Annotated in this window: 53 protein-coding genes and 1 pseudogene (2 of these 54 running past the window's edge); 14 read left to right on the top strand and 40 right to left on the bottom strand. The window is 35.8% G+C overall.

Annotated elements, in window-relative coordinates; all coding sequences use genetic code 11:
• Positions 1-565, top strand: the 3' portion of a protein-coding gene (locus PZ898_RS06780) for a glycosyltransferase (RefSeq protein WP_277695121.1). It extends 1,496 nt beyond the left edge of the window; the window shows 565 of its 2,061 coding nt (coding positions 1,497-2,061); its start codon lies off the left edge, out of view; the stop codon is at positions 563-565.
• Positions 566-605: 40 nt separating this feature from the next.
• Here PZ898_RS06780 and PZ898_RS06785 read toward each other — a convergent pair whose 3' ends face one another.
• Positions 606-1,703: an ionic transporter y4hA gene (locus PZ898_RS06785; protein ID WP_277695122.1), complete on the bottom strand. Its 1,098-nt coding sequence runs from the start codon at positions 1,701-1,703 to the stop codon at positions 606-608.
• Between the two features lie 467 nt (positions 1,704-2,170).
• On the opposite strand from PZ898_RS06785, the gene PZ898_RS06790 reads away from it, so the two are divergent.
• The 4 genes from PZ898_RS06790 to PZ898_RS06805 all read left to right on the top strand — a co-directional run bounded on the left by PZ898_RS06790 (position 2,171) and on the right by PZ898_RS06805 (position 4,202).
• A complete protein-coding gene (locus tag PZ898_RS06790) occupies positions 2,171-2,389 on the top strand; it encodes a hypothetical protein (RefSeq protein ID WP_277695123.1) in 219 nt (72 codons plus the stop codon).
• Positions 2,390-2,529: 140 nt separating this feature from the next.
• Positions 2,530-2,868, top strand: a complete 339-nt coding sequence (locus tag PZ898_RS06795) for a cupin domain-containing protein (protein ID WP_277695124.1) — start codon at positions 2,530-2,532, stop codon at positions 2,866-2,868.
• 229 nt (positions 2,869-3,097) lie between these two features.
• Positions 3,098-3,895 (top strand): hypothetical protein, encoded by a 798-nt coding sequence (locus PZ898_RS06800; protein ID WP_277695125.1) that lies wholly within the window; start codon positions 3,098-3,100, stop codon positions 3,893-3,895.
• 43 nt (positions 3,896-3,938) lie between these two features.
• Positions 3,939-4,202, top strand: a complete 264-nt coding sequence (locus PZ898_RS06805; protein WP_110010511.1) for a heme oxygenase — start codon at positions 3,939-3,941, stop codon at positions 4,200-4,202.
• A gap of 564 nt (positions 4,203-4,766) precedes the next feature.
• Here the strand turns inward: PZ898_RS06805 and PZ898_RS06810 are convergent.
• The 14 genes and pseudogenes from PZ898_RS06810 to ribA form a co-directional block, all read right to left on the bottom strand.
• Complete coding sequence (locus PZ898_RS06810) at positions 4,767-5,885, bottom strand: serine hydrolase domain-containing protein (RefSeq protein WP_277695126.1); 1,119 nt, start codon at positions 5,883-5,885, stop codon at positions 4,767-4,769.
• A gap of 113 nt (positions 5,886-5,998) precedes the next feature.
• Positions 5,999-6,916: a helix-turn-helix domain-containing protein gene (locus PZ898_RS06815; RefSeq protein ID WP_277695127.1), complete on the bottom strand. Its 918-nt coding sequence runs from the start codon at positions 6,914-6,916 to the stop codon at positions 5,999-6,001.
• Positions 6,917-7,126: 210 nt separating this feature from the next.
• Positions 7,127-7,792, bottom strand: coding sequence for an SDR family oxidoreductase (locus PZ898_RS06820; protein WP_347176654.1), 666 nt, complete (start codon positions 7,790-7,792; stop codon positions 7,127-7,129).
• 8 nt (positions 7,793-7,800) lie between these two features.
• Entirely contained in the window at positions 7,801-8,631 is an 831-nt protein-coding gene (locus PZ898_RS06825) for an SDR family oxidoreductase (protein WP_277695128.1), read from the bottom strand.
• Positions 8,632-8,735: 104 nt separating this feature from the next.
• On the bottom strand, positions 8,736-9,623 hold the full coding sequence (locus PZ898_RS06830; RefSeq protein ID WP_277695129.1) for a transglutaminase-like domain-containing protein: 888 nt from the start codon (positions 9,621-9,623) through the stop codon (positions 8,736-8,738).
• Between the two features lie 41 nt (positions 9,624-9,664).
• Positions 9,665-10,387 carry an SDR family oxidoreductase gene (locus PZ898_RS06835; protein WP_216444316.1) on the bottom strand — a complete coding sequence of 241 codons (723 nt, stop codon included), beginning with the start codon at positions 10,385-10,387 and terminating at the stop codon, positions 9,665-9,667.
• A gap of 51 nt (positions 10,388-10,438) precedes the next feature.
• Positions 10,439-10,762, bottom strand: coding sequence for a hypothetical protein (locus PZ898_RS06840; RefSeq protein ID WP_216444315.1), 324 nt, complete (start codon positions 10,760-10,762; stop codon positions 10,439-10,441).
• A gap of 107 nt (positions 10,763-10,869) precedes the next feature.
• The gene (locus PZ898_RS06845; protein ID WP_216444314.1) at positions 10,870-11,622 is read right to left on the bottom strand and encodes an SDR family oxidoreductase; all 753 of its coding nucleotides are present in this window, start codon (positions 11,620-11,622) and stop codon (positions 10,870-10,872) included.
• 35 nt (positions 11,623-11,657) lie between these two features.
• Positions 11,658-12,398, bottom strand: a complete 741-nt coding sequence (locus tag PZ898_RS06850; protein WP_277695130.1) for an SDR family oxidoreductase — start codon at positions 12,396-12,398, stop codon at positions 11,658-11,660.
• A 193-nt stretch (positions 12,399-12,591) separates the two neighbouring features.
• Complete coding sequence (locus PZ898_RS06855) at positions 12,592-13,365, bottom strand: SDR family NAD(P)-dependent oxidoreductase (protein ID WP_216444312.1); 774 nt, start codon at positions 13,363-13,365, stop codon at positions 12,592-12,594.
• Between the two features lie 466 nt (positions 13,366-13,831).
• Entirely contained in the window at positions 13,832-14,599 is a 768-nt protein-coding gene (locus PZ898_RS06860; protein WP_277695131.1) for an alpha/beta hydrolase, read from the bottom strand.
• A 277-nt stretch (positions 14,600-14,876) separates the two neighbouring features.
• Positions 14,877-15,800, bottom strand: coding sequence for an AraC family transcriptional regulator (locus PZ898_RS06865; RefSeq protein WP_277695132.1), 924 nt, complete (start codon positions 15,798-15,800; stop codon positions 14,877-14,879).
• 802 nt (positions 15,801-16,602) lie between these two features.
• Positions 16,603-18,036: an SDR family oxidoreductase gene (locus PZ898_RS06870; protein ID WP_277695133.1), complete on the bottom strand. Its 1,434-nt coding sequence runs from the start codon at positions 18,034-18,036 to the stop codon at positions 16,603-16,605.
• Between the two features lie 53 nt (positions 18,037-18,089).
• Positions 18,090-18,680, bottom strand: a pseudogene (gene ribA / locus PZ898_RS06875) (GTP cyclohydrolase II).
• A 97-nt stretch (positions 18,681-18,777) separates the two neighbouring features.
• Here ribA and PZ898_RS06880 point away from each other — a divergent pair.
• Genes PZ898_RS06880 through PZ898_RS06915 form a run of 8 tightly spaced genes read left to right on the top strand, consistent with a single transcriptional unit; the run spans position 18,778 to position 25,311 of the window.
• Positions 18,778-19,434 (top strand): TetR/AcrR family transcriptional regulator, encoded by a 657-nt coding sequence (locus PZ898_RS06880; protein WP_277695134.1) that lies wholly within the window; start codon positions 18,778-18,780, stop codon positions 19,432-19,434.
• Positions 19,435-19,437: 3 nt separating this feature from the next.
• The gene (locus PZ898_RS06885; RefSeq protein WP_120231671.1) at positions 19,438-20,760 is read left to right on the top strand and encodes an AarF/UbiB family protein; all 1,323 of its coding nucleotides are present in this window, start codon (positions 19,438-19,440) and stop codon (positions 20,758-20,760) included.
• Complete coding sequence (locus PZ898_RS06890) at positions 20,761-20,916, top strand: DUF2256 domain-containing protein (RefSeq protein ID WP_277695135.1); 156 nt, start codon at positions 20,761-20,763, stop codon at positions 20,914-20,916.
• Positions 20,868-22,169: a DASH family cryptochrome gene (locus PZ898_RS06895; RefSeq protein ID WP_277695136.1), complete on the top strand. Its 1,302-nt coding sequence runs from the start codon at positions 20,868-20,870 to the stop codon at positions 22,167-22,169. The genes PZ898_RS06890 and PZ898_RS06895 overlap by 49 nt, the downstream gene beginning before the upstream one ends.
• Positions 22,157-23,635: a cryptochrome/photolyase family protein gene (locus PZ898_RS06900; RefSeq protein WP_277695137.1), complete on the top strand. Its 1,479-nt coding sequence runs from the start codon at positions 22,157-22,159 to the stop codon at positions 23,633-23,635. The genes PZ898_RS06895 and PZ898_RS06900 overlap by 13 nt, the downstream gene beginning before the upstream one ends.
• The gene (locus PZ898_RS06905; RefSeq protein ID WP_120231673.1) at positions 23,635-23,916 is read left to right on the top strand and encodes a TIGR03643 family protein; all 282 of its coding nucleotides are present in this window, start codon (positions 23,635-23,637) and stop codon (positions 23,914-23,916) included. The genes PZ898_RS06900 and PZ898_RS06905 overlap by 1 nt, the downstream gene beginning before the upstream one ends.
• 12 nt (positions 23,917-23,928) lie before the next feature.
• A complete protein-coding gene (locus tag PZ898_RS06910) occupies positions 23,929-24,627 on the top strand; it encodes an SDR family oxidoreductase (RefSeq protein ID WP_277695138.1) in 699 nt (232 codons plus the stop codon).
• A gap of 36 nt (positions 24,628-24,663) precedes the next feature.
• The gene (locus tag PZ898_RS06915) at positions 24,664-25,311 is read left to right on the top strand and encodes a MarR family transcriptional regulator (protein WP_123280019.1); all 648 of its coding nucleotides are present in this window, start codon (positions 24,664-24,666) and stop codon (positions 25,309-25,311) included.
• 226 nt (positions 25,312-25,537) lie between these two features.
• Here PZ898_RS06915 and PZ898_RS06920 read toward each other — a convergent pair whose 3' ends face one another.
• The 24 genes from PZ898_RS06920 to PZ898_RS07035 form a co-directional block, all read right to left on the bottom strand.
• The gene (locus tag PZ898_RS06920) at positions 25,538-25,939 is read right to left on the bottom strand and encodes a hypothetical protein (RefSeq protein ID WP_147367574.1); all 402 of its coding nucleotides are present in this window, start codon (positions 25,937-25,939) and stop codon (positions 25,538-25,540) included.
• Positions 25,940-26,070: 131 nt separating this feature from the next.
• Positions 26,071-26,715, bottom strand: coding sequence for a response regulator transcription factor (locus tag PZ898_RS06925; RefSeq protein WP_062671712.1), 645 nt, complete (start codon positions 26,713-26,715; stop codon positions 26,071-26,073).
• Entirely contained in the window at positions 26,715-27,449 is a 735-nt protein-coding gene (locus tag PZ898_RS06930; protein ID WP_277695139.1) for a HAMP domain-containing sensor histidine kinase, read from the bottom strand. The genes PZ898_RS06925 and PZ898_RS06930 overlap by 1 nt, the downstream gene beginning before the upstream one ends.
• A gap of 634 nt (positions 27,450-28,083) precedes the next feature.
• Positions 28,084-29,517 carry a hypothetical protein gene (locus PZ898_RS06935; RefSeq protein WP_120231682.1) on the bottom strand — a complete coding sequence of 478 codons (1,434 nt, stop codon included), beginning with the start codon at positions 29,515-29,517 and terminating at the stop codon, positions 28,084-28,086.
• Positions 29,518-29,527: 10 nt separating this feature from the next.
• The gene (locus tag PZ898_RS06940; RefSeq protein WP_277695140.1) at positions 29,528-32,332 is read right to left on the bottom strand and encodes a hypothetical protein; all 2,805 of its coding nucleotides are present in this window, start codon (positions 32,330-32,332) and stop codon (positions 29,528-29,530) included.
• Positions 32,333-32,341: 9 nt separating this feature from the next.
• Positions 32,342-33,142 (bottom strand): Fn3-like domain-containing protein, encoded by an 801-nt coding sequence (locus PZ898_RS06945; RefSeq protein ID WP_228436717.1) that lies wholly within the window; start codon positions 33,140-33,142, stop codon positions 32,342-32,344.
• An 80-nt stretch (positions 33,143-33,222) separates the two neighbouring features.
• Positions 33,223-33,768, bottom strand: coding sequence for a peptidoglycan-binding protein LysM (locus PZ898_RS06950; protein WP_277695141.1), 546 nt, complete (start codon positions 33,766-33,768; stop codon positions 33,223-33,225).
• Between the two features lie 223 nt (positions 33,769-33,991).
• Positions 33,992-34,537, bottom strand: a complete 546-nt coding sequence (locus PZ898_RS06955; RefSeq protein ID WP_062671701.1) for a hypothetical protein — start codon at positions 34,535-34,537, stop codon at positions 33,992-33,994.
• Positions 34,538-35,055: 518 nt separating this feature from the next.
• Entirely contained in the window at positions 35,056-35,601 is a 546-nt protein-coding gene (locus tag PZ898_RS06960; RefSeq protein ID WP_062671699.1) for a hypothetical protein, read from the bottom strand.
• A 205-nt stretch (positions 35,602-35,806) separates the two neighbouring features.
• Positions 35,807-36,349 (bottom strand): peptidoglycan-binding protein LysM, encoded by a 543-nt coding sequence (locus PZ898_RS06965; protein ID WP_277695142.1) that lies wholly within the window; start codon positions 36,347-36,349, stop codon positions 35,807-35,809.
• Between the two features lie 320 nt (positions 36,350-36,669).
• The gene (locus tag PZ898_RS06970; protein WP_277695143.1) at positions 36,670-41,427 is read right to left on the bottom strand and encodes a hypothetical protein; all 4,758 of its coding nucleotides are present in this window, start codon (positions 41,425-41,427) and stop codon (positions 36,670-36,672) included.
• On the bottom strand, positions 41,427-42,446 hold the full coding sequence (locus PZ898_RS06975) for a hypothetical protein (RefSeq protein WP_062671693.1): 1,020 nt from the start codon (positions 42,444-42,446) through the stop codon (positions 41,427-41,429). The genes PZ898_RS06970 and PZ898_RS06975 overlap by 1 nt, the downstream gene beginning before the upstream one ends.
• Positions 42,447-42,459: 13 nt before the next feature.
• The gene (locus PZ898_RS06980) at positions 42,460-43,302 is read right to left on the bottom strand and encodes a hypothetical protein (protein WP_120231685.1); all 843 of its coding nucleotides are present in this window, start codon (positions 43,300-43,302) and stop codon (positions 42,460-42,462) included.
• Positions 43,303-43,627: 325 nt separating this feature from the next.
• Positions 43,628-44,068, bottom strand: a complete 441-nt coding sequence (locus PZ898_RS06985) for a lysozyme (protein ID WP_277695144.1) — start codon at positions 44,066-44,068, stop codon at positions 43,628-43,630.
• Complete coding sequence (locus PZ898_RS06990; protein WP_277695145.1) at positions 44,065-44,634, bottom strand: hypothetical protein; 570 nt, start codon at positions 44,632-44,634, stop codon at positions 44,065-44,067. The genes PZ898_RS06985 and PZ898_RS06990 overlap by 4 nt, the downstream gene beginning before the upstream one ends.
• A 76-nt stretch (positions 44,635-44,710) precedes the next feature.
• A complete protein-coding gene (locus PZ898_RS06995; RefSeq protein ID WP_277695146.1) occupies positions 44,711-46,027 on the bottom strand; it encodes an ATP-binding protein in 1,317 nt (438 codons plus the stop codon).
• A gap of 612 nt (positions 46,028-46,639) precedes the next feature.
• Complete coding sequence (locus PZ898_RS07000; RefSeq protein WP_277695147.1) at positions 46,640-47,503, bottom strand: hypothetical protein; 864 nt, start codon at positions 47,501-47,503, stop codon at positions 46,640-46,642.
• A 337-nt stretch (positions 47,504-47,840) separates the two neighbouring features.
• On the bottom strand, positions 47,841-48,698 hold the full coding sequence (locus tag PZ898_RS07005; protein ID WP_062671681.1) for a hypothetical protein: 858 nt from the start codon (positions 48,696-48,698) through the stop codon (positions 47,841-47,843).
• A 349-nt stretch (positions 48,699-49,047) separates the two neighbouring features.
• A complete protein-coding gene (locus PZ898_RS07010) occupies positions 49,048-49,455 on the bottom strand; it encodes a 5-fold beta-flower protein (RefSeq protein WP_120231692.1) in 408 nt (135 codons plus the stop codon).
• A 350-nt stretch (positions 49,456-49,805) separates the two neighbouring features.
• Positions 49,806-50,273: a hypothetical protein gene (locus tag PZ898_RS07015; RefSeq protein WP_277695148.1), complete on the bottom strand. Its 468-nt coding sequence runs from the start codon at positions 50,271-50,273 to the stop codon at positions 49,806-49,808.
• A 47-nt stretch (positions 50,274-50,320) separates the two neighbouring features.
• The gene (locus PZ898_RS07020) at positions 50,321-54,622 is read right to left on the bottom strand and encodes a hypothetical protein (RefSeq protein WP_277695149.1); all 4,302 of its coding nucleotides are present in this window, start codon (positions 54,620-54,622) and stop codon (positions 50,321-50,323) included.
• 302 nt (positions 54,623-54,924) lie between these two features.
• Complete coding sequence (locus PZ898_RS07025; protein ID WP_062671671.1) at positions 54,925-55,305, bottom strand: hypothetical protein; 381 nt, start codon at positions 55,303-55,305, stop codon at positions 54,925-54,927.
• A 61-nt stretch (positions 55,306-55,366) separates the two neighbouring features.
• The gene (locus PZ898_RS07030) at positions 55,367-55,534 is read right to left on the bottom strand and encodes a hypothetical protein (protein ID WP_156106585.1); all 168 of its coding nucleotides are present in this window, start codon (positions 55,532-55,534) and stop codon (positions 55,367-55,369) included.
• A gap of 380 nt (positions 55,535-55,914) precedes the next feature.
• Positions 55,915-56,073, bottom strand: coding sequence for a hypothetical protein (locus PZ898_RS07035; RefSeq protein ID WP_156106583.1), 159 nt, complete (start codon positions 56,071-56,073; stop codon positions 55,915-55,917).
• Between the two features lie 768 nt (positions 56,074-56,841).
• Here PZ898_RS07035 and PZ898_RS07040 point away from each other — a divergent pair.
• A complete protein-coding gene (locus PZ898_RS07040) occupies positions 56,842-57,504 on the top strand; it encodes a S24 family peptidase (protein ID WP_047378128.1) in 663 nt (220 codons plus the stop codon).
• Between the two features lie 76 nt (positions 57,505-57,580).
• Here the strand turns inward: PZ898_RS07040 and PZ898_RS07045 are convergent, their stop codons facing one another.
• Positions 57,581-57,671, bottom strand: partial view of a hypothetical protein gene (locus PZ898_RS07045; protein WP_277695150.1) — the 3' end only. Its footprint extends 815 nt past the window's final position; 91 of the gene's 906 nt are visible here — the last part of the coding sequence; its start codon lies off the right edge, out of view; the stop codon is at positions 57,581-57,583.

Below are 57,671 nucleotides of genomic sequence, written 5' to 3' on the forward strand. Positions count from 1 at the left end.
TTATCAAAACGCTGAAGACAACATTCCATTATTGAAAAAGCTGGCCAATCGGCTGGTTAAAATGTATCAGCACGAAAAACATAGAGACTGGCATTGGTTTGAAAGCTATCTTACCTATGGAAACAGTGTAATCCCTGAAGCTTTATTGTGTGCATGGATTACGACCCAAGACGAAATGTATAAGCAGGTTGCCAATGAATCATTCAAGTTTCTGCTTTCTAAAATATTTATTAAGGGAGGAATCAAAGTAATATCCAATAAAGGATGGTTGCACAAAGAAACGATTAAAAGTACTGAATCAATTGGTGGTGAGCAGCCTATTGATGTTGCGTACACCATACTGGCCTTATCTACATTCTACAAGGTTTTAAAGGATGAAAAATATTTGCAGATGATGAGAAATGCTTTTAGCTGGTTTTTAGGAAAAAATCATTTACATCAGATTATTTACAACCCTGCAACGGGTGGATGTTATGATGGCCTTGAAGAAAAAAATGTTAATCTCAATCAGGGAGCGGAATCAACGGTAAGCTATCTCATGGCAAGGCTCTGTTTCCCAAAATAACAACCTTCAATTACCATCATAATGATTAAGGCATCATAGCTTATGGCACGATTGTAATAAAAAGATAAATTAAAAAAATAGCGATCAATACAATTCCCTGCATGATATTAGTTCTTCCTGTTGCCAGTGAAACAGTAATAATAAAAAGCGACAGTCCTAAAAGTATTGTTGATTTGATATCTATCCCCAATGTCATTCTTATACCGGTTATTACAGATATAATGGCAATCGCAGGAATACTTAGTCCGATACTCGCCAAAGCTGAACCAAAAGCCAAATTTAATGAGGTTTGGATCTGATCACTTTTTGCAGCTCTGAATGCAGCCAGACCTTCCGGAAGCAGAACAATACCAGCAATAATGATACCTACAAGAGATTTGGGGGCACCCACAGAAACAACTATATGTTCAACATCCTTTGAAAGAAGTTTTGCCAGCAAAACGACTATTCCCAGGGATAAAATTAACAATATACAATTGATATACAATTGTTTTGTGGAAATTATTTTACTATTGCTTTCTACAGGCAGATTCTTGGATAATTTGTTTTGTGGAGAAATGAAAAAGCTTCGATGTCTAAAAGTTTGGATCATGGTAAATCCAAGATAAAGCCCTAAAGAAATCAAGGCGATAAAAAGCAGTTGGAGTGACGTGTATTCGCCTCCGAGGTGACTTACCGTATAATTGGGCAGAATAAGCACAAAAATAATAACAGAGGTCAGTGTAATCAGTGCCGTACTTACTCCCTGTAAGGTAAAGCTCTGCTCTCTATATCGCAAGGATCCTATCACAATACAGCTTCCAATGATTCCCGTAAGGATTATCATCACTGCAGCAAAAACCGTATCTCTGGCAAGAGTAATGGTTTCTAAACCTTTTGCTCCCATCATAATGGAAATAATAAGTCCTACTTCTATGACTGTAATGGCAAATGCCAAAAGCAAAGTTCCAAATGGTTCCCCCAAACGATGCGCAATAACTTCGGAATGGTACACCGCAGCTAAAACACTTCCTATTAAAAATAAAGTAAGAATCACAGAGTAATACCCTGAAGAAAAAACAGAATTTCCAACATAAGAGAACCATGCCAGGATAGGAATCAAAAATGTCCACATCCTTAAATATTTTTTTATATACATAAAAACATTAATAATTTTTTTACCATTGAATTCTCTTTTGGAGAGAATCAGCAGATTTATACTCTCCTTTTCAAAAACAGTTTTATAAATGATTTGAAGCGGAACAGAGAGGTATGCCGGAAGTATTAAATAATGAAAGAAAAGAAGTGAATACGCTGGTTCTTTAGAGTCCAGATTGTCAGTTCAATGCAATTATTCAGCAAGATACGAATAATCAATCACCTATTTGGAATTATTGAGCAGTATTTTAAGTTTGTAATCATTTCCTAGACTTAACCACCTCCATTACTTCATAAGGAGTCATCAAACACTGCTTTTATGATCAACCACATTTCAGATGTTCAAAATAAGCTGGAATTTTATAAAAGTGTGATATGTGCAACATAAAAGAAACAATCTGTAATACAATAGATTAATAAATGCCCAACTTTGTATTGTAGCAATGAAGTTACAATAAAACCTACTTTATGGACACAAACCACAACAAAGGCGACAAATTTTTCAAAACTCCTGGAGACTGGATTGAACAGTCAAAACAATTAAAGGAAAAATTTTCAATATTAACGGACCACGACCTGAAGCTTGAAGAAGGTAAAGAAAAGGAAATGCTGGAAAGAATCGGAAACAGATTAAGAAAAAATCGTGAAGAAGTTCTCAATATTATCAAAGAAATCAATCTTTCATAAATTGTTTTCAAGGACAGTTAAAGCCAATGAAAAGATATATTTATCAAACGCTTTCACTGGAAAAAGGGATGGAATATGAGACAGTTCTGTCCCTTTTATTTACAATACTATCTGCTCTTTTTATGTTTAAACCCACAGTGATGAATCATAGAGAACTTGAAAAATCGAAAGTATATATTACAGGCCAGATTGTAGATTACATTCCAAATTCTGTAGTCAGTAAAAATATACTTGAAAAACTGACCGGTAATATCAGTGTTTTATCTTTTGATGACAAAGTAGGGTTATCTGAAAAGATATCTCCTTTCGATACTGTTGCACAGATCATTGAAGGTAAAGCTGAAATCATTATAGACGGAGCTTCTTACTTTACGGAAGAAGGTGAATGCATTATCGTTCCTGCCCATAAACGTCATTCAATAAAAGGAAACAAGCGCTTTAAGATGATAGTAACAATAATAAAAAGCGGCTATGAATAATCTAAACACTATATTTATTTTAACGAAAAAGATATTTAAAAAGACTGTTGAAATCCAAAAAGAATTTTCTGAACTGTATGAACTTCTAGATGAAACTCCATTATTTTTTTCTTTCTCAGAAAAAAATATTACGATAAAAGATTAAAGACAATATCTTGTTTCCTTATCATACAACAAAAATCCTTTGAAAAAGGAACTATGAAGAAAAATGATCTACAATAAAATTCTAATGAAAAAGTTAATCAAGCATCCAAAGAACAAACTGGAACTCAGAAATAAAAAAAATATTTCAAGAAGAGCCTATTATTCCCAGTTTACCTCTCTGTTCTATCTGCGAAATACCAACATCACCTTAGAAAGAGACGCTAAAGAAATTCTTAGAATGTTAAAAGAATTACAGCAGCTTATTAACAAATCAAGATTGATATTTAGCACATATTGCAGTTTAAGCCAGCATAACCTGTGGCAGTCTGTTTTAGAAGACCTGAGTGAGAACATAAAGAATATTAGAATCCAGTTTGAATATATACTGGGAAATATTATTAAAAAAAATAAAATCAATTCAGTCATATTCTGGCAGCAAAACAAATTCTACACAGATGAAATGGAAGTAATCCATAAAAAACTTATTCTGTTGACTATTCAGGTTTTACCGGAAGAAGAAAGATTATCTTGGAAGGTAAATATTGATAATTTTTACAATGAAATTTTTTCTTTACTTACTCCACTTATCGGGATGTGCAGGCTTGAATTAGACTTTATAGAAAAATATTCACCTAAAACCTTTAACCAAAATGTTATGGATATTATTAAAGATATTTCAGAAAATTACACATTACAGGAAGCAAAGGAATATGAACACGAATACATAAAAATATTAACTAACTACAGTCATGAATTATGTAGGAAAAATAACTTTTGGGGCAGCTTATTGTATATCCTTTCAGGCGGCTTGTACCCATTACCATCAGAACGTACTTTAACTAAAAAAAGGATCTACAGAAAAATAAAAGATAAACTTTCTTGACAAAGCATCAACCTAAATTTTCCATCCTATTAAATAGTTTATAATGAAAACAATACATCTCTTTCGGTTTAACGATTCTATTTTCCGTAAAATTCCTTTCTTCAAAGAAGAAAATAGGCTGAAAACCGATGTAACAGAAATTGATTTAATGAATATTGAAATAGTAACTGAATATATTGTGAAAACGCATGATGACTTTAGTTTCGACAACACATCAGTAAATGATCTTTTATCGATGTGCAAGAAAGCTCAAAAAATAATTGAACATTACTTTGTTTTGGGAGTGAATGATTATGATGTTATTTGACAATTACTAATCAAACCCTATTCAGATAAGGAAATAAATGGAATTAATCCAATATACTATCATTACTATTATTTTTTTGGTAGTGTCTCATTAACTATTTAAGTTAAAAAGTTATTCTGGAAAATTTTGAGTCCCTTAGAGCTCAAAAAATTTTACGGAAATAATTTTTTATTATTTTTTAACCATTACATAGTTATGATAGACAAAGAAGACTTATTAAACGATAAGGATTTCTATAGATCCTTTTTAAATTTCCTACCAAATGTTTCGAGATCTCTTCGTTTATGGGTACAAGAACGAACAGCCAAATAGACAGTTATTATTCCAACAGTAATTTCTACATGTGTTGAAAACTTAATTGCATTAAACAAAAGTCTAATAGAATTTGTATGATAAATTGGGGAGACATAATTCATTTTTAATTTTGCTTAATCGAACCAAATCATCAATAAAATTGTTTGAAGATACGCTCGTCTTGGTCACCAAGAGCCAAATGGCGCCAGCTGTCTTCAGCTGGCGCCATTTTTTATTTAAAAATTATATACATTAAAGTATATAATTGCTTTATTTATTGCCGTTAAGTAAACCTGCTATTTTCTTGCTGATTTCAACTGCTACAGGACGATGGCCTGCTTCCAGAGCCACGACTGCTATAGAAGCATTCAACTGAGGAATATAAACGGCATCTGTTCCCAATCCGCCTCCGTGATTGTACGCTAAAAACCCTGCATACTTAACTTTGCGGATACCAAGACAATAATTGATTTCCAAATTTGGCGGTACATCGGTTGTCATCTGAGCGAGAACATTTTTGTTTTTTATAATCTTACCACCAAAAAGTTGTTGAAAAAAAATAGCCATTTCTTTCACATTGGTTACGATTCCACCTCCGCCATACAAATCCCAAGAAGGATCAAGATTATAGGTATCCCATCCAAATTGATCCCAATATTGATGAGTCTGTGGAGCTGTATTTTCAAGTGCATTTTCAAATTTTGCAAACCGGGTAACTTTCAAACCTTGCTTTTTGTAGCCCAGCAGTTTTCTCATCGTTTTGTAATACGGCTGGTGTGTCACACTCTCTATAACTTCAGTAAGTAATACAAAGTTGATATCAGCATAGTGAAAACCTTCGCCAGGATTTGACAGTGGTTTACCTAGTCCAGCTGCTCTTATGATCTGCTCCTCCCGTGTCCACGCATGTTGCGGATGTTCTCCGATAAATTTAAAATATCCTTCATCCACATAGTCTCTTATACCTGATGTATGGGATAAAAGATGTTTTAAGGTGATGCTGTTTGTATTGTAGCCAGCATTTGATAATACCTGATCAGATTTTGAAGTAAGATATTTTTTTAGCGGTTGATTGATATCCAATCTTCCTTTTTCAGCCAATCGCAAGATGGTGGCCGCAACATAAGGTTTGGTTGTACTCGCAATCAGTACGGGCTGATCTGCTGTTAATTTCTGCTTTGTTTCCCTTTCTGAATATCCAACAGCATAACTGAAGAAAAGATTTTGATCCGGGGCTTCCACATATAATGCAAAACCTACAGCTTTTGGATCGGCAGCGTAAGTGGAGTCAACAATGTCTTTTATTTTTTGCTGTATATCTTGTGCGTACGAATTTGAAGCTGCTAGGATAATCAGAAATATGACCTTAAGATTTTTAACGGTGTTCATTATTATTATTTTATTTTTGGGGGGACAGAGTTATTGAAAAGCAGGAAATAAAAATTTGATTAACTATTGTTTCCTGAACTTTGTAAAGTTGTTTTTTACGGTTGATGTGGAGGTTAATTAAGCTGTTCCCTAAATTGCAGTGGGGTCAGTCCGGTTTTGTTTTTGAAAAGTTTATTAAATGATTGCGGATACTCAAATCCCAGCTCATAAGCAATTTCGGCAGCAGTAAGTTCCGATGTCGACAGCTTTTGTTTAGCAACTTCGATCAATTTAGCGTGGATATGCTGCTGTGTATTCATTCCTGTCATATTTCTTAGTAGATCACCCAAATAACCATATGATACATGCAACTTTGCTGAAAAATAACTAACTGATGGAATACCTTTCTGTGTTGATTCCTCATCTCCATAGTAATTGTTAAGCAGCGTTTCAAACCGCTCTATCAAAGGGCTGTTTATTGCCTTTCTCGTGATAAACTGCCGTTTATAATAGCGGTTACTGTAATTAAGCAAAACTTCCAAGTATGAAATGATCAGTTCCTGGCTTGTATCGTCTATTACTGTTTCGATTTCTTCTTTGATATCTTCAAAAATGTGCAATACTTTGTTCTTTTCTTTTTCTGAAAGATGAAGGGCTTCATTTATATTGTAACCGAAAAATCCGAATTTTGTCATTAACCTGGCAAGTGGATGCCCCGCAAAAAAATCCGGATGGATAAAAAGGCTCAATCCACTACAATTATCATCATCAGCGACCGCAAGAGCCTGTCCCGGAGCTACAAATATTAATCCCCCTTCATCAAAGTCATAGTACCCCTGTCCATATTTCAATTTGCCCTTCAAGTTACTTTTATAGGATACCATATAAAAGTCGTGAACAAGATATTTCACTTCTGATTCCCGAGAAATATCAGTGTGGTTTACAGAAACGATAAGCGGATGTAAAGGGCCGGCAACCCCCAGCCCTCTACATAAATCACTAATTGACTTAAAATAATGCAGTTCCTTTCTTTTAACTGATTTATCGATCATGATTTAATTTTAAGAATTTTTATTATACATGAATTGACCGTTTAAAATTAGCCATTTTTAACTACAATAGATTTTAACCCTCCAGTCCTTTTGCAATCTGTTTTCTGAATTCTTCAGCCCCGATGTTTAACCTGTGCTGATACGTCGATATGGCATCATTGCCCACCAGGTAACGGAGCTGGTCTTTACCGTCCGTTATGGCTTCGTAAACTACAGAGGCAATAGATTCAGGAGTTGAAAATTGAAGCGGACTTTCACTGTTTTCAAAACTTGCCAGGAACTTGTCAAACTGTTCTGAATAAGCTTCATGCCAAGATCCAGCGACCTGCTCATAAAATCTGTAGCAATTCCGCCAGGCGAGATGGTCTTTACCTGGATATCATGGGCAGCAAGCTCGAAAGACAGGCTTTCGCTCCACCCTTCAACAGCCCATTTCGTCGCATGATAAATGGAAGAAAACGGGAATGCGACCAATCCGCCTATAGAAGTTGTGCTGATAATTAAGCCACTACGTTTTTCCCTTAAATGAGGAAGAAAAGCCTTTGTTACCCGGACAACTCCCAAAACATTAGTATTGAACTGTCGCGTGATTTGTTCATCTTTATACCCTTCTAATGGACCTGTCAGGCCGTACCCTGCATTGTTGAACACCACATCTACAGGCCCAATCTGAACAGCCGCCGCAACTGCCTGTTCAATGGATGAAAGATCCGTTACATCCAACGGAAGAATATGGATGTTTTTGATTTGGTTCAGTTCAGTTTCTTTCTCGGGATGCCTCATTGTTGCAATTACATTCCATCCTTTTGATGCCAGTAATTTTGCAGTTGCCTTCCCCAATCCGGAAGAAGCCCCGGTTATAAATATCGTTTTCATTGATCTGCTTATTTGGATAGGAAAATATTGTTTGTAAACGCTTGATATTCATCTTCAGAAGTATTTCTTCGTGCGTTCAGAATAGGCTTGATGTCGTTAGTAGGAGAATAGCGCAAACGATCAGTTCCGTCAGTGGCAGCTTCGTAAATCGCTTGTACCACTTTTTCTACTGCATCAGTATCTGCAGCTCCCGCCATTCCACCATAAACTTTACCAATCTGCTCTAAAAAAGGAAGATAATCTTCGATCAATTGTAGGCCTAAACCTTCATCACCCATACGGTTCATAAAGCCGGTCTGCGGTGCTCCACCCGGTTCAATGATTTTTGCAGCAATACCCAATGACGTCAATTCATACCTTAATCCTTCAGTCCATCCCTCCAAGGCAAATTTGGATGAACTGTAAATCGAAGCCATAGGAAAACCGATGGCACCGGCACCTGAACTGATATTGATAATAGTACCTGATTTTTGGGAACGAAAATGAGGTAAAACGGCTCTTGTTACATCCATTGCCCCAAATACATTCACGTCAAATTGGGTTTGGATAGCTTCACGGGATGCACTTTCAAAAATTCCGAAAAGACCATATCCCGCATTGTTTACCACTGCATCAATATTTCCGAAGTGGTTTATTCCCTCAGCGATTGCTCTATCAATAGAATTCTTATCCTGAACATCTAATTGAGTAACAAAGATATTTTCTGACTTGTCGAGATTTCCATCTTTAGTGGTATCTCTCATTGTTGCGATAACATTCCAGCCTTTAGCAGCGAAATAATTTGCAGTTGCGGCTCCAAAGCCTGATGATGTTCCAGTGATCAATACTGTTTTGTTCATTTTTTTGATATTTAATTTGTTTAACACTTTTGATACTGCAAATATCTACTGCATATCGGCCAACGAATAAACCAGATTAAGGGATTGATAATCCAAAATGAGGATTATGGTTTTTTCCAGAAAAGCCTGTCATTATTAGTGTGAAAATTAATGACGTTGACGCCTGTTTTAGCATTTGTATTTGTTTCAAATCCATCAACGACCGGATCTTTACTGGCTATCGGCAGGAGTTCTACATATTGTATTGTTTTTCCTTTTGCACGCGTCTGCGAGCCAAACTCACTTTTCAGCGGGCAGATCAGCCTATAAAGATTTTTGGCCATAAAGGTGTAGAGGTAATCGTTAAGATCGTCAGCCTTTCCATGATAGTTTGCGTCTGCGTTAAGTTTTAATACTCCTCCGCTTATTAAGCGTTCTCGTACTTCCGCAATACTGAGCAGATTATCTTTTTCATCCATTATATAAGCATTATCCTGTGGATCCATATAGATCCATTTCTTTAGGGAAGGGATATAAACAGAATTGATGACATGTCCTCCTTCCGGGCTGGGGTATCTCCCTGAAAAGCAGATCACGGTTCTGGACTGGAATCCCATGGCCAGGAACACTTCATTCATCGCAATGGAAAGCGGATAGCATCCATGCGCCTGCTTTTTAGTTCGGTAGCTATCAATAATGCTTATGGCGTTTAGGGATTCGATATTCGGGGCATCATTGTGAGGGACCTCTTCATGGAACCACTTCAACAGTCTTTTTGCTCTTTCAATATCACTTCCTTTTCCTGCAATGGCATCAAGACCGTATTTTGTTCGGATCTTTGTTAGATCTTCATGGTCAGAAGACTGATAAGAGAAATCAGGAAAGGTCTGCTTCTGAGAAATATTATATTCCTTTCCCTGACGAAGTTCTCCGAGTTCGGGTGTATCGATTTGCGCAGATGCCCAACCCGTTATAAAAAGGCCTAATAAGGCTAACTTACAGTTTTTTCTCATAAATCATTAATTAAGTATCAATGCATTCATAATTTTGTTTGCTAAACCAATACTGCTCCTCCATCAATGATCAATGATTGTCCGGTTATATATTCCTGCTTCATAAGGAATACAAACGTATCTGCAACATCTATTGGCTGTCCCACTCTTTTTAGCAGAAGTGTTTTTTCCAAATGACTGAAAAAGCTTTCTTTGTCTTCTTGGCGTAGGTTACCCCATAGGTTTGTGTCTATGATACCAGCGGCAATATTGTTTACCCGTATTGGAGCCAGCTCTACTGCCATCGCTTTTGTAAAAGCGTCCATAGCACCACAAATCGTAGCACCTAAACTATACCCGGCAGCAGGGCGTTGCCCAAAATTGCCACTCATTAAGTTAATACTTCCGCCTTCGTTGATATATTGTTTACCATATTTAATCGCTGCAAACGCACCCCAAAACCGAATGGTGAAAAAATCCTTTCCTTTTTCTATATCGGTATCATCAACCATGCTCATTGAAATATTTTCGCCGGCAGTATAAACCAGGTGATCGAAGTTGCCTATACTGCTGAAAAATGATTTTATATTTTCTTCCCTGTCCAGGCTCAAGGCAAAACCTTTACTGTTTTCCGGCAGGGTTGCAAGCGCTTGATCAATTCGCTGTTGATTGCTTGATACAATGATCACTTCTGCACCATCCGCCGCTGCTGCCTGAGCTGTTGCCAGTCCAAGTCCTGAACTACCGCCAAGAACAATTATCCTTTTATTTTCTAATGTTTTCATTTTTAATTCTTTATGTTAAAAAAATATGCTACAAAAAATTATTACCACCAATTAATAGTTGGCCTGTCCGATCTGCAGCTGGTCGAACTTTCCGTCTTTACCTATTCTGAATTTGAAGTATGTTTTGAAATCACCCCAGGTATCACTATGGAATTTTCCATAAATATCCATACTACTGTTTTCAACTTTATCGATGGAGGTAAAACGTTCTTTACCAATTGCTTCGGTTGAAAATTTCATGAAATCTCTTGAATGACCATCATCAAGAAGGGTTGCATTCTTACTGAAATAGGAAAGCCACTCTTTGGAGGCAGCTTTTTGCCACGCCTCAATAGCAGCACGGACATTTTCGTTGCTTATTTTTTCGTATTCCATTATTGTTGTCGCTTTATGGTTATGATTACCCATTTGCCCACACGCAGATAAATTAATCATGAGCAGGATCGGCAATAAGAATCTATACATCTTCTTTACGTGATATTTTACTGGTTGGCCCCACCATTAACCAATAAATGCTGTCCGTTAACAAATGAAGAAAGACTCCCCGCAAAAAATTCTGCTGCATTGGCCACATCCTCCACTTCTGCTAAACGGCCCATCGGACAACTGTCAAGCAGCGATTTTCTCAGTTCAGGATAACTTCCCTCCTCTGCGAAGATACCGGAATGATCAACCGCGAAAGGGATAATGGAATTGACAGTTACCCCGCGGTACCCGATTTCTTTTGACAATACATCAACCAGGTATCGTGGTGTGGTTTTACTTCCTCCGTACACCGCCATACCCGGAACCGGAAAAGCCGTAGTACTGGATGCAATATAAATAATACGGCCGTTATCCTCTACATTTAGTGCAGCCTGCTGCATCGTGAAATAGGCTCCTTTGGTGTTGATTGAAAACAGGCGGTCAAACTGTTCTTCTGTAAATTCTGTTACAGGCGTTTCCACCATTTCTATACCGGCATTGGCCACCACGATATCAATTTTACCGAATACCCTTTTTGCTTCTGCGAAAAGTCGTTTAATATCTTCTACTTTACTGACATCGGCCTGGATAGAAATAACTTTTACGCCCATCGCCCTGATATTGCTTTCTACCTGATCTGTAGAAGATTTATCTTTTGAGTAATTCAGTACGATATCTGCACCTAAAGCGGCATAACGCTCTGCAATGGCTTTTCCCAAACCTCTTCCTGAGCCTGTAATCAAGGCTACTTTGTTTACTAAGGTGTTCATTGTTTAATATTTTAGTTTTGATTTTAGAAATTTATTTAGGCCATCCCTCCATTGGCGCCTATGCTTTGCCCAGATATCCATTTTGCCTGGTCGGATGCAAGAAATGCCACCACTTCCGCTATGTCTTCAGGAGTTCCCAAACGACCGAATGCATTCGTAGAAGCAAGCTGTTTGATCAGTTCCTCAGATTTTCCGTTAAGGAACAAATCGGTTCCTGTAGGGCCGGGCAATACACAATTGACATTGATTCCTCTTGAACCAATTTCTTTGGCAAAAATGCGGCTCATCTGTTCTACAGCAGCTTTAGTGGCAGCATATACGCCATAAGTCGCAAAAATAGTCCGGGTCACCGTTGAAGAAAGGTTGATGATACTTCCATTATCAGAAAGTTTGGTGGCCGCCTGTTGCAGGGAGTAAAAAACACCTTTTATATTAATATCCAGCTGTTTTTCCAGCTGTTCTTCTGAAAGATCTTTGATTAGTGCATTCAACATCACTCCTGCATTGTTTACCCATATATCTACTTTTCCAAAATGCTCAATGGTTTTATCAAAAAGGTATTCCACTTCTTCTTTTCTGCTTACGTCAGCTTTGACTGCAATAGCCTGTCCTCCGGTAGAAGTGATACGTGATACAGTCTCATCTGCTGCGGCCTGGTTGCCACTGTAATTCACAATAACTTTAGCACCTTTCTGTGCCAATTTTAGCGCAATAGCAGCACCGATTCCTTTTGATGATCCGGTTACTACTGCCACTTTTTCTGTTAAATTTTTCATTTTATTTATTTTTTGTTTGATGAAACTTACCTGTCCCTTTTATATTCAGGATTACAATGGCAGTTCCGTTTTTTGTGTTGTTAGATTTTAATTTCTTAGGTCAAAGGTATAATCACCAATGCCCTGTATTGTTGCGAATATTAAAGGATGAGTTGCAAATTTTAAAGAATTGCAGCCCTAAGGAAAGCGTATGTTATTCGGGAAGTGCTATACCTGATATCTCAGCGCATTTATTAATGAACATCTCCTGTATGTCCGTATTTCTGGCATCAGGATGCACAGTCTGTGGTTTTTTGTGATAATAATATCCTCCCGACTTAAGTGCATCATTATCCATAGAAGAAGCTAACCAGACCTGCGTCACTGGGGCATCTGCAAGGCTGTCCGGAGCACCGGCCCCTCCCATTTTAGTAGCCACCCAGCCCGGCTCTAGTGCATTTGAAGCGACATCTTTCCATTTTCCGGCAATTGCGAAGGCAAGAAGAACATTGTGTAATTTGGAATCTGCATAGGCCTGGAAACCGTTCCAGTTTCTTTGTTCCCAGAAAAGGTCGTTAAGACTGCTATCTCCGTCGCGGTGAAGACCGCTGCTCATATAAATAAGCCTTTTGGGTTTCTCAATAAGTGCGGTAAGGATGTACGGAGAAAGGCTATTTATGGCAAAGACGTGCGGTAAACCATCTATAGTCATAATTTTCCTAGATTCCCGGTAGCCAACCGCCGCGTTATGGATAACGGCATCAAATCTTCCGAGTTTATTTACTTCTTTAGCGAGATCGATGGTTTCTGAAATACTGGCGAGATCACCAGTCAACACCGCCTCAGATTTTGGATTTGCTTGAAGCGCTTCTTCGGCTCTATCCTGATTTCTAGCATGAAGCACTACCTGATGTCCCTGCTGGATCATTAATTTTGCGGCCATCATACCTAGGCCATCGGAAGATCCTGTAATGAATATTCGTCCCATATTTGTAATTTTTTAATTTAATTGGTTTCGATTTGAATCTCCTTTTATCTAAAAATTTCTAATGCATTTTTTTTAATTTCCGGATATCTCTAAAAGGATTCAATTCAGCTAATGTTTGTTATTCAAAGGTACTGGGGCCGGCACCTTTGTCTCTTGCAAATATTAAATCAAAAGTTGCAAATATTACAGAACAGCAATTGGTATGTGCTATGAAATTTATATAGAATAATAACGTTGTAAGTTACTTTGCTTTCATCTAAAGCTTTTATGCACGTATAATATGGATTATTTGTTTTCCAACAGTAAATAATTATGATCAATGCAGAGACCAGCAAAAGAGAAGGGCAAAAAATCGAAAGCTATTACCATATCTGTATGATAAGGCGTGTCATATAACCTTTGATATCTGGTTCTATCCTTTACTGTCAGAAATTCTGGATGTTTGTTTACAGGAATAAAATTAAATTTATTGACTTCCTTTACTGGCTTCAACGATCAGTTCAGCTGCTTCCTTCGGATGCGTCATAAAGACACAATGACTAGCTCCCTGAACTTCTACTATTTTTTTACTTTTCGCTCTTTCGGCGTATAAACGTTCCAGATCAGGATTTATAATTCTATCTGCCTTTGCAACCATATACCAAACGGGTTTCGATTTCCAGGCAGGAATATGGATTATAGCATGAAAAACCGAATCTTTTGTCGGAGTTTGAGAAACAGCCATAAAATCGGCTTTCTCCTTTGCCACACCACCTGCAAAATCTGAAGGAAAGTTGTTAGGGTTGATGTAATCAAATCCGTCATCACCTTTGATTAAAGATTTATAGGCAGACGGATATTTTTTTGCGTTGTCTGCTTCAGATTCGCCTTCGTCAGGAGCATGTGCAGCAAGATAGACAAGTCCTGCAACTTTTGGATTGTTTCCGGCGGTCGTAATAATTGCTCCACCATAGCTGTGACCTACTAGAATACAGGGGCCGTCCTGCTGGTCAATAATCCTGTTTACCTGTTTTACATCATCCACATAAGACAATAAAGTCTGTTGAGTTACAGAAACATGATATCCTTTTTTTGTAAGTTCTTTATATATGCCTTCCCATCCGGAACCATCTACAAAAGCTCCATGAACAAGAACAATATTTTTAATCGGTAATTTTTGTGCAAAAACAACTCCTGTTGAACTTGCACAAAAAGTGATCAATATAACTAATAGCAGTTTAAACATAGTTTTCATATTTTTTTTATAATGATTTTATCTAAAGTGTAAATCATATTGTCTAAGCAATTTCTTTATGAATTTCACTAGCCCAGTTATGGAATCTCTGGTTCTATAATCTATGCAGCCGTTATCTGTATTATTTCTATAATTCCGATTTTTGTTTTCATCATATTCTATTATATTGGTTTAATTTATGATGTAAATTTCGGCCGGAATATTAATATTTGAGGTAGTTTTCGTTGAGTAGGCAAAATGAGTCGTTAAAAGTTATTTAGAAATAAAGAACATCTTATTAGTGATGAGATTTTCTATATAAAACAGGTGAGGTCCTCTCATATTTTTTAAAAAAGTTGCTGAAATGCGAGGTTTCGGAAAATCCCAGTCTGTAGCTAATTTCTTTGATAGGTATATCTCCATTTTGCAATAAGGACTTTGCCTCTGTAAGTGTTTTCTCGGCAATCCAGCCAGTAATATTTTTCCCAGTTTTGCTTTTGATAACACTACTCAGATAATTGGGATGCAGATTGAGGGCATTCGCATAATCCTGTACCCTGAAAGCCTGATCCGCTTTACCCGAACTCAGATCACGATAATGCCGTTCCAAAATCCTTTTAAAAGAAATAACAATCTGGGAACTGCGATTTCCTTCGTAGATGGGATTATAATCATTCCAGATATGTTCTTTAATCTTAAAAAGAAGTACCGCTAACAGATGACCGATGATTTTATATTTTGAAGTTGTACTTTTTCTGTATTCATTTAATATCTGAACATTAATCGCCCCGACTTCTTTGAAAAAATCATCTGCCAACACTCTTGGCCGTACAGTTTCAGTAAGGAGAAATGGAAAATCATTGTAGACATCTTTTCCAATGTATTTTTTAAGAAAGGTTTCGTCAAAAGTAATTAACAAAATATCCTCGATTTCCTTCCAGCTGAATGTTCGATAATTACTTGGATTGGTAAAATAGATTGAATGTGGTTCAACTTCAAAGCTTTGCTCATCGATTGTATATCTTCCACTTCCGTTCTTTACGAACAAGAAAGAGAAAAAATTGGGTCTGTAAGACGCAGATTGATAAGGAAGTTTGAACGGAATGTCTCTTAAATTGAAAATAGTGAATCCCTCCGTGAGATCGAACAGATCTACAGGAAGGTTTAGTGCTTTGTACAGCTGAAATAGAGAATGAGATTCGAAATTGTCTGTTGATTCCACTTTTACTGCATTTCAAATTTGACTTCCAAATTTAATAATTTGAAAACTTAAACTAATAAAATTAGGAATTGGTTTGCTTATCCTAATTTACAGCAAATTTCAAATTAAAATACTGAATATTTCTGAAGAAAAATGGATTCAATAAGTATTATTTAATTTGGTACAATCGAACTAATTCATTGATAAAAATGTTTTAAGATATACTCGTCTTTATAACATGATAGGCTTATTAATTTCTAAATCTTGCACCAAATGTTTCGATATTTCTTCGGTTACGAGTACAAGGCTGGAACAGCCAATTAACCACTCATTATTCCAATGTTAATTTTTACAAGTTTTGAAAATTAAATTGTATCAAACAAAAAAGTTAGAAGATTTATTAGATAAATTAGAGGGATATAATTCATTTTTAATTTGACTTAATCGAACCAAATCATCGATAAAAGTGTTTGAAGATACGCTCGTCTTGGTCACAAACATCCAAATGGCTCAATTTAATCCAAATTGGGCCATTTTTTTATTCCAAAATAAGCCAGATTAGGATTTTTATTGTTTTAGTGAATCTATTTTAAGAAAATAAGAAATGGCAGTAATATGAGGTCAGAAAAATAAAATCCGTTTCATTTAAGTATATCATAACTAAAGAATAGGAACTATACACTTTTCTGCACCAATTAGATGATATTCTTAAAAGTCTTTATTTAATTCGGGATGTTAATTTACCTTCAATAACACTATCATATAGGACTTTGCTAAAAGCTACGTTTCCTGTGTTCAAAAGATTTTTCATGAATTAAACTCATTAATGGCCAGCAGCCAATTTTATCACCATTCCTTTAAAAATAAATCCGTGAAAAGGCAATACAGAATACCAATATAATCTTCCCCACAATCCTTTTGGTCGGAAAACTGCTTTCTGCCAGAGCTTTCCTTTGTATAATTTGAACATCAGCCACGCCTCTCCAGGCAGTTTCATTTCAGCAATAAGAATCAATTTCCCTTCTTCCCTATCAGCATAAAGTACGCGCCAAAAATCCAGAGCATCTCCTTCGTGAAGCTCTACCGGGTGCGTTCTTCCTCTTCTGAGCCCCGGACCGCCAACCAATACATCCATATAACCCCGGATTTTCCAAAGGTTTTGTCCGTACCATCCATTTTTGCCGCCCAAACCAAAAACACGGTCGAGACATTTTTCACGGTCGTCATATTTTTCACTTCGAACGTCTTTAAAACAGCCAAAATGCGGAACTTCAATAAATTCCTTCAGGGAAGAATCATTTCTGCTGCTTATAAAGCTGTCTTTCCAACTGGAAAGTATTTCGTTGGCCTGAATCTTTGCCATCGTTCTCTCCAAAGCCTTCTCGTAAGAAAATGGTTGAACTCCAGTTATTTTTTTAATCTCTGATAAACTTTCATTGTTACAAACCACCTTAATTTTCATACTTCCGACGAGCGAACTTGCCAGACTGTAAGTGGTTGAAGTGATGAAATATAACCAATACGAAGACAGTTTCGGAGTCATTACCGGCAATGTGATAATAGTTCTTTTCAAACCTCTGATTTTCGCAAAACCCAGCAATATTTCTTTGTAAGTCAAGACATCTTCACAACCGATGTCAAAACTTTTACGGTAAGTTTCTTTTTTGAATAAAGTAAAAATTAGAAAATCCAAAACATTTGCAATTCCTATGGGCTGACATTTCGTATTGAGCCATTTTGGCGTAATCATGACCGGTAATTTTTCAACCAAATCTCTAATGATCTCAAATGATGCACTTCCAGAACCGATGATGATCCCAGCTCGTAAAACCGTTGTTGGAATTTTAGACTCAATTAAAATCTTTTCTACATTAAATCTTGAATTCAAATGCTTTGATAATTCTTTCTGATTGACTAATCCTGACAGATAGATAATATGTTTGCACGCCGTTTTTTCAATTGCTGAAACAAAATTCTGAGCACAGATTTTCTCCGATTCTTCGTAATCACCATTCGCACTCATAGAATGCATCAGATAATATGCCCCTGAAATATCCTCCGGAATATTCTTCAAAGTTTCCTCTCTCAGGAAATCAACTTCGATAACTTCGATCAAATCATCATTGATCCCGGCAGGTCTGGAAAATCGGCAGACATCTCGGCAGCAGCACACCACTTTGTAGCCTTGCTCTGTAATCACACTCATCATCCTTTTACCAATGTAACCTGTTGCTCCCGTTAATAAAATCTTTTTCATGAGAATTAATTTTGAATCAGTTAAAGAATTTTTCTTTGAATTTTCAATGTAACTTAAAGTTTTTCGAAGAGATGCCCAAAATAATCCTTCTTTGTTGTAAGATACGACGCATTGACTGAATTAGATTCAATTTCCAAAGGAATTCTTTTATTGAGCAAAATCCCGCTGTTGTTGAAAGCTTTCAATTTTTCAGGATTATTGGTCAATAAATTAACTTTAGAAATTTACAACATTTTCAGCATCTCGATTGCAACATCAAAACTTCTACCATCTGCCGGCAAACCTAATCTCAAATTTGCTTCTACCGTATCAAAACCTTGTTCCTGAAGAGCATAAGCCTTTAATTTATTGATGATTCCAATATTTCTGCCTTCCTGTCTGAGATAAATAATCATTCCTCCGTTTTCCGACATAAATTTCATTGCCGCATCCAGTTGTTGTCCGCATTCACATTTCCTCGAATGGAAAACTTCTCCGGTAATGCACTCCGAATGGAAACGAACATTAACAACTTCATTAAAATCTGTTTTTTCAGCCACCCACACCAAATGTGGACACCAGTCATTTTCATTTTCAGAAAATGCATAGACGGTAAACATTCCAAAATCGGTCGGTACATTAGATTGAGCCTGTATTGTAAGCATTAGTTATATTTTGAATTATTGTTATAGTACAAATTTATACTTAATTTATTTAAGTAGTAAAATTAATTACTAAATTTGTTGATAAATAAAATCAATAATGGAAACAAAAAATATAATTACGGAAGATAAAATATTTGAATTGTACGGTGACTACCTTTTGAATCACGGCGAAAGACCAAAAAACATTTACCGTTTCGCAAAAGACAATGAATTCGAAGAAAAAGACTTTTACGATTACTTCTCAAGCTTTGAACAGATAGAAAAATCAATGTTGGTCAATCTTTTTGATAAATCTGTAGAGTTAGCTTCGGAAATTAACAATTCTGATGAAATTACTTCAAAAGAAAAACTGTTGAATGTCTATTTTATCTTTTTTGAAAATATGACGATGAACCGTTCTTTGGTTCTGATGATCTTGGGAAATGACAAATTACACTTGGCAAAAATTTCAAATCAGCTTAAGGAAACGCATCGACAATTCGTCAAAACTCTTGATTTTAATGATTGGGAAATGATTCAAAAAGCGAAAGATGATTTGAAAAATTTCCACGAAAAAGCTCGTGAAGAAGCGTTGTGGATTCATTTGGTTTCCGCCATCGAATTTTGGAAAAAAGATACATCTCCATCATTCGAAAAAACGGATATTTTCATCGAAAAAACAATTGACACAGGATTTGAACTGATGGAAAACGAACCTTTGAGAAAAATAGTTGACCTCGGAAAGTTTTTATTTAAAGAAAAATTTAAAAAATAGCAGATGAAAACACTCAATAAAATACCAACAGGAAAGCTGGAACGAACGAGCAGCTTGCTGAAAGCAGGAGCAAAAGTCGGTGTTAATTACATTAAATATTACGGAAATAAAATCACAAAAAATAAAGATGAGGGCGAAGCGAAAAAAGCTTTGAATGAAAACAACGCAACCGACATTTACGATTCTCTGAAAGAGCTGAAAGGCTCAGCCTTGAAAGTTGCCCAAATGTTAAGTATGGAGAAAAACATTCTTCCGCAGGCTTATGTTGAAAAATTTTCTTTGTCGCAATTTTCTGTTCCGCCGCTTTCGGGAGCTTTGGTAAAGAAAACTTTTAGAAAATATTTCGGAAAAAATCCGGAGGATCTATTTGATGAATTCACGGATGAATCCGTTAACGCGGCAAGTATCGGACAGGTTCATAAAGCGAAAAAAGATGGTCAAAATTTTGCTGTAAAAATTCAGTATCCCGGTGTGAGAGAAAGCATTTCAAGTGATTTGAAAATGGTAAAACCTATTGCGATGAAAATGTTTAATATCCAGAAAGAAGGTTCAGAATCTTATTTTCAGGAAGTAGAAAATAAATTGTTTGAGGAAACAGATTATGATCTTGAACTGAAAAGAAGTCAGGAAATTTCTAGAAAATGCAGTCATCTTGCGAATTTGGATTTTCCCAAATATTATCCTGAATTATCTTGCGAAAGAATCATCACAATGGATTGGATGAACGGAAAACATTTCTCGGAATTCACAAAATTGAAAAATTCTCAGGAAGATTTGAATAAAATCGGACAGACACTCTGGGATTTCTATATGTACCAAATGCACGTCCTAAAACAAGTTCACGCAGACCCACATCCAGGCAATTTCCTGGTTTCAGAAGATAAAAAACTGCTCGTGATTGATTTCGGATGTATCAAAGAAATCCCGAATGACTTTTATAAACCCTATTTTGAGTTGGCTCAACTTGAGAATCTGAATAATCCTGAATTTTACAAAGAAAAATTATACGATCTGGAGATTTTGAGTTCTAATGATTCTGCTAAAGAACAGGAATTTTTCACCAAATTATTCTACGAATTACTGGAATTGTTCACAAGACCTTTTAACGCAGAAATTTTTGATTTTTCTGATGAATCGTTTTTTCAGGAAATTGCAGATCTGGGTCAGAAATACGCTAAAATAAGCGATATGAAAGGAATGAATACCAACAGAGGTTCGAAACATTTTATTTATCTGAACCGTACATTTTTTGGTTTGTATAATATGATGCACGATTTGAAAGCCAAAAATGTCGTAATCAATCAGTACAAAAATTTTAACGAATAAATGCCTGCCAACTTACCTTCAAAGATTTGTGAAGTCTGCGGACTGCCCTTCAAATGGCGGAAAAAGTGGAAGAAGAACTGGAACGAAGTAAAATATTGCAGCGAAAAATGCCGGAAAAACAAAAAATCAACCTCCTCTGGCTCGGAAACAATTTAAGAATCAGAGACAATGAATCACTTTACAACGTGATGCAAGAACATTTACCTTTTCTTGCAGTGTATATTTTTGACAAATCTTTTTTCCATTCGACACAACTTAATTTTAAGAAAATTGGAAAATTTCGGACTAAATTTTTGTTGCAAACTGTTTCGGATTTGGAAAATAAATTAAAAGAAAAGAAGATTCCGTTTCTTAAAAAATTGGGTAAGACCGAAGATGTTTTTAAGGAGATATCTAAAGATTTTGAGGTTGAAAAAATATTCTGTCAGAGAGAATGGACAAAGGAAGAAATTGGATTGGAAAATCAAATCAAAACCATTTTTCCTGATGTACAATGGATAAAATCTTATTCTCAACTTTTGTTTGAACCAGATTTCGTAAAAGAACGATTAGATAAAATTCCTTTACTGTTTACTACATTCAGACAAAAAATAGAGGAAGATTTTAAAATCAGAAATGAATTTAATGCTGAACATCTGGTTTACAATAAATCCATTTTAAATTTAAAAATAAACAGCGACGATATTACATTAAAGACTTTAGGCTTTGACGATTTTGAAATGCATCAATTTTCTGCTTTTCCATTTTCAGGCGGTGAAACTGAAGGATTACAACGATTGAATCATTACTTTTTTAAAACTAGAAATCTAGGTTGTTATAAAGAAACAAGAAATGGTTTAATTGATAAAGACTACAGCAGCAAATTTTCTGCGTGGCTTGCCAACGGAAGTCTGTCTGCAGTGTCTATTTTCCACGAAATCAAGAAATATGAGAAAGAATTTGGAAGTAACGAATCGACATATTGGCTTGTTTTCGAATTGCTTTGGCGAGACTTTTTCAAATTTACTTCAATGCAGTTTCGGGATAAAATATTTCAGCAAAATGGAATTTCAGAACAAAAATACGAATGGAAATATGATCAAAATTTAATTAACCAATGGATCAATGGCGAGACAGATTCTGATTTTATCAACGCCAATATGCTGGAAATTAAAAACACGGGCTGGATGAGCAACCGCGGACGACAAAACGCAGCTTCCTATTTCTGCAAAATCCTGAAGCAGGATTGGAAAATGGGTGCAGCTTATTTTGAGGAAATGCTCATCGATTACGATGTTCACAGCAATTATGGAAACTGGATGTATCTCGCCGGCGTTGGAAATGACGCGAGAAGCAGAACTTTCAATGCTGAAAAACAGGCTGAACAGTATGATTCGGATCGAAAATTCAGAAATTTATGGCTAAAGTAGCATCTTCAACGGCGCAATTGATATTTCCGCATCAGCTTTTTAAAGACACGGATTATCTGGATAAAAATCACCCTGTTTTTCTGGTGGAAGAGTTTCTGTTTTTTAAACAATATAAATTTCACAAACAGAAAATTGCCTTTCATAGGGCGAGTATGAAGTTTTATGAGGAATTTTTGACCAAAGAAAAATTCAAGGTAGAATATATTGAAAGTGCTTCCCCGCTTTCTGATGTTCGAAATTTAATCAAGCATTTGGAAAAACTAAATTTTGACAAAATTCTCATCACGGATGTTTGTGACAATTGGCTTGAAAAGAGAATTAAGGAAACTACATTGGAATTAGAGATTATTGAAAGTCCTTTGTTTATCAATACTAAGGAAGATTTGAAAGACTATTTTGAAGATAAAAAATCGTATCATCAAACCGATTTTTACAAGCAACAGAGAATTTCCCGAAATCTTCTAATGAAAGCCGGAAAACCCATCGGTGGAAAATGGACTTTCGATACAGAAAACCGTAAAAAATATCCAAAGAACAAAAAAGCTCCATCCATTCACTTCCCGGAAAACAACACATATTTTGAGGAAGCGAAAATTTATATCCGGAAAAATTTTAATGAAAATTATGGCAATTTAACGTCGTATCAACTCTATCCCGTCACTTTTGAGGAAGCTGAAAATTGGCTGAATCAGTTTCTGGAACTGCGTTTTGCCGATTTTGGGGTTTATGAAGACAGTATCGTAGAGCGTGAACATTTTCTGCATCACAGCGTGCTTTCGCCATTGTTAAACATTGGACTTTTAACTGCAGAAAACGTTTTGAGAGAAGCCATTGAATATGCGAACGAATATAAAATCCCCATCAATTCTCTTGAAGGATTTGTGCGGCAGATTTTGGGTTGGAGAGAATTTGTGAGAGGGATTTACCTTTATGAGGGAACTTATCAGCGAAATAAAAACTATTGGAAACATCAAAATCCGCTTCCTGAATCTTTTTATACAGGAAGGACTGAAATTAAACCGATTGACAGCACAATTTTGAAGGTTCTGGAAACTGGTTATGCACATCACATCGAACGATTGATGATTTTCGCCAACTTTATGAATCTGTTGAAACTTAATCCAGATGACATTTACCAATGGTTTATGGAAATGTTCATTGATTCTTACGATTGGGTAATGGTTCCTAATGTTTATGGGATGAGCAGCTTTTCTGACGGAGGAAAAATGAGTACAAAACCCTACATCAGCGGAAGCAATTACATCAAAAAGATGAGCGATTACTCTGATGACGACTGGACAGAAAAATGGGATGCCCTCTTTTGGAATTTTGTGAATGATAACAAAGAATTTTTCAAAACAAATCCGAGATTGGGAATGATGTTGCGAACTATGGATAAAATGACGGATGAGAAAAAATCTGAACACTTTAAAATCGCAAGGCACACGATTAAAAATTTAAAATAATGGTGAAAGAATTTAATGTAATACAGACAGACCGCATCATTGAAATGGCCTGGGAAGACAGAACGCCGTTTGAAGCGATAGCATTTCAGTTTGGAATTTCAGAATCTGGAGTGATTGAATTGATGAGAAGAGAACTGAAACCATCAAGTTTTCGGCTTTGGAGAAAAAGAGTGAATTCTGGAGTAAGCCAGAAGCATCTGATGAAAAGAAATCCTGAAATTGACAGGTTTAAATGTAAAAGACAGCGTACAATAAGTCATAATAAAATTTCGAAACGATAAAAACAGAATAAAATGAAAAACATAGTCATTATCGGTTGCGGACAGGGAATTGGATTTGCTGCTGCAAAAATATTATCAGAAAATCATTACGTTATTGGTATTTCAAGAACCGAAAATCCTGAAATTGAAAATTTAAATATTGAGTTTCATCCAATAGATATTCTTTCGGGGAATCTGGATGAAATTATATTCCCTGAAGTTATTGACGGTTTGGTTTATGCACCGGGGAGTATTAATTTAAAACCATTTAACCGTTTTTCGATTGAAGATTTCAGGAATGATTTTGAAATCAATGTTTTGGGTGCTGTGAAAACGATTCAGAAACTGTTGCCTAATTTGAAGAAGTCGGAAACTGCTTCTGTCGTGTTGTTCAGTTCGGTGGCGGCAAAGCTGGGAATGCCTTTTCACTCCTCAATTTCTGCAAGTAAAAGTGCTGTTGAAGGTTTGACGAAAAGTATGGCCGCAGAATTTTCTACTCAGAAAATCAGAGTGAATGCCATTGCTCCCTCTTTAACGGATACTAATTTAGCTTCACCACTTCTTTCAACACCTGAAAAACGGGAAGCTTCAGGAAGAAGACATCCATTGCAAAGAGTCGGAAGAGCCGACGAAATCGCAAGAATGGTTGCGTTTCTACTATCTGATCATTCAGCGTGGATCACGGGACAGATCATTGGGATTGACGGAGGAATGAGTAACATCAAATTGTAATCATTCCCAAAAACTAATATCTTTACCAAAATTATTATGCAAACCGACTTTTTCATAGACCTGCTCCATCACGTGAAAGAATTTGAACATTCTGACGCCTGCAAATCCAACTCCACCGTTGATGATTTCCGCGTGTGGATGAATGATAAAAAATATGCTGATGAAAGCCCTACCAAGCTTTTTAAAAATGAAAATCATCAGGTTTCATTTACCGAAAATGAAATTTGCAAACAGGTTCTCTTATTAGGACGATATTCTAAATTACTGATCAGAAAAGGGTTGGGAGATTTCCCTGAATTAGCGAATGAAGAATTTACCTACCTGTACCGCTTAAAAGACGAACCTTTTTTAACGAAAATTCAATTGATCGAAAAAAACGGTCACGAGAAACAAACCGGAACTCAAATCATCAAAAGACTTTTGGAAGCGGGATTTTTGGAGGAGAAAAATGATAAAGATGATAAGCGCAGCAAACGATTAAATTTGACTAAAAAAGGCGAAGAAATTTTCCACGCATCTGTTTCTAATGTCAACTTAATCTCAAAAATTTTATCCGGAAAGCTTGATAAAGTTGAGAAGAATGAATTTCTTAGGATTTTGAAAAAACTTAATGAATTTCATTATCATATTTATGTTGATTATAAGAATTCCGACATCAATCAGATATCAGAATTTTTCCTCTAAAATACGTGCAAAACCTTGCTTGTAAAACTATTTCCACATTGGATTCCTTTCTTATAATGTATAGTAAAAACAGGACGACATATTTTCAATAGCTCATCAGAAGACCTATACTTTTTAGCATTATTAGAAACAAGTATACTATCATTTATTTGATAGTCAAAATTATCCCAATAAATAAATTCGGTATTTTCTGTTATAATTAATTTATCCATATAACATGTATGAATTAAGATAATTCTCCAATATCAATTAAATCAGGAAAAACGTATTTATTTGTCTCCTTATCATAATAAATATTCATAGGAGGAATCTCCATATTATGACTTTCAAAAAACCATTTCCTGAACATATAATACATACCCTCAGGCTGATAATCACAAATATTATATTCCAATTTTTCTATAGAAAAGCAGACTGGAAATTCTTTGATAAATTGTATTATACTCTGTATTCCTTTCTTTAAATACTCTAACGAAATAATATCCAATAAATCACTCTTTAACTTTATAAAAACAGAAGGAGTTATTTCATATACATTCTCATCATTTTGATTATGATTTATGATTTCTTTTATCTCATAAAAGATAGCTATTCCCCAACTTGACTTTAGGATTATAAATTCATTCATTACTTTTTTGTTAAACAGATTTATACCTATCTTGTTCAATTGTATTTTCCACTGAACTATTGGGTTTCTGAAAATAACTTTGTACAAAGGAGCAGAGATTGAGTCACAATCAGATTTTTGTAATAGAATATTTACTGATTATACAACCTGAGAATCTCTACCAATTCGGGTATGGACCGTATTTTAAGCTTCTCAAACAACCTGATTTTGTATGTACTGATCGTTGATGAATGGAGATTCAGCTGATTAGAAATTTCTTTGAGGGGAAGACCTTCTGCAAGCTTATTGGCAATTTGCAATTCGCGGTCTGACAGCGCTTCAAAGGGAGAAGTTTTTACAGAGCCGTTTAATGATTCTAAAAAAATCGCTTCTTTTATATTCTCACTTACATATCGGCCTTTATTAAGCATCGCCGTTAGAGCAGTCTCAATTACATCAGTGGAGCTTAGCTTGCTTAGATAGCCACCAGCGCCCATTTTCAGATAACGCATTCCATACAATTCTTCATCCTGGGAAGAAAATATCAAAGTCTTTAATGCAGGTTGGTGAATTTTTATGTAATCTATTGCTTCCTGAACAGTACCATTAGGCATATTAACGTCCATAATGGCCAGATCAAATTCTTCTTTCAGAATTAAATTGTACAGCGATTTATAATCCTCTACTTCTGAAATGATAGCATCGGGTCTGAATCGTTTAATTGTCTGTATCAAACCCATCCGAACGATACCATGATCGTCTGCTACAACAATGCGAATGTTTACTTTTAAACCCATTACTCTATAAATTTACGTAAAAAAAGGGAAACTGTGGTGCCTTTATTTTCAGTGGAAATGATTTGGATGTTTCCATTAAGCAAGGATATAAAATTTTTTACAATTTTCAAACTTAATCCCACTCCTTTCTCGCCCGCAGTTCCCAGAAATACAGGATTACCATAAGTATAGATCCCAGGTAAATACTTTTCATTGATGCCTGTTCCGGAATCACTTATAGAAAGCACAACCTGATCACCTTCTGTAATCTCCTGTAAATAAATATCTTGACCTGGCCATGAATATTTTACCGCGTTGTTAAAAATTTTGTCTAAAACATATTCGAGCAACATGCGATCGCCTGTAAGAAATGCATTGTGATCTCCTTTAAAATAAAACTTAATCTTTTTTTCTTTTAATCGAGCAGCATATTTTTCTTCCAAATAGTGAAAAAGATCTATCACCATGATTTTAACGGGTTTAATCTTAAATTCCCCGTATTGTGTTTTTAGCCAGGCAATGCTGTCCTGTATAGTTTGCAGATTTTTCTGAGCATCTCGTTTTACCTGCGGCAACAACTTAAAAAAATCTTCCTCATTGATAGTATTTTGCTCCAGCTCTTCTGTAAGCCACAGAAAGGTTCCCAACAGTTCTTTTGAGTCATGAGACAAAATCGAGATCAATCCGTTCTTGAAATTGATTTCGTTTTCCAGTCTTTCAATTTTTAATTGGAGTTCGTTGATTAAATCATTCATAAATTAAGTATCACGGTTTTAGAAGCTGTCTGAGTTATTTTTTTGAAAGAAGGCAGAAAGAGTTATATTGCTTCAATGTAACTAAAAACATATAGTTCAGACCTTTCTTCCAGAAGGTAGCAAGTTAAAAAAAATATCATATTGGTTAAAAAAAAATCAAATGGGATTTACCTGAAATAATACAGGTTCTGTTTATCTCACAAAATGGCTGTATCAGATTCCAGGAGAATTTTGACTCTGGCAGACTGTTTACCGGTATTATCGAAAATAGAGAAAAGTGAAATATAGAACAGTATCATAGATTACTGATCACAATCAGCTGAATGATGCAAGATAAAAAATGGCATCCTGAAGTGACAATTATTGATAGCCGGACTACCAAAATACATCTACAGATATTGAAGCGGATTGATGAAAGAAAAATCATCAAAGTAAGAAAACGTATCTATAGCGATACTTCAGAAAATTTTTGGGCAGTTTTGTGTTTTCTGCCAATTGCATGATGAAACCACAGCTATAAAATGCTGTAAAAAAATGCACTCAGAAAACGAATTATTGGAAGACATACACCTTATTTATACTGATGGAGAAATTTTTCATCAGCAAATAAGAGGATTGATTTCAAAAAGTATTGTTAAATTGCCGTAAAGCTATAATAAACATTGATAGAGTAAGTAGTATTTTCCTTCCCTACCAAACTTTGGGCATTCGTAGGTGATATGGTATATCTTACGTTCAATCCCCGGTCTAAAACCGGAGCTCCGTTAAAGAGTATTTTCTGAGGAGTTTTGGATAAAGGAACATTTACAGAACTCCCATCTATGCCGATTTGTAAAATATTTGAATTGATGTTGGTCTGTAAACCACCTTTCTTAAAATAATTTTCGTCCGATTTTACATAGAGCTCAAAATTTTCATTATTGGACAACATGATTTGGTTGGGAATCATTTGTGTCTGGCCATCGGTGTAATGGGCAGCGGTATTAAAATTGAAATTTACATTGCGTCCGGAACTGGGGATGGTGATCTCCGACAGAGGAAGTACCTTTAACTGAACAGCCGTATTTTGCAAACTGTTAATGGAGTTATCTGTACTGCTGGCATTGAAGTTTAAATCAAACGTATAAGTTCCGGCTTCAAAAAAGAAGTTTTTAAAATCTTCCGCAGACACATAAAGCTGTGGAATGAAGTTGTTTCTGTTTCCTGCTACTACACTGAAATTAGCCGCGGAAAAATTCTGAAAATCGGAAGATAAGGCTTTGGTTGTGAGTGAAGATCCGTTACTACCCAATTTAATGTTTGCTATATTTCTGGTTCCCGGAACACCTTTAGAGGACGTGAACTGAATGTTTGTGGCAGCAGCTTTCGCCCAAAAATTAAAATCAACCGTATTTGCAATTTCTGTATTCCCCAAATCCCACACTCGCGTGCTTGTACTGCGGTAGTCATTCAAAGAAGATATTTCTATGTATTTTGTTAAAGAGTTTGCAACCCATTTTATAGCTGAAGGAATGACTAAAATTGTTTTAAAATTACGTGGTGTGAAGTCATTATAATTCTGAGTGATATCCATGGAGTAATTCCCGGCCCGGAAGGCATTGGCACTAAATTGTGAGGCAGGAATTTTAAAGATAAAATTGATATTTCCCCGGTTGAATCCTCCTCCCAGACTGATGGATGGTGGTTCAAACCATCTTACAGCACTTGTACTGAAAGACTGAAAACCTGGCAAATAACCTGAAAATCCAGTAGATGGCATCTGTCCTCCCATACTTTCCAACTGCCACAGAAGCGCGGAACCGGGTAAAGTAAGTGAGGAAGAAGAGTGAGTAAAATTGGGCCCGGAAACAGAGGTAAATGTAGGAGCTGTTGGGAGTAATCCCAAAAAGGCATAATCCCAGTTGGTTCTGTTGGCGTTCGTCATTACTCTTGTAGGTACTGAAGTAAATTCGCTCCTGTTAAAAATATTATTTTCAGGAACCGACAGATATACATCCTGAGCTTTCGTAACCGCAGCCCCGAACAATACGGTAAAAATTCCTATTAGAAAAGACCTCATCTTTTTCATACTTTTAAATTTAAAACTTTTTCACCTTAATGGTGGTGTCTTTCTTCTTATATTCAAAAACCACAGTTTTTGAATAACCTTCTTTTGTCACCTGAATAGTTTGGCTGGGTTGTGTATAGCTGTATTTGTCATTTTCAATATAGAGCGTGTATTTTCCATCTTTCAGGAAAAATTCAAACTCATTTTTTTGGTTAACCACAGCAGTATAGATCATACCCTCTTCACTTTTTGCATATACCACGATCCCGGTTACATCCGTTTCCAGAACATCATAAGCTTGTCTGATCTCTGTTAATTTTCCACTTACCCTGATGTTTTTTACCAAGCCTACTTTACGGTTAATATTGGCATGCACCATAATGACTGGATCCATCATCAATCGGGCACCTGCACTTTCGTTCATTTTTAGTGTATAAGTTCCTTCTGGGACATTCTGAAAAACTACTTTTCCATTCTTATCTGTTATCGCTACATAATTGTCCAGTTTTACAATTTCATTAGCAAGTACCGATTCGCCGGATTCCAGAAGTCCATTAAAATTTTTATCTTCAAAGAACTGGAAAGCCACTTTATGATTTCCGAGAGTTGTTGCTGTGGTAAAATATTTTTTAATCCCCACTCTAAACTGGTAATAGCTTCCACTGGTTGCATATTCAGCTGTAGATTTATAACCGGAAAGATTAAAATACCCTGTGGTAGACCAGGAAGGCGAAATCTTATACTCCAGATTACCGGTGATATTGCTGTTTAAATTTTTATAAAGTTCCGAATAGAAAGTCCCGGCTGAAAAAGATCCGGTCAGATTATGATTAAACATCTGGAAATTATAGGAGGCATACACATTATAGTTGGCGAAATTACGGTTTCCATTATAATAAGAATTTAAATCAAAGACACTGATCGCGTTCCATTGGGCTGTTCCATTGAGGGAGAATGATTTATATCTGTAAGATAAAGTCGTTTTCAAACTGTTGAACCATTCTGGATTATCATTCTCTTTTGAATAAGAATATTCCGCCGTCAGGTTCAATCCGTGAGCACCTAATGTAGTACTGATATTGGCTTCCAACCGGTAAGAAAAAAGTTCCTGTGATGTGTAAAAATTAGCTGTTTTTTGTTTTTCAACCTTTGGATAAAGTAGGAAATTCCACTTCTTTAAAGAAAACTGATACCCTAGTCCCAAAGCTTCCGTGCTGTTGAAATAATAACGCAAATTAGAGGTATTCCCAGGTTGGATAGGTTCACTCTGGAAACTCAGGAACTCGGGTTCTACCTGCGAATGCTGATATTGTATAAAAGCACGCTGAGCAGCAGAAAATTGGCGGCCGATCCGTTGATTTGAGAAAAAAGATCCCCGTTTAATCCCTGCATAACTTTTGGTGGCAAAGGAATTGAAAGATTGTATATCCCATTTCCCTATTTTTCCTTCGTAATTGGCTCCCATGGAAGCTCCTGTGTTTTCGTCTTTATTCAAAAGGCCGTTTTCGTTGCTCACTCCCACCTCCGTGCGGATGATATGTTTTTCGTTAATTAACAATGATGTTACCGCGTTCGCTACCTGTGTATCTACGTTAAAGCGTGGATCATGGTCGAATATATAGGATACTTTTCCATTGAAAGATTTAGCATTTCCAAAAGCATATTTTGCACCTACCATGGTAGATCCTTCTGTTTGCTGGAAATAAGTACCATACAGATTATAATTACTTTCCAGCGCAAGAACTTCAATCTGATTACTGTTACCAAATCTGGTAGAAACTTTTCCACCCCTTCCGAAAACCGGGTAGTCGTAATCGCTGCTATTAACATTTCCCAAGCGTAAAACCGTATTTTTTCTCTCCAGTTCCAGCCAGGTATCATACACGTTATAAAGGCCGTCTTCAAAATAGTAATCTGCACCGATATTGAAGCGTGATTTTAAATTCTCAGACATACGGAATGCTGTGTTTCCCCTCAATTGAAGAAAATTGAACCCTGAACTGTTTTCATTATAGCTCATTTCCGCAAAGTTACTTCCACTCGCCGCTTCGTTTCCACGGGCAATTTGTCTGTTGTGCGATAAAATAACCAAGTAGAGCGTGTTGCTTCCCACAATTTTATTATCAAGCAGATCTGTGACAATTGCATTAATATTAAACTCCGGGTAAAGTGTATTCTGTTTTCTGACGGCAATTTTAATTTCAAGCGTTTGTTTTTCTAAACCTTCCAGAGATAAGGTTTGCTGTTTTGGCAAAATTTCCAGACCATCCGGAATTGACTGCAAATCAATCTTAACGGTACGTTTACTATACCCCTGATTTTCTACTGTCAGCAGAATTGAGGATTGGGGCAAAGCAGGGTTAATAAAATTTTCGTAGGTAGCCGTATAAATCGCGATGTTTTTGTTCTCACCTTTAGAGACGAAGAATGAGGCGTTTTCAGCCCTGGTGACCTTTGAAGTGGCATACGAAACCTGAAATTGGATCTTATTGGATCTCAGCTTCATAAAATCAACGTTGGCGATCAGTTTCACAGGAAGATTTTTAGACTGACCCGGGCCTAGGGTAAAGTCAGTTTTGGGATAGAAAAGCAATCCCGGATACTGTTCCTGAGGGCTGATATTCTGAATCATCATCTCTTCAGAACTTTTATTCTCAATGATCAGGAAATTAGTAAAAGTAGAACCCTTTTCAACAGTTACACTGTCATTTTCAAAATGGATTTGTATATCCTTCTTTTCCTGTGCAAAGGCCCACGAAAAGTTCAGAAGAACAAATATAAAAAATAAGATTGTTCTTCTTAGTACTGATACTGATATTCCATTCTGTGGTTTCAAAGCTTAATTTTAAAATTTAAAGTTTTTTTCTCCTACACGTAAATCATTAGATTCGGCCATTTTGACGATAACCACGCCAAGGAAGTTCCCTGAAATGTTCTCTGGTAAAGAAAACTGAACAACCTGATTGGTATCCGGAAACATAGAGATGGAAATTGCGGGTAATTTTATTTCCTTACCACTGTCTGTATTGGTGAGTTCAAACTCAACGGTGGCATCATTGATGGTGTTTCCATCATTATGGATGCTTACAGCAACTTTTCTATTCGCAGCATTCTCATTTTTCACTTCTGAAATATTGGTGATATCCAGACTTTTCACATGGTTTCCCGGTGGAGTGTAAAAGATGTGAAGTCCTACCTCAAATAAGGTGATAATACCAATACCATTCTGAATACGTGCCTTATCTGCCTGCTGAGGAAGCTGTGTGAAAAACAGCATGCTGTTTGTAACGACAGACTGTGATGCGTTTACCGGAATTTGCATGGTTACTACAATCTCCTTTGTACTTTTCGCAGGAACTGTTACAGTGTTTTCTAAGGTAGACACCCAGGAGGCATTGGAAGTTTTTGAACTGCCTGCTTCAAGATAAACCTTATTTCCGTCTTCTTCTCTAACCCAATCTTTATAGTTGAGATTAAAAACATAATCTTTATCCGAGCTGTTTTGAAGCGTGACTGTCTTTGTTACTTTTTCTCCTGGATTACCTGTGAAAAACAATCTTGTAGGCGACATAGAAATACTTTGTGCCAAAAGTGAAGAAGATCCTGTAAGAATAAAGAAAATGAAAAGGTGAATAAACTTGTTCATGGTGTAAATAGTTTAATAATAAAGATTCTCAAAACTACTGAAAACGTAGCAAAATAAGCCTTTACAAACTAAAAATTTTATTATAAAGCAGTCGCCGTATAAGTTACTGTTTGCGTATAAGTTCCCGCTGGCTTACCTAAAATATCCGAAGATGATGATTTCTCTGCTGGAATGGTGTAGTCCAGATTCAGTGTTAATGCACTTCCGAGAGGAGCATTGGATACTAAGGTTCTTTCTCCTGGAGATAAAACCACTTCGTTTTTTGCTCCGCCCATACTTCCGGGAGCTTCTGCAGCTTTGATTGTCAAAACATCCACTGGGATCGAGTTTGAACCATTGACGAAATTCGGTCCCCCTGCTTTTACTTTAACATTAAAGTTCTTCGTGGAAGTAACTTTTAAAGAGTTGGCTTTAGTAATGGTCTGATCAGAGTTGTAGTCTGCTGCAGTAGCATAGTTAAAGGCAACTATACCACCAATGGCAGTACTTCCTGCGTCGATAGAGATGACATCGTTCAGGAAAATTTTTACAACTGTGGTTGCAGTAGTATTTTGAGCCTGAACATTATTAGTTCCTAATATGATCGCTCCAAAAGTTAAGGCTGTGATTGCAATTTGTTTTGTCATGATAATATTATTTAATTGTTAATCTTGTTTACCTGTTCTCTTTTGAACATTACAAATCTACAGCGGTCATAAAAGTTTCTTTGTAGTGGAAAACGGAAGTACATGTAGTAAAATCACTACACAGTTTATTCACATAATAAACAGAAAAACCCTCAGTACTTTTCAGGTACTGAGGGCATGTATATTGATGTGTTTTTTTATTATAAAATTGATGTATTTTTTATTATAAAGCAGTCGCGGTATAAGTTACCGTTTGCGTATAAGTTCCCGCTGGCTTACCTAAAATATCAGAAGATGATGATTTTGCTGCTGGAATAGTGTAGTCCAGATTCAGTGTTAACGCACTTCCAAGAGGAGCATTTGTAACTAAATTCTGATCTGTTGCAGATAAAACTACAGTATTTTTTGTCCCACCCATTGTTCCGGCAGCTGTTGCTGCTTTAATAGTCAAAACATTGACAGGGATTAAGTTTGTTCCATTCATAAAACTAGCGCCTCCTGCTTTTACTTTAACATTAAAGTTCTTTGTGGAAGTAACTTTCAAAGAGTTGGCTTTAGTAATGGTCTGATCAGAGTTGTAGTCTGCTGCAGTAACATAGTTAAAATCTACCGTATTACCAATGGCAGTACTTCCTGCGTCAATGGAGATGACATCGTTCAGGGTAATGTTTACAGTAGTGGTTGCTGTAGTATTTTGAGCCTGAACATTATTAGTTCCAAATATGATCGCTCCAAAAGTTAAGGCTGTGATTACGATTTGTTTTTTCATGATGGTAATATTTTATTGTTATTTTTTACTTAATTGTTATCTTTTGTATACTGCAAATTTATAGTGGTGCTAAAAGTTTCCTTGTAGTTGAAAAAGGAAGTTCGTGTAGTAAAATCACTACACGGTTTATCATTTGGACTTAAATAGAAAAGCCCTCAACATTTTCTAAGTATTGAGGGCCTATATAAATTGCTGTTATTTCTATTATAAAGCTGTCGTCATATAAATTACCGTTTGTGTATAATTTTTCTTTAGGTTTTCACAAAAAAATATTTATAGATTGGTAACTTTATTATCATTGTTATTTAAGAGTATTATGGTAATATAAAGCAAATAACTAATATAATTAATTTGTTATTGTAATGGCAATAATGCACCAAGCATTCAGCAATCTACTTTCATAAGAGTGCAAGGATTTTGAATTTTATCTATATTGGTACAATACATAAAAAATCAAAGGCCTCCTGAGGAAGCCTTCGAAACACCAAATCACAAAATATTAATATGAAAAAATTAGCTTATAAAGCTGTTGCAGTATAAGTTACTGTTTGCGTATAAGTTCCCGCTGGCTTACCTAAAATATCAGAAGATGATGATTTTGCTGCTGGAATAGTGTAGTCCAGATTCAGTGTTAACGCACTTCCAAGAGGAGCATTTGTAACTAAATTCTGATCTGTTGCAGATAAAACTACGGTATTTTTTGTCCCGCCCATTGTTCCGGCAGCTGTTGCTGCTTTAATAGTCAAAACATTGACAGGGATTAAGTTCGTTCCATTCATAAAATTAGCACCTCCTGCTTTTACTTTAACATTAAAGTTCTTTGTGGAAGTAACTTTCAAAGAGTTGGCTTTAGTAACGGTCTGATCAGAGTTGTAGTCTGCTGCAGTAACATAGTTAAAATCAACTGTATTACCAATGGCAGTACTTCCTGCATCGATAGAGATCACATCGTTCAGGGTAATGTTTACCGTGGTGGTTGCGGTTGTATTTTGAGCCTGAACATTATTAGTTCCTAATATCATGGCTCCGAAAGTTAAGGCTGTGATTACGATTTGTTTTGTCATGGCTGTATTATTTAATTGTTATTTTTTACTTAATTGTTATCTTTTGTATACTGCAAATTTATAGTGGTGCTAAAAGTTTCCTTGTAGTGGAAAAAGGAAGTTCGTGTAGTAAAATCACTACACGGTTTATCATTTGGACTTAAATAGAAAAGCCCTCAATACTTTGACAGTATTGAGGGCTTCTCTATTTAGAATTGTTATTTACTTACAATGCAGTGGCGGTATAAGTTATTTTTTGTGTGTAAGTTCCCTGTGGTTTTCCCAGAAGGACCTTAGATGCATTTTCCGCCGAAATGGAGTAGGCAATATTTAAAGACTGTTTGGTTCCTAAACTTGCATTACTCACCAGCACCTGATCAGTTGTAGATAAAGTGACCTCATTCAGGGTTCCTACCAAACTTCCGCCCGGTATTGCCTTGACCTTTAATATATCTACAGGAATTACATTTGCACCACTTACAAAGTGTGCTCCTTCAGATTTTACTTTTACATCAAAATTTTTAGAGGAAATAATGACTAAACTGTTGGGAACAGTCACATTTTTTGATGAATTATAGTCTTTTGTGCTCCCATAAATAAAATCTACAGTACCTTCTGAAGCAACAGAGCCAATGTCCATGGCAATAACGTCCGATAAAATAATATTTACTGATGTACTCACCTGCTCTGAACTTTGTGCCATAATCTGGTTGGTTCCTAAGGCGATTGCTCCCAAAGACAGCGCAATGATAAAAATTTGCTTTTTCATGATTAATAAATTTTAGTGAGGTGTAATAATATTATCATTCTGAATTCATTATAAATCTAATAACAATATATGACATCACCAAAGCTTTTTCACTCTAATGTGAGTGAATGTAGATTTTTCGCCGAAAATCATGGAATCAGCATAGGTATCGTAAGAATAATTGATCAAGTTAACAGTATTGTAATGCTTAAGGAACTTCTCCCTGATAAAATTACTGTTCAAACATTCCATTTTAATAATAAAATATAAATGGCGCCACTTTAAAAAAAGTGACGCCATTTTATATGGGTTATATATTCCTTATTTTGAATTTTCAAGTTTTAATACATCTTATTTTCTGCATATTTATAAACTGTCTTTTCATCCCAAACAAATAATTGAATAGAGCTATACGGTGGTATTTTGTATGAATACCCTGCGCTTTTTATATCGAAGCCCTGCCCATAACTATCACTGGCATTTAATACGAGTATTCTCTGACCTCGGAAAACTTTTCCTAATGTAAATTGCTCACCATACACACATCTGATGACCAGCATTCTATTATCAGAATCATAATACTGAATTCCTGGCTGCTGCTCAATCATTCCATGAGACAATCTCATTCTAGAGTCCTCATTGATAATCTCATCATCAAGGTAGGAAAGACTTCCGTCAGGAATAAATAAAGTATTAGGCTTTTCATCTTTTGATTTAAAGTTTTCAGTAGCCTTTACAGAGCCCTCAACATATACTGGACCGGCAATATTAACTTTATGCGAATCATTAGCCGGTGCACCTATACCAATATTATGGCTCTTTCTATGGAAGTTAATACCTTCCCAACCCTTATATTTACTTGAATATTTATAATACTCACCTTCCAATACAGTTAAATAGAACCCATCCTGTTCATTATATATACCGGATTCTCCGCCATTATATTCATCAGCAACCATTAATCCATTACCTGTATGACTAGTAAATTGCTGGTTTACAATAACACCGTTATTAGACATATAATTCCAGCTATTGATATTACCCTGAGAGAAATCTGCGTCACTCCAAACAGTTCTCCAAGGCTGCCATCCTATATCTCCAGAGCCTGAATAACTTCCTCTGAATTTCATCCCATTTCCTGTTCTGTCAATAGTTAGCTGTTGTCTGCCATCAGCCGAGTTCAGATTTAAAGTAGTTGTATAATTAAACCCTGAAGATGGGGCTTCCTGTCTATAAATTCCAGATTCAGAAACTAAATTTAAATTAGCAACATATTTTAATTCTTTAAACTTATCATTCCAATTACTGATCATAGCAGGGGTAAGATTACCGGCATCCCAAATTACATTTCCCTGAAAAGTTGGTCTTGATCTTAGATGATTAATGGCACCATAATTATCAATGGTCATCGCTATCTGAGGCCCTGCTGCAAACGAATTGGTTGTTGCAAAAGCCATAGATGTACCATTTCCGTCATTACTTCGTACATATATACCGGCTTGTGTACCGCTATTAGAATAAAATCCAATGGATGCTGTATATTGATTATCAGGATTTGAACCACTTTCAGTTTCTACTAAGAAAGAGTATTCGGCTGATGTACTGGTATTGCCCCAGCCTGTGCCTGTATTTTTTGCTCTACCTTTAATAGTTTTAAGTCCGGTAATATCCTGCTGGCCATCGACATTAACAAACTTGCTGTTTGTCCAATTATGCGTTGCTAAAAATACATAACCATCTGTTCTGTGGTATATGTAAGGCGCACCTGCTGATAAACCATTTGAGAATCCTAATGTTTGAGCATTTTCGGCAGAATTAACTTTAGTATCAGGGTTAAAATTATTATTAGTCCAAAGCGATTCTCCATCTGACAGTAAAGGAATATTCCCTTTTTTCGTCATCGTTGTTGTATTTATCGCCTGCCAATATTCTAAGTGATTGCTGAATAAAGGAAAATCTATCCTGTGATACCATGTATTATTTCCTGCTATGTGTAAAGAGTTACCATAAGTAGACGGGAATCCGTTACCTGTCGCCCAATCTGTAACACTTAAAGGATAATCAGTTTTTACTGCAGTTGCATCCTGATGGTTCCCTCTTTTCGCAAGATATTCTCCGGGATTTAAATTGTTCGTAGTCCACGGAATGCCTCCCTGAATTTTAACTGCACCACTATCTGAACTTAATAATAAGTCACCACCATTTACAGCTCTCATTGCAAAGCTATCTCCTGCTCCACTCCATACGGCAGAATTTCCATCAGCTCCAATATAGGCTATATCTTTAGATCCATCATACTTTTGCCAGGTCAGATAATTCCCTGTTTGTGCTGTACTTTTCCATCTCCCTAACATAGCTGGAGTTTCTATATTGAAAGCACCTGTCATAGTACCACCATCTTTTCTGAGATAGTTTCCTAAATCTGAAGATGACACAAAATCTGAGGCTAATCTCTGGCCACCACCCGCTGTTAAGATATAGTTATCATTATACCCAACTTTATTGAAACCTCTTGATGAAACCTGACCGGCATCAGTGAATGTTATACCATTATTTAAATCCCAATCTTCTGCATTATTGGTAACAGAGGGCGCCAATATCAAATTGTTATTGGTAGGTTTCTGAATTGACCAGGATTTATATGAACTGTTTTTTAGTTTGAAAGGTATTCTGTTATAATAGGATTTTGCTGCCGATATAATTTCATCCGTATTTCTCGTCTGGTAATCGCTCGGTTTGAAATTTACATTATCCCAGGCTTTTCTCCATAGTGTCCAATTTCCATTATGCCCACTTCTATACACCAGTTCTCCTGCATCTGCATTAGTATCATTATATTTTATCTGCAACTGTGCTGTAGTATCCTGAGCACCCATGTGCAACATAGGACTATATAGATGCTGAACTCCTCCTGCGTTATTGTTTGCTCTGTAAACTCCGGAACTGGAATACCCTCCAAGACTATTGAAGTTATCATTAAACTGAACTGCTTTTGGAATATAGCTGCTGTCTGCAAAATTAGTTAACCAACTTCTTGTAGCGACTACATCAGAAGGTAAAGTAATGATATGGGAAGGATATAAGTCAAGATTAGGTTCTAATGCATGAGACCATCCCAGATTCCAATCCTGATAATAGTTTTCGTATTTAACTTCCACTCTAGCCACTTCAAATGAGAAATACCCATTCCAAAAAGTCTCTGATTCTCCTAATAAAATACTTACATATCCATCAGTCCCAATCCCAATCCTTGCAGTAGTGGTAGGAAAATTATCTGTTACTTCCCATATCGCTTTTGAACCATTAGTAACCAGAGTTCCTGATACATATTTATAGAAAGCGACATTCACTTTACCTAAGTACTGGCTTTCATATCCATAAATATTAATATCAATACTAAACATTGCATGCTCCGGTGAAGCTTGTGGCATTTTAATCGCTAAAATACCCGTATGTCCTCCAACATCATAATAGCCCTGATAAACTTTATTAAATATTCTTACTTTATTTTGGCTTTTATTAATAGATCCCCCATCTTCAAATTCTAAATCCTTTGTACCAAGATTAACATCCTGTGATGCGCCAGTATAAGGAACATAATTATTTAAAGTTGATGTATTAACAAAAGTTGACGGGTTTAAATTATGAGCATCCCAAACCACTCCATTTACTCCGTTTTTAGAGTGTATTATATCATTGTTATTAGATTCTATAATAGTATTAATCGTTGGGTTTCCTATGTATAATGTGGAGGAACCGCTATAATTTAACACCTGGTTATTACCTGTAGTAAATGAAGTAGAATAAATACCTTGTTTAGAATAAATCTGACCTGAGCGTCCCAGATAATGGGTAGGATGATCCGGATCTCCAAAATGGAAACCAATACCTTCATTCAAGCTATTGGCACTTCCCTGATAATAAGAAAGTCCATAAGCATCTGCATTAGCAAATGACCAGATTCTATTTCTTTCATCGGTTTTGTAGAACCTGTTTTGAAATCCTTCATCTGTTTGCACAAAACCTCTTGAATGGATACCATAAGGAGGAATAAACTGGGAGTCGGTATAAGAAGAAGAGGCCAATAAGCCACCAGCCAAAATAACTTGAGAATTATTACCGTTTAAACCCGCTATAGGTTTATCTGAATCTAATGCCCAATAGCTACCTGTATCTTTCTTCTCCCAAAATGTATTACCAGAAACTAACTCTTCTTTAGTGAGCAAATGTTTAAGATTTATCTGAACCCTTTTTGTACCTCCCGGATCCGGGTGATCCGACACTGAAGTAACTCTGTTATTCCCCTGGTCTAAACCTCCATATCCAACCGTTACTTTGACATCAAACCCCTGCCAGTAAGATAATTGGGTAAACCAAAAACAAAGTTTACCATTTAAGTTTAAGGCCGTAATTCCATTCCAGTAATATAATGTAGAATAGCCGCTATGAGAAATAATAGTCCCGTTATAGATATAGCCCTGGATCTTACAATCTAAAGGCTGATCATTGCCATACATATTACCTTTAATCTCTAAAAGAAACTGATCTCCATAGTCTACAGAATAATCTACATCAGTTTCAATTAAGGTACCCTGTGGGAAGTTTCTTCCCGAATGATACCAGGAGTCTTCTTTTCTTCGGGAATCATAATCTCCACCGCCTCCCGTCAGAAATTTTTCATTATCTGATCCATCTTTATAATACCCGGCCGATCTCACGTAATCAAAAGCATTGCCATTGATATTCATAAAGTGATACCCATTTGGCCTATACTGCAGTGTAGCAGCGTAAAGCCCCGGCTGATGAAAAGAAATTGCAGGGTAAATTGTATCAGACACACCATTACCTCTTACTTCTAAAGCAACTGCATTATAAGCATTACCTGTAGCTCCTGAGAAGGATTTTCTTACCGGTATATCCTGGTATGTATTGGTTGTTACTAAATTTAAATCAGAAACTATTTCCGCATGGGTTCGTGTGCTAATTTTTTTCGTTACAGAATTCCAAACCATTACAGAACCTGCATCGTTTGGAACACTTTTCACAATTATTTCGCCTTCTATAGCGATATGATTGTTAAAATATTCAGGAGCAATCATTAGTCTAATCTAGCAGTTAAAGTAATTCTATATTCATTCGGGGTAAGAGGTGCCAAAACATCTATTTGTACGTCATTTTCTGATATAACCGTACAGCTTACATTTATTTTTCTATTATCAGCATTACGATAACAGATATAGTCAACATTGATGGTATTCCAGCCATGGGTGATGGGGAAAGTAACGGACGATCCGTCTCCGATGTGCCATGTTTGGGATTTAATTTTTGCATCCAAAACAGCTTTGGTAGATTTTGGAGTCATTGCTTTAGTAATATTGACTCCTTCAATAGCTTCAACATCTGTAGCGATCTGGATCAGACCTTTTACCGAATCTGTAGCGTCTACAATATCAGGAATACCTTTTTCTATAATCTGATAATTTTTAGGGATATTGTAAGCATCATCGGTATTGGCAATAAGATGGTCACCCACAGATACAGGTTCATTGCCCACCCATCCATTGGCTGTAATTACCCATACCATTCCTGTTTTAATTACAGCTGCTGTAGCAGGCGATGGCATCGTCATTGAACCTTCAACAGTAGAAGGAATATAACCTCCCGGCTGATAGATCAGTGCTCCTGTAAGGCTTTGTCCTATGAAGTTTTCAACATAAGTTTTAATCTTATAGGATGACCATGTAAAGGTACCTGACTGAATAGCGTCATTCACAACAATAGAAACAATATCTGCATTGGTAAGATTTCGGCCTGCTACTTTAATAACATGCCCTGAACTATTGGTCAGTATCTGACTTAGCAATAGAAGCCCGCTTGTCTGATTGGTCTGAAATGGATTATTAGTTAGCGGATAATCCGGATGTACATAATTTTCGGCCAAATTAATCCATTCGGTTCCGTTCCATTGATGCAACTGGCCGTTATAATCAATTACCCAGCCTGCAGGAACACCATCCGTACTGGGAAACGAAGTAAATTGTTGAAAACGGGTACGTTGTAGTTCCCCGAAAAAATTATCCTGATTTGCGTTGTTACTGATTACTGCATTGTTATTCATAGTTTTTTATTTTTTATGGTTTAACTTTTAAAATGAGAATGTTTATAGGATTAGCAAGGTCGCCCAGCATCTTGATCTCGATGGTTTGATTGGTTGCATAATCGTCAATATTTATTTTTTTTCCGGTAACACTATCCCGGGCCTGAATGATTACATTTTCCGTTTCAAGGGTATTGGGAAATACTGCACTTCCGGTAATCTGCACTACTGCACTTTCAGCTGTCTGAGAGATCAGCAAAACCTTATCATAGATCTGCTTATTAAATTCCTGTTGATTTTTCGGGCTGCTTAGCCAATCGTAGTCCAATACCAGCTTTACTTTATCTTCACTTGATTCTCCGATAGGAAGAGCTTTTAAAGCTTCAATATCATCACGGTTTTTTTTAATGAAGTTTACTATTTCCTGAAGTTCATCTAAAGACAGATCATTAGACAAGAGGATCTTTCTAATATTTTCTATCTTCAGGGCTAAGTCTTTATCAGCATCTTTCAGTGCATCAACAAAGCTATTTACCTGTATTTTAGTGTACACATTCCCCAATTGATCAGAACTGTCAATTGTAGCAACATTGCTTATTCCAAGTTTGCTTTTCCAGCTGTCAACATGAGCCGAGGTCAGATTACCGGCATTCAATAAAGCCAGATATTCCGAATGAGCTTTTGGGTCTTTTAAGTGTTCCTGAAATGCTTCGGCACTGGCAAATAATTGAAAGATTTCTTCAAATCCTTCAATACCTGTCACAGGGATTAAGTCATCTTTGTGATAAAAAGATAAAAACGTGTCTTTAAACTGGGTTTCTGTTGGAAAATCTCCAGTTTCAAACCAACTTAAAATTGTATGTAATGGTGTACTCATTTGATAATTGATAATTAGTTTTGATAAAATTGTTAATTGGGAAAGGCTTAAAGATGATTTCTATCGTGTGATATTTTAAGCGAGCGAAGAAGTCCATATATCTGCAGATGATGCTATACCACATTGCATTCACTCAGAAAGAATCAATGAAGCGGATTCCACTTTGCGATCTCAAAATATTACAATGATGCAATAACATTTTTGCCTGAAATCTGAACTGTATAAGCAGTTTGAAGGCGGAACAAAGTAGGCTGCACATGAATTTGGAGATTTATTTCCAATGATAACAGAGGGTTTAGAGTTCCCAGTATTAGGTAGAAATCGTTTATTTAGAAAAGAACAGATCAGCTTCAGCCTTTCTTCTGCGGATGAGTCCGTTTAATGTTTTTCCGGCAGCCGTAATGTATTTTGTGGTAAACCAATTTCTGATAGCCTGCTCTTCTGCTTTTTTATTAATCAAAGAAAATAGTCCATCTGATCCACCGGTATTGTAAGTGTGTGAAACAAGAGCATCAAATTGATTCTGAGTAAGATTCAGTTTAATTTTGCTCTTGACGATTTTTTCATAAGTTGGTAAAACAGATGAAAATAGCTCTATTCCTTTCTCTTTAGTGATGGCAGGATCTTTCATGGTTACTTTTTTCCCTCCGGGATAGTACGTGTTGCCATATCCAATTGTCGGAATTCCTGCAGAATCCAAATAAGGCTTTGAACTGAAACCTTCAAATGATACAATCAGATTGATTCCCTTTTGTGATGTTTTCATGTTTTAAAATATTTATAGGTGAAAAAGATGAGTATTAAAGTGATTCCAATAATCGTAATGAAAATCCAGGCCAGGATCTCCAATCCATCTGTTTGAATTTTCCTGGTTTCTTCAGAGACTTTTGCAGCCACTTCTTTGACTGTTTCTTTTGAACTTGTTTTTTGGATCAAATCCTGGATAACATGAGTAGTTTCTTCTTTTCTAAGCTCTGATTTTTCATGGTTGCCCTTTGCGTAAGAGCTGCTGATGGAATATTCTGCATTTCCCACAATAGAAATGCGTTGAAGCGTATCACGTCCCACCACATTATGGAAGACAAAGTGATTAGATGCATCCGATTTTCCTTTAATCAATAGCTCTCCGGATATTTCATTTCTCTCTTCCTTCAGCGACACCTCATCCGATATACTTTGAGCTGACTGTGAGCTTTGAAGGATTAAAGAATCAGCTTTTATTTCTTCTGTTTTTTTTGTATTTTCTTTATAAGTGGCTGTAATTTTGTGTTTACTCCGGCAGCCCAACATGAGACTGCTCAATATGAGCAATAACAGAATTTTTGTTTTCATGAGTTTTAGTTTTAAAAATTGAAAAGGCTTATCTTGAATTCTTCAATCCCAGAAAATCCAAATGATATTCAAATTCTTACATAAAGATTTTATCTTCTTTTACGTATTCTTTTTTGATGCTATCCAGCAACATGTCTAAGCTTACTTTGAAACCAGGTTCTTTTAACGCAATTGTTTTTAAACTCACATCCTGTATGATATTCATAATATTTGAACCGGTTAACTCATATCGTTGAGCAATTTGCTCCAGATCAATATCTTCAAGTTGTAATTGTTCGGGTAAATTTTGCTGCCAGATACGCAGACGCTCTTCATGCTTTGGATTATTAAATTGTATGCAGCTATGAAAGCGTCGCGTAAAGGCTTTATCCATATTATTTTTAAAGTTGGAGGCCAGAATAATAAGCCCTGAAAATGTTTCTATGCGTTGCAGCAAATAAGAAACTTCCTGATTGGCATATTTGTCATGGGCATCTTTTACAGAGGTTCGTTTTCCGAAAATAGCATCTGCTTCATCAAAAAATAAAATCCAGTTTTTATTTTCTGCTTTGTTGAATAGTTTAGCTAATTGTTTTTCTGTTTCTCCAATGTATTTTGAGACCAGCATAGAAACATCCACTCTGAAAACAGGCCGTTGAGTATATTTCCCTAAAAGGCTGGCCGCAAGAGTTTTTCCTGTTCCCGGTTCTCCATGAAACAACACTCTGAACCCTGGTTTAAGTTTGGTCTGCATATTCCAATCTTCCATCAAAGTCCGGCTGCTATTGTACCAGGCTTCAATACTTTTAAGCTCCTGTAAAGTAGTTTGAGGAAGAATCAAATCTGTCCATGATCGATGGGTGAGTATTTGTTCTGCAGGAAACTCATTGCTCATTTTTGGTAATAATTCCAGGCCAAACATGATCTTTTTAAAAGCTTCTTCATGAATATTGATCTGACTGTTCATTGATACATGTTCATGGGCTGAACCTGAAAAAACAATGAGCTCTTCCTGATTCAACACTGAATCCGGGCCGAAATAATCCAGTGATTTTAATCTTTCTGAAATACTATCCCCTCCCAAAACGTACTGGACTGCCTGAATTGTAGGATAAAAGAGCCTGCCGCTATCGTTGGTTGAACAGAAGTCAAACAGTGCACTCCCCGGAAACTCCAGATAAATGCGTTTCAGAAATGCGGGATCCAATCGTGGCAATAAAGCCATTAAAAGAATCACAACTTCCTGATGGGCAAGCTCTTTCTCTGAAATATAATCACCTAATTGAAAATTTTCATGGTTATTAGTATTAAATTCAGGAGCTCCTACATTAAAATCCTCTGAAGGATTGTTGATACGCCATGTAATAACCTTTTCTAAATGAGTAAATAATTTTTGTAATTGTTCTGACTCCATTGGTTTTTATCTTTTTTAAGATCCTGTGGTCTGCATCCATTTCACTTTTAAGATGCTTCCACTGATCCTGTCGTTGATTTCAAGAAACCTCAACCGGAAAGTTGCTCACATTCGAGTATCTCTCTACAGTTGACACACTGCTGTTTTTGGAAAGTAGTTCCTTCATTGGAACCCTTCTTTTAAAAGAATAAATCTGCATTTAAAAGAGAAGAAGAGATCCGAAGACCTGCCATTCTGCCTAATGCTTATACATTAAAAAATTCCGGAACTTCAGATGCTAAAAGGTGTGCCAGTGAAAGTCTCTCCGATTGAGGTGGTATTTTTAGTAATGAGAATGTAATGGATTACTTCTCTGCCGCCTTATGATCTTAATATATTTTATAGGGATAGGATGCGGCTTGTTGTATTACATAATAGCAATTACTATGTTGTTGTGTACAGTTCAAAATTAATCCCTTTTTTGTTCTTATAAAAGTTTTCTGCCCTATCTGTACTGTAGTTGCAGTAACTCTTAATTTTTTTTTAAATCAAATGATGGTTTATAGCAGTACTGTAACTTCAGAAGTATGAATAATTTGTACTACTGATTGCTGTCAAGCAATCCCAGCCAGACTATTTTTCATTAATAGAATAACTACATTCGATTCTTACATTTCTGACTTTTTCTACCTGACCGCCCCACCAACTCTCCTGACTTTGCCCGGCGTTTAAGATTCCAGTTGTTAAAAGTCTATCATCATCCACATCATACACGTTACATTGTATGGATTGATTGATTTCCTGAAGGTCTGCATTATAATAGAGATACAGGAAATCCCATATATCATAATGTTCGGTAACAGAATCTTCAGTTTTGTATTTATCTCCCCAGTATTGCGAATATGCTCTATATTGGATAGGTATTTCAGTTTTATTAATAAACGTAATGTTTGTATTGACAACATTTATTTTTTGTTGAATATCTTCTTTATGAATATCTATGGGGACATTATAGTTCTTCAGTTCTCCAAAGTCGAATCCATCAGGAATTGCAGGCAGATTGTTCCCAAATAATCTACGAACGTAATAGTTATTACCTAATTGATAGCCAAAACTATAATATTCGGTTCCTTTTAAATCACCACCTCCTGTTGTTTTTTCTATTGCAATAGTATAAGGTGCACTGCCCAATAAGAATTGTCTTATTGTACCTACTTTGGTGGAATCTCTAATAATGATTACCTGATCTTCTTCATCCTGTGAAGTGATTACAACCTGTACTTCTAAGTCTCCGATGTTGTTTGCAGAATAGTAAACAAATGCATTATCAATATATGCCATACGGTTAACAAAAGCTACCAATTCTCTTTTTGTCAGGACATCATTCTTATGCCTTAAGGAATCTATCAATTCCGAAAATTGACCTTGCGTTGGATGTTTACCTGTTTCGAAATAGGTTTTTAATTCTTCTCTTGGGGTTAATTTATTTTCTTCCATTATATTTTATTATTCTTTACAATTTAATTGCCTTTGGATTCAATGATTATTTTTTTATGTTTTTAAAATTCGGGATTCATCCTTTTGTTATTCCTGTAAAAATTTAAAAGTTTCTCCATTCTGCTGTATCCTTTGGTTTTAATAATCGGATGATGGATTACTTAATTTCGAAACCGAAGTTCATCTTTTTTCTCTTTCCGGGAAAGTTTTTTGAATGTTCTGTTCTGTAGTTGCAGTAAGTGTTTTTTTTAAAGACCCAGAGCGTTGAACATCTCGGATGCAATAGCCTCCATCCCCAAATCACCGGGATGAATCAGAACTCCTCTTTTAGCTTTTACTATTTTACATTTTCAGAATAGCTGCATTCGATTCTTATATTTCTGATTCCATTAACCTGACCGCCATTCAAAGAAACCTGGTTTTGTCCTGCTGGTAAATAACCGGTGGCCAAAAGGGTGTCATTTTCAGCATTAAAGATTTCACATTTAATGGATTGAATAACTTTTGTAAGGTCTGCTCTATAATAGAAACTCAAAGAATCTTCCAGGTCATAATGATCCGTAACTGTATCTTCAGCTCTATATCGATTATTCCATCCCGCGCTTTCTATTCTATACTGGATAGGCACTTCAGTTTTATTAACGAACTTAACACTGGTGTTTAAAATGTTTATTTTTCTTCCAAAACCTCCTTTCGAAAGTTGTATAGGTAACCCAATACCTTCCAGCTCTCCAAAGTCAAATCCAACGGGGATTGTCTTCAGATTATTCCCGAAAAATCTGTAAACAGTGTAGGTTTGATCTAATTGATACGCCAAACTATAATATTCCGTTTCTTTCAAATCACCTTCAAAGATTTCTTTTACTTTTATCGTATAAGGTGCACTCCCTACAAAATAACGTTTGTCTAAAAAGCTTTTGAAATCAGCAGATGAGATCACCTGATCCGGTTCATCATTGGTGCTTACCACGATTGAAAATTTTAGATTTCCGACATTATTTGTTGAAAAATTAACGTATGAGTTATCAATAGCTGCCAAACTATTGGCAAAAATGGCCAGTTCTCTTTTGGTAAGAACATCTTCTCTAAGTCTTAAGGAATCTATCAGATCTTCAAACTGGCTTTGTGTGGGATATTTTCCTGTTTCAAAATAGTTTTTTAACTGGTCTCTGGTTGTTAGTTTATTTTCCTCCATAATACTTCTTTATAATTTATGCTTCCGGGCATTATTAAACTTTGGTTTCAATGATAATTTATGTTATGTTTTAAAGTTCTGAACTCATCCTTTTTTATCCCTGGAAAAGGGTTTTAGTCTCGTTACGCTGTAGTTACAGCACCGTTTTGTTATAAGAAGCAGGATGATGACTTCTTATGTTTCATTGCCCAAAATTCATACTTTTTTTGTTCCTGTGAAAGTTTTTTGGCCCCGCTATTCTGTAGTTGCAGTACCCTCTACTTTTCAGGAATAAAAAAGGCCCGGATCTTATAATCCGAGCCATTTTAGCTTCTATGCTTAACGTTAATTTTTTTCGCAGAGTTGATGATTAATCCAGCTTAAAGAAGAAATATACTACCGCCGCCCACTCTTTTTTAACTCCTCTCGCATAACCAATCGTACTATGGCTGCTGTTTTCAACCGTTCCATCATCTTTGATGTAGCCAATGGTGGAATGACTGCTGTTTTCTACAGTACCATCTTTTTTTACATAACCTACCGTAGAACGGCTCTTATTTTCAATAGTTCCGTCACTTTTGATGTACCCAATAGTGCTTCGACTTTTATTTTCGATAGTCCCATCATTTTTAATGTATCCCACAGTGGAATGACTGCTGTTTTCTATGGTCCCATCACTTTTGATATAACCAGTGGTGCTGTGGCTTCCGGATTCTATAGTTTGGGCACCTACAGAAAGACCGAAGAGAAGGGAACAAAAGAATAGTATTTTTTTCATGGTTTGAAGATTTTAATGGTTATTAATTCCTTATTATTAATTGGGATTACATATAATCCAAGCTTTTATATTTTTTTACAAGATACCAAGTTTTCCAATTCACTTAGATAAAAATATAATGAAATTGAATTTCCCTGAAAAATTATAAAAAGCTACAATAAAAATAAGCTTTTACATTCCACATATAATTACAATTCCCATCATAAAGCATTGATTTTTATCACAGTATAAACTTTGCTAAATTAAAAAGACTCCGCAAAACTAGGATATATATGCGAAGTCTTTGATATTAATACTTTTATTTACTAGGTATATTGTCCATTTCAAATACCTTTTTTATCAAGATTTTCTTATTTTAAATCATCATAACTTAAAGAATAAGAAACAAATTTATCTCCATATTCATAAAGAATAAAAAATGTAACTATGTTATTTTGAAAAAAAACCATACATGGCATATTTAAATATAAATAATTCTTTTCTCCTTCTGGATGTATAAACTCATTATTTTCATATTTAAAATTCCCATACATATCTGAAGAGTATTCTAACTTAGAAGGTAACATTTTGTTTTGTTGCAACTTAATAAAAGTATCTTGAGAAATTACACTATATTTACATCTAGATAATTCTGCATAAGGAAACTCTTCTTCTGCAAAAAACATAAGTTCATCGTCTATAAGTTCTACGATCAATGCATTAACTGTTTCTAAAGAATGATCTCCCCACAAATATTTATTAACTAATTCTTGTATTTCATCATAATAAGATCCTGATCTAGGATTATGTAAATCTACTTGTATTATACCTATTGCCATATTATTATTTTTATTGTTAAAATTGTTAAGTTCAATATACTATATTCTTATAAAACATCTTTGAGTTTGCCTTTAAATTCACCATTCCCTATAGCAATTACAATGTCTCTAGTAGTAGTGTGATCAGATGGCTTTATTTGATATACTGTCATTACTTTATCAGTAGCATTAAAAACGATTACAGGATCTTTAGCTCTATAATCGGTGTGTGTAGGTACATCTTCTCCTAATACGTAAGTAGTTTGCGCATAATGTACTTGTACTCTATTAGCTTGTGCTTCTGTAATTTTAGCTGCCCTTCTCATTTTTCCTTTACTTGCTTCTATCTTTTTATGTGCCTCATCTTTATCAAATCCTAAAGTTTCTTGCATGGTTACAAATTTAAAATAAACATTAGGATAAGTAGATAATAATTCCCCTGTAGCTTTTCTTATTAATGAGCCTAAAGCACTACCGGAAAATACTGGTTCTACAATAGTAAATATAACAGATTGATTTTCTCTTCCTTGCATCGCTTCTTTTACATACTTTACTATATCTTCAGGTTGCTGAGTATTATGAGTTTTACCTGTTACTCTATCTCTTGGCATTTTTTCTATTTTTTCATTTTTGATAGATGTACCTTTAGTTACAGCATCTCCCAAAAAGGACCCACCTGTTTCTGTAGTTATAATATATTCTTGTCCATCTAGCTCTTTTCGCATCTCTTGTAATGCCTCATGGTATTCTTCTACAAATGGAGAATATATTGCTCCTTGTGCGATCTCCCATTTACGAATTGCTGTTGACTCACTAGATACCATCTCTCTTCTTAATTTAGTATTTCCACCTTTTCTTAACCCTGGTATATGCTTAATAAACTCTAGCATTTGTTCTCTTACTCTTTCCGGATATTTGCCTTCTTTTAAGTTTGCCTCTTCATTTTTCACGAACTCTTCGTTTTTGATAAAAGCAACTTTTTGTATGCTATAATTCAGTGCATTGCCTTCTCCAAATATATTAAATAATTGCTGTAGCGTATTAGAAAGTTGCTCTTCTTTATTCTCTACATTATTATCTAATTTTTCTGCTCTTTTAATTTCATTGCTTGATGCGCCTTGTATTTTAGCTTTATCCAATGCTTTATCTGTTTCTTTTGCACCTTTATGGGTTTCAAGATATTGACCTTTAGCCTGAGACAATAGAGTTTTAGCTTTTACTTGTTCTTCTTTTGGTAAATTATGAAGCTCATCCTCCCATTTCTTTAGTCTGTCACCTACACTCATAGGCGTACTCGCTACCATTACTTCAACATTATTACCTTTTGTACTAATCCAGAGTCTATGATTCTCTCCCTCAGCAGAAAAATAAATGGTTTCTCCAACTTCACTATCTTCAAGTTTTTTATCATTTTTGGTCATCCCTTTCTTATCCTTTTCGCCATCTTTTCCTTTCTTACCAATGCCCAGTTTGTTTAACAGTTTACCTCCTTTTATTTTCACAAAAGTCCAGAACTTAGTAATCGCTTTCACAATACGCTCACGTATTTTACGTATTACTCCAACAACTTTATCTGCTAATCCACCAATTCCCAGTAAGGAAGCTAAGAAACCTATCAGTACAGGAACAGCTTTACCTAATGCATTTTCTATGGCTTTGGCTACTGCACCTACATTTCCGCTGGCGATTGCTTTTATACTATCAGTGAAGGCTTTTACCAGTTCCATGATTTGTGCTGCACGCTGAATGAAGAATTTCACCACATCTATAATAGCCATAGCGGCTTTAATAAAGGCACCCACCGGAGTCATTAATCCCATGATCCATTTAATCCCTGCCTGGATTACCTGTGTCTGGATGATATCCATAATGGCATCCATAACGGTTTCTTTCAGATCTGCAAACTGATCTTTCAAGTGCTCCCAAAGTCCAGAAACACCTTCTTTGCGAACAATCTGCACCATTTCAAAGCTTGTTTCAAGAACTTTCATTACAGGTTCTCCTATCACTTTAGAACCGATGGCTCTAATGCCGCTCCATGTTAGGCCAAGCACCTGCGTGGTAATGGAGAAAATTCCTTTTAATGAGAATACATCTTCCGGCATCGTGATAGAAATACCTTTCATCGCTCCGGTTAACCATCCAAAGAAGCCAGTTTTAAGGTGGGTCCAGATATTGTTCCCGAAATTGGTAAACCCTTGTGAAACTCCGGCAATAAGATTTTTGAAAAACCCTATCGGATCCATGATGATCGCCTGAATAGCACTGATAACACCGGATAATAAATTGGTAAGCGTATTTTTAATTTCAATAATAATAGCAAACACACTGGTTTTAAGTACCTCAAGAGCCTGATTAACCCATCCACTATTTTGTGTTTTTAAGTCTGAAATTCTGGCATCAATACTGGTTATATTGTCTGCGTATTTTTTAGCCAATACATCAATTAATGCATCCTTTTTACTGTTTACACTGTCTTCCAATGCATTGAATTTGCTTTGGATCTCTGCAATAGCATCTTTTCCAATTTTTCTTAAACTTGGTGATAAGCTGTTGACATAAGTCTGTACCTCTTTTTTGCCTTTAGCAATTCTGGTTTTGGCTGCATTAAGCTGAGTGGTAACATGGGTTGCAATTTGGTCAATAAACTTATCCATGACTTTAATGTACAGGTCCTTACCACTGTCAAAAAATTTATTGACTTCTTTAGGTAGTCCTGTAGCTTTGTCCCACAACCATTTCCCAGCGGCAACTAAAGCTCCGTATTTTGCATAGGCATCTCCATAACGCTTCTTTTTATAAGCCTTCATTTCTTTATCAACATGGGCTTCAAATGCTTTTTTAGCTTCTCTGCTGCCATTATCAAATTTTTCGGCCACCGACTTGTCCAGATTATTTAAAATACCATCCACATCGGTTTTAGAAGTATGATAAATAGTATTAATGTGATCGGCAATTTCTTTTCGTTTTTGACTGTCTTTGCCTGAGGTTTGCTTTTGTTCACCTTGTACATTACCTAATCCGCCTTTTCTTGCACCATGCATGCCACTAATGTGATGTGCCGCCTGTGTTTGGGCTTCATTACGGGTTTTAGACAGCTCTTTATTTTCGTTGGTTCTGAACTGTTGAGTTGCTGCAGCACTTTGGGTTTTGGCTTTATTCTTTTGTGCCAAAGCATCTGTAAACGTAGGCTCATTAGATTTTGCCAACATCGTATCGGTGACTCCATTAGCTTTCATTTCACTGTCGATGCTTGCTGTTTGCTCCTTAATAGGCTGTTCTACGCTTTCTGCATTTCTTTTCACTGGCATCGCTTTCGCTACATTGGGTATTCCCGGAGCATTACCTATATGTTGTGCTGGCATTTTTGCAACGGCACGAACAGGCTGTGCAGCGGTATCAGGTTGTGCAGCTGTTGCAGAAGCAATATCATTAGATGCCAGATTCTTCTCTTTTTTAACATCGCCTACTGCCTTTTGATTAACTTCCTGTATATTGTTGTGTTTCTCGAACTCATCTGCCTGCTCTTCATTTTTCGGAAGCTTGATGTTATGTATTTTTTCACTCAGCAAAGCTTTAAAATCTTCTTTCTTGAACAGCCCGGGTTTTTGTTCATCCATGGTGTTCACCTGGCTGGCTTGCGCCATACTCTGACGTTCGTTGGCAGGTGATGGTGCTGCAGCTTGTGCATCATTTGTCGCTTTGCTTGATGGTTCGTGTTGTTTCTGCAGCTTGGCTGTGGTACTGATCCGCCCGCTCAATTCTATAAATCCGGGATTATCTGTAGCATTTACTGAAGTCTTAGTTTCAGTATCAGCTTCCAAAGTTTTATCTGCAGTAACAAACTGAGGTTTTTCTACAGCAGCAACTTCCGGTTTCCTGGAAACAGCTTTTCCTGACGTCTTTGTATCCGCTTTTGCTTCCTGAATGCTCTTGCTTTCCTGATAAACGACAGCTTGTTCCTGTACTGTTTTGGGCAGATAGGTTCCCGATTTGAGTTTATGATAATCTTGTATTTGATTGTCATTCAAAGTAGACATATAGCCTTTTTCAATTTTCCTGGTGTCAGGATGATTGATATCTCCGGTTTTCGCCAGACTCTCCTGGAGTTTTCCATAATTTTTTTCTGCTCCCTGCCCATAAATATTTCGTGAATCATGAACCCCTGCAATAGTACCATTGAGGTTGAGCGGGCTGTCATTAGGGTTTCCTGATCTGCTAGTAATGCCTTTATTTCCGGATTTCTGGATTTGTATACTGCCCCCATCTACCTCAGAAAGAGGCATAACCACCGGATTTTTCGGCTTTTGCTTTTTGCTCTGGTTTTTATGGGTCTTATTGTCTTTTTCTACAGGTTTTGCTGCTTTCATTGACTTAGTTTTTTAATTTCATATTGTTTAAAAGACCTATAGGCACAACTAAAATATTGTGCCTTATAGGGTGCCTGCCGGGTTGGAAAAATCATACCGGGTGCGGTAGATTCTTTAAGAATGTAAGTAAATAGAAATGGTATTTGACTTTGAGAAACAGGCAACACTGAACCATTTCCTTGTTTGTTCTCTTGTTTTTGAATTTTCAGGTTTTTAAGTTTTAATTCCACTCTTTTTCAGGATAATATCTCCTGCAGAGTGACTGATTCTGTTATTATGATAAAGACTGTCTCAAAATCTTTTTATGATTTCATCTCATCTTTCTTTTCTTCTTCCTCGTCAGACTGTCTGTCTGTCTTCACTCCATATCGGTTATCAATAAAAAGATTCACTGCTTTATCAATCCAGTTAGGAAGGTTTGTAGTGATCATTTTCAGAAATTTATCATAACCGTAGCCAAGCACAAATAATATCCCGGTTGAATACCATTTGTCATGCAACTCAGCTCTGTTCATTAAGTAGCTCATCGTAAAGCCTACGATGACTACGATTACCAATGTGATAAAATGTTCCCATGGTTGTTTTTTCTCTTTATTTTGTATGGAGACCAGTACCCTCAGTAATCCTCCTGAAAAAGCTATTGCAGTTCCGATCAAAAGGGCTTTTATACTATCCAGATTCATTCTTTTTCTTCTCTATTATTTATTAAAATGTTTAATTTTCAAACTACTTTCAGATGTTTGATTATTCCTGAGACAGGATGTACATATCATCTAAAAATTTTCTGATTTTCATGATATTTTCGCTCTCATCTGCATACGCTAACTCGTCAATAATATCACTGATATCTCTACCTGGTTTCTTCAGTTTTTCCTTATCTTTTTTCTTTTTTTTCTTTTCCTTTTTTTTCATGGTTACTAGAATTTTGTTAAATGAATAATTGCTTTTTTAGTTTTTTAAAATAAATTTCTCCTCCAATACACTAAGGCCAAACGGTTTACTTTTACAATTCATGTTTCAATTAAAAAAACAGAACAACAAAGCAAAAACCGTTTTTCACCTTAATATTTTACCTATAATTTAAATTTGAGAAAGATATCAGAGCAGCCTTTTAATCCGATGAATGAGGCTGTTGAGGATTTAGCAATAGCTTTGAATCCTTTTTTATCTTTTTAGAATGAATAATTTCAAGAAATGAATTATGAATACACACTATCTACAAACATTATCTTACTGATATTCACATTACAATATTAAATGGTAAGGATTGAGCTTTCTTCCGCGACCTTATACTATGGCTGAAGAATGATGTTATATATTGTTCTCTCAGACAGGAACAACATTTCCATCAGCTCGTTAACAATCACTTTCATCTGTTTATCCTGATTACGTTTTACATAATCAATGACAAAATCTTTTCTTTTTTCGACTAATTCTTTACTACGTTTCATATTCTATGGTTAAAAGTTTTTTTGGTTAAAAAGTTTTTTTTAATCAGACAGGCTTTCTTCTCTTGCCTGTTGACCGTTTCATTAAGTCATAAAAATCCCTAAAGACGAACGTTCCGCCTTCTAAAAAGATGTCTAATTCAATTAATTTTTGTTTTTTTAGAAGCCGGTACCAGGTATTTCTCAATAAAAATCTTACCCTGACTTCTTTATTTTAAATTTCATTTGCCCTCTAAGAATGTATTAGCAACTTTACTGACAACTATAATTAATCGATATTTTATATGTTGAGCAGAGTATTATTCTACATGTTGGGCTTGTTTTTTTATTTTCAGAAAAAAAACAAAGAGCAAAATGATTGCTTTATTCAGATATCTATCAAAAATAAACGCATTTTTATCATTAATGGAACAAATTAAAAACGAACAAAAAACAAATAAAACCATACAATAAAACGCACTTTTTGCATCTTACAGAGTATTTAAAATTTTCTCTATCCCTATTAGCTCGGGATAAAACAAAAAATTAAAATATCTTGATTTTAAATACCACACACAAAAAACAAACACTTAACTTATTTATTTACATTTAATTAAAAGCAAAAAGCAATATTTTAAAATATTAAAAAAAAATTAAATTTTAAATATAATTTTGTACATTTGTACTGTTCCATCTTAATGACGAAACAAATATACGAACATTGTTCGTTTTTCAAAACAAAAACGAACAAATTATTCATTTTTTTTTACAAATAACTATAAACATATCAAAATGAACTATTTAGAATTCAAAGAAATCAGAAAGAAACTAAACATGAAGCAGGCTGATATAGCAAAATCTATAGGAGTGGGCACCAGAGCCGTGCAATATTGGGAAAAAGGCGAACGAAAAATACCGGAAACGACGGCTTACTTTGTTACGAATTTACTGTTAAAACAACAGGAACTCAATGATGACAGTGCGTCTCCGGTTGTTTTTTCAGATTTAAAAATCATGCACGTTCCATTGGCGAATCAATACGCACAAGCTGGCTATCTGAGTAATTTTGCTGATGAGGAATATATAGAAAGCTTACCCACAATTCCTTTTACAGACGATGTAGAGCACAGAGGTGAATACATGTGTTTTGAAGTAAAAGGAGACAGTATGGATAACGGATCATACGAAAGCTATCTGGAAGGTGATATTATCTTATGCAGAAACATCAGACAGGATTACTGGATGAGTAAACTCCATTACGACAAGTGGGATTTTGTAATCGTTCACAAAGAGAAAGGGATTTTGGTAAAGCGAATCATTAACCATGATGTGGAAAGAGGGATTATCACCCTTCATTCTCTGAATGAATATTATGAAGATTTCGAGATCCATTTGAAGGATGTTGCGAAACTTTTCAATATTATAAGTACAAGACGTAAAAACAACAGAAGATAACTGCCTAGGGAAATAAAATCCTCAATTTCTTGAGGATTTTATTGGGGCATCTCAGATCATTATAGTGTAAGATATTCTAATAACACTGGTCTTCATCGATTCTCTGTATTTCAGCTGATTGCGGATCTACCCAATAAATTAAACCTGGGTTAAATTCTGAATCAGAC

The sequence above is a fragment of the Chryseobacterium sp. WX genome (assembly GCF_029542485.1).
GTDB classification, from domain to species: domain Bacteria; phylum Bacteroidota; class Bacteroidia; order Flavobacteriales; family Weeksellaceae; genus Chryseobacterium; species Chryseobacterium cucumeris.

Excerpts from the sequence above, each read along its gene's own strand:
- PZ898_RS06810 (WP_277695126.1), bottom strand. The coding sequence starts at position 5,885 with ATGAACACCGTTAAAAATCTTAAGGTCATATTTCTGATTATCCTAGCA.
- PZ898_RS06975 (WP_062671693.1), bottom strand. The coding sequence starts at position 42,446 with ATGAATAACAATGCAGTAATCAGTAACAACGCAAATCAGGATAATTTT.
- PZ898_RS07010 (WP_120231692.1), bottom strand. The coding sequence starts at position 49,455 with ATGAAAAAAATACTATTCTTTTGTTCCCTTCTCTTCGGTCTTTCTGTA.
- PZ898_RS07005 (WP_062671681.1), bottom strand. The coding sequence starts at position 48,698 with ATGGAGGAAAATAAACTAACAACCAGAGACCAGTTAAAAAACTATTTT.
- PZ898_RS06920 (WP_147367574.1), bottom strand. The coding sequence starts at position 25,939 with ATGAATGAATTTATAATCCTAAAGTCAAGTTGGGGAATAGCTATCTTT.
- PZ898_RS06855 (WP_216444312.1), bottom strand. The coding sequence starts at position 13,365 with ATGGGACGAATATTCATTACAGGATCTTCCGATGGCCTAGGTATGATG.
- PZ898_RS06815 (WP_277695127.1), bottom strand. The coding sequence starts at position 6,916 with ATGATCGATAAATCAGTTAAAAGAAAGGAACTGCATTATTTTAAGTCA.
- PZ898_RS06890 (WP_277695135.1), top strand. The coding sequence starts at position 20,761 with ATGCCTGCCAACTTACCTTCAAAGATTTGTGAAGTCTGCGGACTGCCC.
- PZ898_RS06790 (WP_277695123.1), top strand. The coding sequence starts at position 2,171 with ATGGACACAAACCACAACAAAGGCGACAAATTTTTCAAAACTCCTGGA.
- PZ898_RS06825 (WP_277695128.1), bottom strand. The coding sequence starts at position 8,631 with ATGAACAAAACAGTATTGATCACTGGAACATCATCAGGCTTTGGAGCC.
- PZ898_RS06995 (WP_277695146.1), bottom strand. The coding sequence starts at position 46,027 with ATGGAGTCAGAACAATTACAAAAATTATTTACTCATTTAGAAAAGGTT.
- PZ898_RS06970 (WP_277695143.1), bottom strand. The coding sequence starts at position 41,427 with ATGATTGCTCCTGAATATTTTAACAATCATATCGCTATAGAAGGCGAA.
- PZ898_RS07035 (WP_156106583.1), bottom strand. The coding sequence starts at position 56,073 with ATGAAACGTAGTAAAGAATTAGTCGAAAAAAGAAAAGATTTTGTCATT.
- PZ898_RS06845 (WP_216444314.1), bottom strand. The coding sequence starts at position 11,622 with ATGAACACCTTAGTAAACAAAGTAGCCTTGATTACAGGCTCAGGAAGA.
- PZ898_RS06960 (WP_062671699.1), bottom strand. The coding sequence starts at position 35,601 with ATGACAAAACAAATCGTAATCACAGCCTTAACTTTCGGAGCCATGATA.
- PZ898_RS06830 (WP_277695129.1), bottom strand. The coding sequence starts at position 9,623 with ATGAGAAAAAACTGTAAGTTAGCCTTATTAGGCCTTTTTATAACGGGT.
- PZ898_RS06925 (WP_062671712.1), bottom strand. The coding sequence starts at position 26,715 with ATGGGTTTAAAAGTAAACATTCGCATTGTTGTAGCAGACGATCATGGT.
- PZ898_RS07020 (WP_277695149.1), bottom strand. The coding sequence starts at position 54,622 with ATGAAAGCAGCAAAACCTGTAGAAAAAGACAATAAGACCCATAAAAAC.
- PZ898_RS06950 (WP_277695141.1), bottom strand. The coding sequence starts at position 33,768 with ATGACAAAACAAATTGCAATCACAGCCTTAACTTTTGGAGCGATCATA.
- PZ898_RS06840 (WP_216444315.1), bottom strand. The coding sequence starts at position 10,762 with ATGGAATACGAAAAAATAAGCAACGAAAATGTCCGTGCTGCTATTGAG.
- PZ898_RS06910 (WP_277695138.1), top strand. The coding sequence starts at position 23,929 with ATGAAAAACATAGTCATTATCGGTTGCGGACAGGGAATTGGATTTGCT.
- PZ898_RS06860 (WP_277695131.1), bottom strand. The coding sequence starts at position 14,599 with ATGAAAACTATGTTTAAACTGCTATTAGTTATATTGATCACTTTTTGT.
- PZ898_RS06990 (WP_277695145.1), bottom strand. The coding sequence starts at position 44,634 with ATGAAAACAAAAATTCTGTTATTGCTCATATTGAGCAGTCTCATGTTG.
- PZ898_RS06985 (WP_277695144.1), bottom strand. The coding sequence starts at position 44,068 with ATGAAAACATCACAAAAGGGAATCAATCTGATTGTATCATTTGAAGGT.
- PZ898_RS07030 (WP_156106585.1), bottom strand. The coding sequence starts at position 55,534 with ATGAAAAAAAAGGAAAAGAAAAAAAAGAAAAAAGATAAGGAAAAACTG.
- PZ898_RS06785 (WP_277695122.1), bottom strand. The coding sequence starts at position 1,703 with ATGTATATAAAAAAATATTTAAGGATGTGGACATTTTTGATTCCTATC.
- PZ898_RS06885 (WP_120231671.1), top strand. The coding sequence starts at position 19,438 with ATGAAAACACTCAATAAAATACCAACAGGAAAGCTGGAACGAACGAGC.
- PZ898_RS07000 (WP_277695147.1), bottom strand. The coding sequence starts at position 47,503 with ATGGAAGAAAATAAATTAACCCCAAGAGAAGAATTAAAAACCTATTTC.
- PZ898_RS06880 (WP_277695134.1), top strand. The coding sequence starts at position 18,778 with ATGGAAACAAAAAATATAATTACGGAAGATAAAATATTTGAATTGTAC.
- PZ898_RS06805 (WP_110010511.1), top strand. The coding sequence starts at position 3,939 with ATGAAAACAATACATCTCTTTCGGTTTAACGATTCTATTTTCCGTAAA.
- PZ898_RS06835 (WP_216444316.1), bottom strand. The coding sequence starts at position 10,387 with ATGAAAACATTAGAAAATAAAAGGATAATTGTTCTTGGCGGTAGTTCA.
- PZ898_RS06965 (WP_277695142.1), bottom strand. The coding sequence starts at position 36,349 with ATGAAAAAGCAAATTTTTATCATTGCGCTGTCTTTGGGAGCAATCGCC.
- PZ898_RS06915 (WP_123280019.1), top strand. The coding sequence starts at position 24,664 with ATGCAAACCGACTTTTTCATAGACCTGCTCCATCACGTGAAAGAATTT.
- PZ898_RS06955 (WP_062671701.1), bottom strand. The coding sequence starts at position 34,537 with ATGAAAAAACAAATCGTAATCACAGCCTTAACTTTTGGAGCGATCATA.
- PZ898_RS06945 (WP_228436717.1), bottom strand. The coding sequence starts at position 33,142 with ATGAACAAGTTTATTCACCTTTTCATTTTCTTTATTCTTACAGGATCT.
- PZ898_RS06930 (WP_277695139.1), bottom strand. The coding sequence starts at position 27,449 with ATGAATGATTTAATCAACGAACTCCAATTAAAAATTGAAAGACTGGAA.
- PZ898_RS06800 (WP_277695125.1), top strand. The coding sequence starts at position 3,098 with ATGAAAAAGTTAATCAAGCATCCAAAGAACAAACTGGAACTCAGAAAT.
- PZ898_RS06795 (WP_277695124.1), top strand. The coding sequence starts at position 2,530 with ATGAATCATAGAGAACTTGAAAAATCGAAAGTATATATTACAGGCCAG.
- PZ898_RS07040 (WP_047378128.1), top strand. The coding sequence starts at position 56,842 with ATGAACTATTTAGAATTCAAAGAAATCAGAAAGAAACTAAACATGAAG.
- PZ898_RS07025 (WP_062671671.1), bottom strand. The coding sequence starts at position 55,305 with ATGAATCTGGATAGTATAAAAGCCCTTTTGATCGGAACTGCAATAGCT.
- PZ898_RS07015 (WP_277695148.1), bottom strand. The coding sequence starts at position 50,273 with ATGGCAATAGGTATAATACAAGTAGATTTACATAATCCTAGATCAGGA.
- PZ898_RS06935 (WP_120231682.1), bottom strand. The coding sequence starts at position 29,517 with ATGAAAAAGATGAGGTCTTTTCTAATAGGAATTTTTACCGTATTGTTC.
- PZ898_RS06905 (WP_120231673.1), top strand. The coding sequence starts at position 23,635 with ATGGTGAAAGAATTTAATGTAATACAGACAGACCGCATCATTGAAATG.
- PZ898_RS06900 (WP_277695137.1), top strand. The coding sequence starts at position 22,157 with ATGGCTAAAGTAGCATCTTCAACGGCGCAATTGATATTTCCGCATCAG.
- PZ898_RS06895 (WP_277695136.1), top strand. The coding sequence starts at position 20,868 with ATGCCGGAAAAACAAAAAATCAACCTCCTCTGGCTCGGAAACAATTTA.
- PZ898_RS06850 (WP_277695130.1), bottom strand. The coding sequence starts at position 12,398 with ATGAAAAATTTAACAGAAAAAGTGGCAGTAGTAACCGGATCATCAAAA.
- PZ898_RS06870 (WP_277695133.1), bottom strand. The coding sequence starts at position 18,036 with ATGAAAAAGATTTTATTAACGGGAGCAACAGGTTACATTGGTAAAAGG.
- PZ898_RS06980 (WP_120231685.1), bottom strand. The coding sequence starts at position 43,302 with ATGAGTACACCATTACATACAATTTTAAGTTGGTTTGAAACTGGAGAT.
- PZ898_RS06820 (WP_347176654.1), bottom strand. The coding sequence starts at position 7,792 with ATGAAAACGATATTTATAACCGGGGCTTCTTCCGGATTGGGGAAGGCA.